Here is a 44,045-nt window from a genome sequence, read left to right on the forward strand (position 1 = left end):
CATGTGAGCGGTGCTGCTAAACCGTAAATTATTTTCGTCTTGCTTTGGTTAGTTTTTGGCGGCATCTTGCCATGTTTTCCAAGTCCATGTGTCATCTGGATAACTGACGCCAGCTTCATCGAACATGGTTTTATTGTAAAAAAGAGCATTTGTATCAAAATCTTTTGGTACTCCGTATAGTTTTCCATCACTTGTGTAAGCTTTTAAATATTGTTCAGGGATTTTATCTTTATCGAATTTCACATCGTCCAGTGGCATTAAAACGCCATTGTTGATATAATCAGGCGCGCGTGGGATGTTTACCCAGAAGACATCCGGCGCATTTTTCCCTGTAATAGCGGTCTCTAGTTTTGTAAAGTATTGTGCAAATGGCGTGATTTCAAATTTCACTTTGATGCCTTTATTTTCTTTTTCAAAATCTTTAGCTAATTGTTGATAAACGGAGGCCTGTTCTTTGTCCCAGAGTGCATACGTTATGACTTTTTCATCTGAATTATTGGCATCCCCGCTTCCTCCACAAGCACCTAATACGATACTTAAAACGAATACAGGAATAACGAGTAACCATCCTCTTTTTCCCATAATGTAACCCCTTTCATTTTTTATTATCAAAATGCAATATATAATCCATCGCTTGGCTAGCATCTCTTGCAAGCTGCAATGGGTTCTCCCTATAAGGTGATAGTTCGCATGTAAGGGTTCCTTTGTAGCCAATTTCGTTTAGCGCTTGCATCAAACTAGACCAGTTCATATCGCCAGCAAGAAGGCCTGTAAAGCCGTTTATATTACCAACTGTCCGAGAAAAATCCTTAATATGTACTTTTTGGATGCGTTCACCTAAAATTCGGACCCATTGTTCAGGATATGCAAATTGCAGCACATTCCCTGCATCAAAATAGACTTTGATGTTAGGGTGATTTAACTCATCGATAAATTGTTTCATTTCTAGAGGGCTTAATAGGAATTTATTCCATACATTTTCAACCCCGATTACAATTCCTTTTTCTGCTGCATATGGGGCGAGTTCAAGTAGTGCTTCTTTTGACCGCGTGTAACAACTTGCATAATCTTCTGTTTCTGTCACGACACCCGGGACAATTAAAACGGTATCGCCACCTAAGATGTGACAGGCATCAATCATTTTTTGTGCAATAAACTTCCCTTTTTCGCGCTTTTCTTTGTTACTAGAATTGAGTGGATACGCCCAATGAAGCGCTGTTGCCACACTTGAAATAGGTAGTGCAAACTGCTTTGAAAGATTTTTTAATTCCAAAAGTTCTGTTTCAGTGGTCGTAAGCGTTAGGATTTCTGTGTCCACAAGGCCGAGCTCATCTGTTAGCTTCCCTTTCGCATCTGCTTCTGCCATATTTAATTCAATGGTCTCAAAACCAGCTGCCTTCGCTTCTTCAAAAATCTCGTGCCTAGCAAGCGTTGTTGGCAAACACCAACTATTGATTCCCTTCCTCATTTGATATCCTCCCATCAAATTAATTTTTCTGCACAACCGAGGCATACGCCATTGCGACAAGCTGTACGGTAAATTTCCCTGCCTCACCAGGTACTGGCGACGGTAAGTCTTCATCGATGGCTTTTTGAAAGGCCTTTAGCATGCGTAAATCCATATCTTCCTCATAATAGTCGAATTGAATGGGGGACGCCTCCGAGTAGCGCAAGCCTTTTTTCCCGAATCCATCGACATGCACATAGCCTTTTTCGGTTATAAGTGAAAGCGAAGCGTCACCCCAGACAGGATAAGCTTTCGGCCGGTTCCATGAAGTATCGAGGCTCATAAAAAGTCCGTCGCGAAAACGGATATGCAGAAGACCTGTGTCTTCTACAAAAGTATCTTCTGTCCAGTTTTCACTTGTGGCAAAAACACTCTCGATTTCTGGTTGAAATAAATCGTTCACAATATCTGCCATATGAATGGTATGATCAATAATTGCTCCGCCGCCTGATAAATCGGCTTCTGTAAACCAGCCACCCGGATTTTTCCCGTGGTTTGTAGCATCAATGGCAAAAACTTTCCCGACATTTCCCCTGTCAACTTGTTCTTTTAATTCTTGCATGACTTTTGTAAAGCGGACAGGATGCGCCACCATAAGTTTTACCTTTGCAGTTTCACAGGCAAGAATCATTTTATCCGCTTCTAAAATCGAAAGCGCCATCGGTTTTTCCACAATCACATGTTTGCCGTACATCGCAGCTGCCACCGTATAATCCGCATGAAACGCGTTTTCCGAACAAATTAAAACCGTATCAATCTCACTTTCAAGCAGACGATTCAAATCTTTAAACGCCTGCAAATCGTGCTTTTTACAAAATGCAGTGAGTCGGCTATTATTCCTATCAAACGCGCCAAAAAGTTCAACCCCAAGCGCACGAAGATGCTTCGCGTAACTTTCAATGTGCATATGCGCCGTACCAATAATGCCCACTTTCATCAAGAAAACCTCCCAAAATCGACTACTTCTTCTGATAAAATCATTTCAAAAAACTGTTTTCCTTGCGCGCTAGGCGTCAAATTTTCCTGTTCCTGCTTTAGTTTCAAAAAATTAGAATAAAAGGCCATTTCCGCTGTCGAGTCAAACTGGGCTAGACCATCTAGGCCGGCTAGTTCGATTTTTTTAATGGGCGTTTGATTGTGGTCATGAAAATCAAACATCAAATTAAAATGCGCTTTATTCGCTAGCCTCCCCGTCACTAAAAAAACCGCCTGATCTTCACTCACCGTGGAAAATAATACATTAACTCCCCCCGCTTGAATCCCCGCTAAAAACGTATACACTTTTTCAATTTCCGCTATCCGAGCACTCTCGTTTGAAATCCCTTTGGCAAGAAAATACCGAATGAAAGTGATACGACCTATTTGATTGGTATTTGCAATCTCTTGGGCTATCCGTTCTTCGTTTTCCAAAATCATCCCTCCACTTCGATAATTTTATTTTGGCTGATGGCATCCTCGGCGGCTAGGACGAGTCTTGATGCAACTGCACTGCTTGCCAAATTGGATAGTGGCGTTTTTTTCTCTTTTAAGCAGGTTAAAAAGTCAAGTAGCATCTCATCATCACCCCCGCCGTGATGGGCTTGTTCAGCCACATGGATAACTGTTTTTTCGGGCTTTAAACGGTCGTTTATAATAATTTCATTTCGTTCATCATCAAAATATAATTCTCCTTTTGTGCCAAAAAATTGGAACTCTCGGCGGTAAAACGCGGAAAATTGGCATAATGAATAAGTTAATTTCGTATTATTCTGATAAAGAATCAAAAGCGCCTGATGGTCATCCACGTCTACATCAGAATCAAATACACAATTGTCCGGCCAATTTTTTTGCCACTCGATATTTTTATATTTTTTGATGTTTAGAAGACTTTCTTCACAGCTCCATTTGAGTGTACAAGATCGGCAGTGTAAATTTTTTTCTAAGGGCGCACCAAACTTTTTCTTAGCTCCCTTTTCTCCAAAAACTTCTAATCCGCCTAGCCCTGCAACTTGAACAGGCTTAGAGTCAATGAGCCAATTTAAAATATCTAAACTATGTGTAGCTTTTTGTAAAAGTAAGCTCCCGGACCGTTTTTTTTCGCGATGCCAGTCATGGAAAAAGGCATAACCCCCGTAATGAATGTGATCCACTCCGTTTGCGAGCCAAATTTGACCGATTGTTCCCGCATCAAGGATTTGTTTTACTTTATGATAAAGCGGCGCATAACGCAGTACGTAACCGACAAGAAAAACGCCTTTATAGTGAGCTAGAGCCGCCTCCATTTCTGAAATTTTCGAAAGTGAAACTTCTAGCGGCTTTTCACACAAAATATGTTTCTCTGCTCGGACTGCTTTTAGCACGACTTCTGCATGCGTATCATCCGGCGTTGCGATAAACACGGCATCTACTTCCCTATTTTTTAATAAATCATCATAATTTGTATAGCTGACAACATCTTGTTCTTCAAAGGGTAAAAACTTGGATTCATTTTGGTCTGAAATCGCAACAAGCTCCAAATCTGGATGGGGAATAATCGAATGAAGGGCAAACTTGCTTCCGCGATTTCCGAGTCCGATAACACCGAATTTTACAACCACTATACTCATCCCTCACTATCTTCACGCATTTTTGCTTCGAGCGCTTGAATGGATCTGGCGTATTCAGTTGGGCTAAGCCCCGTTTGTTTTTTAAAACTGTTAGAAAAATAATGAACGGAGTCAAACCCTAATTTTTGCGCAATTTGTGTAAAGGTATCATTGCTTTCCCGAATACATTTCTTCGCCTCCTCCATTTTCAGCATTTTAAAGAAATTCATGACCGTATAACCCGTTTCTTTTTTAAAAATGGTTTTTAGATAGGTTTTGCTGAAAAAGAATGCGCGGCAAATATCGTCTAAACATAAGTGCCCGTGCAAGTTATCACTCATAAACTGAATAATATCGTTAACCACAGACTTTTCGAATTTTTTTCTTCGTCGCGACACTCATTCTTTCTTGATTTACGTTTGTTGTTTCATCACGAATTAACCGAATTAAAAATTGTTCTAAGTAAATATAAAGCATTTGTTCCGCCCCAATACGCGGATTTTCCAAGCGTTTTTCTTGTAAATATAAACGACCTAGTTCCGGTTTAAACACCCCTTTTGCTTCTTGTAAAATTTTTGCCAAAAGCTCTCTTTCACCTGTTGCAAGGCGCATAATTTTATTTTCAAAAAAACGCATACCTTCTGAACTACAGACGAAGCTCACAACCAGAACGTTTGGTGCGCTAACCCCATTTGCCCATAGGTTATGAAATTCATTTGGCTTATGAAAAATAATGTCGCCTTCTTTTAACTCATAGCCTTCCTTACCTGCTGAAACTTCAAGTTCACCCTTATCCACATAGACCATTTCCCAAAAGTCGTGTTGTTCCCCGGCGAACAAATAATTCTTAGAGAACTCAAAATAGTAAACGGTTACAATGCTTTGAACATTAAGAAGTCGTTTCATTGGCTCAAGTGTCGTTAGAAAATCAGTATTAATCATTTCCATAAGCCCCCTTCACCAGATGGCCTAATTTGATTATTACAGGCAAACGGCAATCTGAAAACCCTCTTTCTGACAATGCGTCTTTTTTTATAAATTTTGCGTCTTTGATTCTAAATATCACAATATCACTTCCTGTGTAAGGTATTAGTATAATCACTTTCTTGTTTAAAAATAACAAGTTTGTGAAATACAAATCAAACGGAGGCTTTATCATGCTAAAAGTTGGTCTTGTTGGTCTTGGCTTTATGGGTCATGCCCACTTACAAAATTACATTCGTCTAATGGACGAAGGGTTCCCTATTCAACTTGTCGCAATTTGTGATGTGGATAAAACAAAACATAACGGAGCTCAAGTAGAAGGAAATCTTGATATTCAGGAGAAACAAATTGACTTCTCCAAATTCCAATTTTATTCCTCGATGGAAGAAATGGTTGAAAAAGAAAAGTTAGATTATGTTGATTTATGTTTACCGACTTATCTACATGCTCCAGTGGCTATTCTCGCTATGTCGCTTGGTTTACATGTATTTTGTGAAAAACCGATGGCGATTTCTTCCAAAGCGTGTGATGAAATGATTCAAGCGTCACAAAAATATGGCCGTCAATTGATGATTGGTCAAACTTTACGTTTCTTTCCGAGCTATCAATATGTAAAAGAGGCTATCCAAAGTGAACGTTACGGCAAAGTTGTAAGCGCTTCATTTTTTAGAGGCGGGGCGACGCCAAAATGGTCATTTGAAAACTGGTTGCTCCAAAAAGATAAATCTGGCGGCTGTTTGCTAGATCAGCATATTCATGATGTGGATACCATTAATTGGTTGTTCGGAAAACCGGCGGCTGTATCGACAACAGGAAAGGTTATTTTTGACGGCAGCGGTTATGATATTGTTTCCTCAAACTACCATTATGAAGATGGTAAAGTGGTAAACGCACAGGACGACTGGACGATTAACGGGGATTTCGGGTTTGAAATGAGCTACCGAATTAATTTTGAATCCGGGACAATCATTCTTGAAAAAGGCATTTTAACTGATTACCCTGAAGAAGGAGCAAAATTCCAACCAGACATCAATCAGGAAGATGGCTACTATTTAGAAATAAAATATTTTGCCGAAGCCATTTTAAATCAAACAAGTCCAAACTTGACTGTCCCGCTAGAAAGTACAAGAGAAACCATTTTCATCGCTGAACACGAGCAGGCTTCTGCGGATTTAAACGGCGAAAAAATTCCGCTCTAGTATATAAACCAATTTTATATATTTGAATAATAGAGGGAAACCATCACTATACCAATTTCCACTTCCAGTATACGTTACTAAAAAAAGAAGCCAAGACATATGCAAATGTCTTGGCTTCTTTTTATACATGTTGTAGAATCATTTCTTTTAGTTCTTCCACAGCCTTTTGTGCTTTTTCCGCGGATGCTCTCACCACTTGGATGTAAATTTTACATTTGGGTTCCGTCCCAGAAGGCCGAATAAATACTCGGTCGCCTTCGTCAAAACAAAATAGCAACATATTCGTTTTCGGTAAATCTAGATGGCCATTTTTAAAATCTATTTTTTGGGCTACATGTGGAAAAACATCTGTTTTACGAAGTTTTATAAGAAGCTCATTCATTGCCTCAGACCCGTCTTCCCCTTCAAACGCTAAATTTAAAAGGGCCTCCGCATGGTAGCCAAATTTTTCGTAAAGTTCATCTAAAACCGCAAGCAGGGACTTCCCTTTTTCTTTAAAATAAAGGGCCATCTCAGCCGTTAAAAGCGCTGCTTGAATAGCGTCCTTATCACGTACAAAAGGCGCAACTAAATAGCCATAACTTTCCTCATAGCCAAATAAAAATTGTTTCCCTTCCTTTTCAAACTCCGCTATTTTTTCACCAATAAATTTAAATCCTGTTAGCGTCTCCGTATGACTCGCCCCGTAGCGCTCGGCGATTTTACGTCCTAAATCATTCGTTACAACGGTAGTCACTAAATAATCGTTTGATGTCACTTCATCTTTTTCAGATAAAAGGTAATAAAAAAGAAGTGCCCCTAACTGATTCCCGGTTAAAATTTGATAGTCCATCTCTTCATTTAAAACCGCCACACCAAGCCGATCAGCATCAGGATCAGTGGCCATGAGAATGTCAGCATGCTTCTTTTTCCCGTATTGAAATGCCAGTTTAAAGCTTTCAACTTCTTCAGGATTTGGTGATTGGACCGTTTTAAATTCTCCATCAGGCTCCGATTGTTCGGGGACGAGATGGACGTTTTTAAATCCGGCGTTTTGGAGGCTAGTCGTGACGAGCTTTCGGCCGCTTCCATGAAGTGGTGTGTAAACAATTTTTAGTTCGCTACCTTTATCTGCTATGAGATTTGGGCGTTTTGTCACTACTTCCGCTTTTTTTAAATATAAATCATCTATTTCGCTCCCGATGGTTTGGATTAACTCGCTGTCTGTTACAGGAATCGCGAAAATATCTTCTTTTTCGGCCATAAAAGCCAAGATTTGATCGGCTGCTTCCGGCGTAATTTGACATCCAGCCTCGTCATAAACCTTGAAGCCATTGTAGATGGACGGATTGTGGCTAGCCGTTATCATGACCCCAGCTGCTGCTTTAAATTCGCGCACCATAAACGAAAGTTCTGGTGTAGGGCGTAATTCTTCGGATAAAAAAACGGGGATGTCCTTAGCCGCTAAAACGCGCGCCGTTTCAATTGCAAAGTCACGCGAATGAATTCGCGAATCAAATGATATCGCAACACCATTTTGATAGCGCCCGATTTCATGTAAATATTCCGCAAGTCCACTCGCAGCTCGCCTAATTGTATAGATATTGATTCGATTAGGTCCAGCCCCCATTTTACCGCGCATTCCACCAGTTCCAAATTCTAAATAGCGATAAAATTGGTCCTGTAAATCCTCACTTGTTTGTAAATCATGTTCAAGCTCTTCTGGAAGTGTTGCCTTCTGCCATCTTAAAAGCTCTATTTCGTTAAACATGAAGTCCGCTCCAAATGATGTAAGAGATCGCTAATCTTCATTTCGCAACCCGCCATTGAGGTATCCGCTACACCGTAATACATTTTTAAAGTGTCGCCTTCTTGAACGGTTCCGCATGCAAAAACAACATCACCGAAGAAGCCATTTTTTTCATATTCAGCGACAGGCTCTAAGAATGGTTCTGTGGTTCGTTTTAAAACTACGGACGGGTCATTTAAGTCAAGTAGCGCAGCGCCCATTACATAGCGGTGTTTTTTTGTCGCACCGTGGTATAAAATAAGCCAGCCCGCCTCCGTTTTAATTGGGGTGCAACCGCCTCCGACGCGGCCATCATCATAACTATTTTGGCGTACACCAATAAGGCGTTTATGGTCTCCCCAGTTGACTAAATCCGGCGAAGAAGCTAGCCAAATATCAAGCTCGCCAATATTTTTTGCACTCGGACGGTGCAACGCATAATACTTATCGTTTATTTTTTCAGGAAAAAGCAGGACGTCTTTATTTTCCGGCGCAAAAATGTTTCCTTTGTAATCATACGTTTTAAAATCTTTTGTTGTAACAAGCGCGTCTGCTACTCCGCATTCAGAAACAGCGCTAAAGGTAATATAGTAAGTATCTTCCATTTGCATCACCCGTGCATCTTCAATACCAAACGTTTGGTATTCGTTAAATGGATATAAAAACGGTTCTTTATCAAGTGTAAAATTATGACCGTCCTTACTTCTCGCAATTCGAATGTAGGAAATAGAGGTTAAATAAATAAAGCCGCCTAGATTATCTTTATGACGAATCATTCTCGGGTCATCAAAATTATAAGTGGGGTCATTTTTATCAAAAGAAACACGCTCTAATTTTTGTTCCTTGACATTAAAATAAGGTGCCACCACTTCGTTTTCATGTTCTGCAATCGGTTTTTCCGCCACACGTAAAAGAAGTAGCGTCTCATCTCCGTATTTCGCCACACCACCATTAAAAGCGCCGATTACTTCATAACCATCGTGATACGGCACAACATCAAGTGGTGTAATTAAAGGATTTTCTTCATAACGATAAATATTCATATTCTATATTCCTACTTTCTTAAAAGGGTTATCGAGTTCTAAATACTGCGCGCTAGCATCACTTATACCAGCATATAAAATCGCCTTACTTGGCCCTAAGACTAAACCACCACTAAACACGACATCGATTAAATCAGCGCGTTTAGCCGGGCTGTCTAAAAAGTCAGCGCGCTCCGCAATGATTTTCGGCCGACTAATTGTATCATCCTCAAGCCAAAAAACGAGCGGATAATAATGGCGATTATTTTCTTCATCAAAAAAAGCAATATGGCCTAAAACGGCAATTTCACCATTTTCCAGCTCATAAATTTCATTTGCCCCGCCCCAGTCTGCATCATTAAAATTTCCTTGTAGAAGTGGAGCAGACTCTATTTTATCTATCGTTAAATCACCCAGTGAGCGGATTTTCAGATAGCCTATCTTCCCTCGCCCGCCTTTATCACCTTGTGGGCGTGTTAAAACGATGATTTCACCATTTCGAAGTTGTTTAAGTCGTAAATCTTTCATACCATTCGGTCCTGTAAAAATGAGCTCTACTTCATTTAACTGATGCACGACATAAAAATTAGTTCGCCAGCTTAATTTTGTGTCATCATCTGGATTTGGGAAAGTTTCTACACCACCCAAAATTAGTTTTCCATCAATGAATGTTACAAACGGATCTTGTAGTTGAAGCTCAGTTGCACTCTCTATTCGTTCATAAGTAAAAGCATTCACTTCTTTAAAAAAGGCCACAAACGATGACTCATTCTCACGTTTTTCAACTCGACCTGCAATTAATTTTTGCCCATCAAACTGAAAAGGCGCGGTAATATTATAAACGTCAAAATCTTCTACACCATTAAATGTTATTTTCTTGCTACTACCTACTTTTTTTCTTTCTCTTGATACTTTTAACAGTTCACGTGCACTTAGCATATTAAGCCTCCAAATCTATCACTACGCCGCAAAGCGGACCTATAGTACAGTCATTTCCATTTTGTTTCGCCTCTCCAAAAACCACTACCCCTGCTTCTTTCACTAAAAAATCAGTTTCGCCGAAGTTAGCTACAAATAAATAGCGGCCGCGAATAAATTGAATCGTCTCCCCTTCCAAAACGAGCTTTTCATACGGTCTCGTTTGAAAATCAGCATCTTTTCGGAATTTTAAAAGACGGCTATAAAACTGAAACATATCGGTTGCATCCGTTGCCGTTTCTACTCTTCCTAAAATCCACGGTTTTCCTTTTGAAAAAGGCTTTCTATCAGCAAAAACAAGAGGGCCTCGACCTACATCGCGCGTTTTTTCAGTCCCTATTTTTAAAGCTTCTTTCTCGCTCAAACCCTGCGCGCGTGCTAGTTCATATGCCTGAATCCCTTGAACATCTCGAAATTCATCAATCGATTGAAAAATTTGATTGCGCATCCCCACTTCCTCGCCGTTATAAATAAACGGAATACCTCGAGCCGTTAACATTAAAAACGCAAGCAGTTTCGCCACCATCCGGTTCTGAAGAGCAAGCCGTGACATCAATCGCCCCATATCATGGCTCCCAAAAAACAGCGTCGGCATGCGATCAGATAGCGCCTCTTCCATGCGCACTAATTCATCAAAAATCTCTTTCACATGAAGGTTTTCAATACTTCCGAAGTTAAAATTAAAGGTAACATCGAGCAAATGATTTTCACTATAAGACGCAATTTCATCTAAGTTGTCCGAACTAATTTCACCAACCAAAAACACATCTTCCTTGTTGGCTCTACAAAAGCCTGAAAGTTCAGCGATAATCGCTTTAACACCCCGCTGATTCCGGTCATACTGGTGAATCATTTCGCCTTTTTGGTCAAAGGGGTTATCCGGAAACGCTTTGTCTACCGTCAAATTGTTAATGACATCAAACCTAAAACCATCCACACCTTCCTCTAACCAAAAACGCAAAATTTGTTTCGCTTCAGCCATAACATCTGGATTCCCCCAATTTAAATCCACCTGCTCTTTTGCAAAACTATGGTAGTAATACGCATTTTGCTTGGCATGAAAAGTAAACGCAGATCCGCCAAAAAATGATTCCCAATTATTTGGTTTCGTTTTCCAAACATAGTATTCGGGATGCTCTTTAAACCATTTATGATTAATGGCCGTATGATTAAAGACAATATCAATAATAATTTTCATCTCATTTTGTTTGGCTTCTTTCATAAAATCGCGAAAGTCATCTATCGTTCCGTATAGCGGATCAATTGCTTTATAATCCGAGACATCATAGCCATTATCTACTTGCATGGACGGATAAAATGGCGTAAGCCAAAGCCCATCTACACCTAGTTTCCGCAAATAAGGAAGTCGTTCTTTTAGGCCAATAAAATCCCCTACGCCGTCCTGATTGCCGTCACAAAATGATTTCATATATACTTCATAAAACACACTTTTTTCAAACCAATGCATTGTTTTCCTCACTTTATTTCAATGTAAATTGCATGCCTTCTTGGAATTTTTTAGAGAAGAACAGGAACAAAATAATGAGCGGAACAGTTAGTAATACGGAAGCCGCATACATTGGGCCCGGGTAAGTTCCATAAGGTCCAAACATTTGAGAAATCAGAACGTTTAGTGTAACTGTCGAATCGCTTTTTGATACGAGTAAATCCCAAAGTAAATTCGTCCACCTATCTGTAAATAAAAATAGGAAGATAACAGTCGTAATTGATTTTGACATGGGGAGTACAATTCTAAAGAGAATTTTCAAATCACTCGCTCCGTCTAATCTTGCCGCTTCAATGAGCGCATCTGGAATAGCTTTGAAGAAGTTTGTATACATGAAAACGGCCCATAAACTAAGCGCTGTTGGAATAATCATGCCGGCATAACTATCTAATAAGCCTACATTTGTAATCATTAAAAATTGTGGAATCAGTAAAATAATCGCTGGAAAGAACATTTGGAATAAAATGGCATTATTAACAAAGTTTTTTCCCCGAAAATTCACTTTCGCTAGTGCGTAACCTACTGTTAAACCAAAGAGCAACATAAGTCCTGTTGCGATAGTGGAAACAATAACGGTGTTAATAAAAGAATGAATCCACGGAGCTGGTGCCGCTGTCACCGCATCGCCAAAGAGCCACTCCCATGAGCGTAATGAAAACTCAGTTGGAAAGAGCTTCTTATCAACTTGATCCCATGCGGCAAACGAGTTGAGCACAAGGTAAATAAACGGATACACCATAATGAGCATGAGGATTGTCGTTAAAATATAACGAATAATCTTCCCGCTTTTTTTATTACGTCCAACCATTTCGTTCCCCCCATTTTTCTAAAAGTTTTTTAATAACGCCGATGGATGCAAATGTTACTACAGCTGCAATAAGCGAAATCGCGGATGCATAACCTGATTTCAGGTTAATAAAGGCTTGGTTGTAAATTTCCATTTGCCATGTATTGGTTGCAAAGTTTGGTCCGCCACCTGTTAGCTGGTACACTTCTGTAAAAATCCCGAAACTTACGCCAACCGCTAGTACTAAAACTGTAAAAAGAGCTGGATAAAGCATTGGGATTGTGACTTTCCAAAATGTGCGAAATCTGCCTGAGCCGTCCATTGCAGCCGCCTCATAAATTTCATCATTAATACTTGCAAGGCCGGAAATTAAAATAAGAGCATAATAACCTGACATTTTCCAGGCAATCATAAGTGAAATAATGAAAAGCGCAGACATTGGCGTCCCTAACCAATCCACATCTAGGCCAAACTGATTTCGCAAAAAGACATTCAGTGGGCTGTTATAAGATAATAAACCTTTTACAATAAGGGATGTTACAACGCCAGAAGATAAATAGGGCAGGAAAAATGCAACTAAATAGAGGCCTTTAAACCGAGGTAGGCCGTTTACTAAAACAGCGACTAGCATCGACAAAAGAAGGGCCATTGGAACAAATACAATTAAAAACTTATACGTGACAAAAAATGCGGCGTGCACCGATTTACTTGTCAGTGCCTTTTTAAAATTATCCAGTCCAACAAAATTAATATCCGGACTCATCATATTCCAATCCGTTAGTGAGAGCCAAATCGCCCACACTAACGGAATTAGAAAGAATATCGCAGTAAAGATGAGGTATGGGCTAGTAAAAAACCAGCCCAATTTATTATTTTTATTTTTCATCTTCAAGCACCTTATTAATTTGCTTACTCATATCGCTCCAAGCTTTAGCACCTTTTTTCTCACCCTTCACAACAGGGTTCCAAGCCGCTTCACCAATGATTTGTTGAATATCGTTATAGTCCGCATTATCCATCGCCGGAATCGCATTTTTAACGTTTGCCGCATAGACTTCTAACTGCGGATTTTCTTTAAAGAAACTTTGGAATGTTGCGTTCTCAGTTGCATCGTCTCGTGCTGGAATTAGGTTTGTTGTTTCTAAGAATTTCAAGTCATTTTTGTCATCACTGTAAACAAATTTCAAGAAATCCATTGCCGCTTTTTGTTCTTCTTTTGTCGCACTTGCATAGAAAACAATACCTTTTGCGTCTGAATATGTGGAAACTTCTTTTTCGTCTTTCATATTATCTGGCACAAGTGGTGTTGTAACGGTATAATTTTCACCGAACTTCATATCCGGGAATTTTTCTGCCCAGTTCGGGAAAGTCCACGGGCCAAGGTCTGTCATAAGACTTGTACCAGTTTCAAATGGATCCGTCACTTCGCCTGTTAACAGCAGCTTTTGACTTGCTAAACTACCCATAAAATCAAGTAATTCTACGCCTGCTGTTTTATCCGCAACTAATTCATTATTTGTTACAAAGGCATTCCCTTTTGAAGCAGCATTATACATTGGGAAGAAGTCAAACCAGCGCATCCATGCAGTTGGATCTGATAAATCCCCTTTTGCCCATAAAACCTGATCTGGATATTTGGCTTTTAATTTTTTACCAACTTCAAGTGCTTCACTGTATGTTTTTGGCGGTTCAGAGTAGCCAAGTGCTTTCAGTGTATCTAAACGCCAACCGAATAAGATTGGGTTTGAATAGACGGGAAGAACATATTGATTTTCATCTGAAAAACTCCAAGCTTTCATACTTTCTGTCATATTTCTTTCTTTTACCACATCATCATAACCTGATACTTTATTAACCGGTAAAATTGCTTTACTGTCCGCTAATTGAGCAGCGAAACTACGGTTAATATTTTCCGAAATAGTAGGCGCTGTTTTAGAGGCAATGGCCGACTGGATAGTTGCTTCTGAGGACGGGCTCTCTTTCATTTGACTAACTTCTACTTTGACATCCGGATTTTCTTTCTCATATGCTGTAGCCATTTCTTTCCAAAATTTTACTTGGGTAGGGTTTGGTGCTGCCCAAAAAGTTACTTTCGTTTTCCCATCATTACTTGCTTCACTTCCACCTGATCCACATGCAGCCAAAACAGATCCTGCTGCTACCACACTAAGCGCTGCATAAACTAACTTTTTGAATTTCATTACTAACTCCTCCTACTTCAATAATTGTAAGCGTTTTATAAACAATTACATTATTGCATTACAATTTTGTAATGTCAATAATTACTTTTCTAATAAAACAGCTTTAAAAGGCTTTTTAAGGCATAATTATACATATAAAGTAAAATTACACATTAAAATACTTATAAAATTATATTCATCTTTGCAAAAAAACCTTTTTCTAGCTATAATAGAATTATTAAAGTCGTAAAAGAAGGAGTTTCTATGAAAAAAGTTACGATGCAAGATATCGCCGACCGCCTTAACATTACAAAAAACTCTGTATCGCAAGCGCTTGGCAATAAAAACGGGGTTAGTGAAAAAACAAAATTAGCCGTTTTTAAAATGGCAGACGAGTTAGGTTATCATTATAAAAAAGAGATTGCACGTGAAGTCATTAAAAAACGCTTTGCTTTAGTTGCAAGTTCATTCGCTCTGGCACAAAAAAGCTTTTTGGAGAAATCATTTCGAGCATGAAACAACAACTTTTAACCGAACAGGCGGAACTTTTCATTTTTCCAATTGGCGAGATTGAAGCGAAGAAGGGGATACTTCCCATCGAACTAGAAATAGAGGAGTGGTCGGGTATTTTTCTACTCTCACATATCAATACGGCATATAGTTTGAAAGTTCTAGACTTAAAACATCCGACAATATTAATCGATCACCACCATCCCTATTTAAAAGCGGATTCTATTCTTACGCAAAATAAAGACGGCGCGTTTCTTGCCGTCGAACACCTTATCGCGAAACAACATGAAAAAATCGGTTTTCTAGGAGATATCCAGTTTTCCCCCAGCTACGAAGAACGCTTTGAAGGTTACAAAATGGCGCTTCAAAACGCAAAAATCCCCTTTAATCAAGCATTTACAATCACGCGGATTAAAGAGGAACAAACAGCACTGTATAAAATTTTAGACCAGCTAGATGAGTTACCAACCGCCTGGTTTTGCGTCAACTCCGGCCTTGGTTTTATCTTGAATACATATTTACAATCAAAAGGCTATACCATCCCGAAAGACTTTTCGATTATTTGCTTTGATAACACCGAATTTACCGTTTTAAGCAATCCGCAACTTACTACAATGTGTACGAATCTAAAAGCGATGGGCGAAAAAGCCGTTTCCCTTATGAACTGGCGAATTCGTCATTCAGAAAGCGAATTTGTTCAACTTTGCATCTCTACAAAACTCATCGAACGCGACTCCGTACAAATTTACGAAAAAAACAAAGCTCGGACTTAAAAAAGTCCGAGCTTATCTATTCCTCATCGCCCTCCACATGATGTGTCAAATGAAGACGAATAGTCGCAAGTGTATAACCATAAAAATCATCATCAAATTCCTCTTCCACAACAAAACCTTTGCGCAAATAAAAACGATAAGCCTCATCATTGCCCTTCTCAACATTCACATACATCGGCAGCGGCAAGTGGAATAAGCTCATCCCCTCATCAAGGAGTCTCGTACCAAACCCCTTTTGTTTTAAAACGGGATTTAAGTAAAACGCCGAGAGCTCACTTTTGCCCTTGGCAAGTTCCACAAAATTCGCAAACCCAATGACTTCCCCTTCCGTTTCAATTACTGCAAAAGGCGTAGCGCCAATTCGATTTTGGAGTGTTTCCAAATTATAAAATTTATTTAAGAAATGATCTTGCACATCTAAAGGAATAATATTTTTGTACGTATCATGCCAAGAATTTTCTGCAATTCGTTTAATAGCCGCTGCATCGTCAAGCTTTGCCTTTCTTACGTTTACGCTCATCTTGAACACCCCTTTAAAATTTTGCTTCTCTTGTTCATACCCTTTTTCTCTTGATAAAAAACGCATTTAATGTTAACCTTTAAAAATAAAAGTTAACATTTAGGAGTGAATCTATTGTCCAACCAAAAATTAAAATTTCTAATCGTCGACGCGCTTTTTGCCGTCATTATTGCGATTCTAGCCCAAATTGCCATTCCAATTGGCCCTATTCCGTTTACCGGCCAAACCTTCGCTGTAGGGCTAGCCGCAACAATTTTAGGCGCACGAAACGCAACCATTTCCGTTTCCGTCTACATACTTCTTGGCGCGTTTGGTATCCCCGTTTTCCAAGGAATGACAGCTGGTCTTGGCATCATTCTTGGCGTCACTGGTGGCTTTATTATCGGCTTCATCGGAAATGCCTTTTTTAACGGGCTTTCTACTCGACAAATTCGGCTATACCAATTCAAACGCCATCATCGCCAATATATTAGGTGCATTTGTAACGCTTCTATTCGGCATGTTTTGGTTACAAATTAGCGCAGGCATGTCGCTTAGCGCAGCCTTTTTCGCGGGCGTTCTCCCGTTTATCATTCCTGGTATTATAAAAGCCGTTTTAGCAGGCTTCATTGGACTTAAAATCCGCCGCCAACTTATTAAAAGTAAACTTCTCCCTGACACCACTCCAAGCAAGGCGGAAACGCTCAATACTACACAGTCTAAATAATTTTAAAAATTTTTTTCTCCCGTATAATGAAACCAAATACTGAGAAAAGGGGACTCGGTTATGGTTTTAGGAAAAGGGACCGAGGAAGCGCAGGAGCTTAGTCTTTCAGAAGTTTTATATGAGACGAACGCGACGAAACTTCCTTATTCGCGTTTACGCATTAAGCGCGGTGAAAACATACTTCTTGAAGGAGAAAATCATCCATATTTTTATATTATAGTTGACGGCGTAGCCACAATGAGCAAGAACACATGCAAAGAAAACAGCATTCTTTCTTTTTTGGGAAAAGGGGAAGGCATTGGATTTTTACATATCGAAAATGAGGCGGTTTCACCCGTTACATATACAGCCATTAGCGAAATAACCGTCCATCGCTTCCCGCGCGACTATGCGCGCCGTCGTTTTGCATCCCACACATCATTTTCTATTTTCACACAAATGAATCGCATCGTTTGGCCAATTTTAACGAGGGAATCTGAGGCGCATCTGCCCTCCGACCAAAAAGTGCTAGCGGGACTCATTCATATCGGCGACCAATTTGGCCGACTGGAAGAAGATGGCAGCTGTTTAATCCCCTATTTTTTTACACAAAAAATTTTAGGAAGCTACTTAAATCTAGCCCGCGCTTACGTAGCAACTAATTTACGCAAATTAGAAGATGAAGGCATCCTAACATTATCGCCAAAACCTTGGCGGATCAATAATTTTCATACACATAAAACAAATTTACAACAGCTTTTTAATAATTAAAAGAAGCCGTAGTGTCTAGCACTACGGCTTCTTAGCTTGTAGAAAACTCAAAGCTTTCGCAAAACAAACCGCTCCTCGCCAAAATCGGACTGCTGATAAATGGTGAGATTCTAGGCAGGGCCGAGTACCGGAGCGGAGCGTACTCGAGTACGTGAGCACCGGAACGGAGGCACGAACGACGAAGATTGCCGTTTGTCAGCAGTCTGAGAAGCCGTAGCGTCTAGCACTACGGCTTCTTTTTTATATCAATGTCGAAAAAAATACGGAATATCTACAGTAAGTTCACTCGGATTTAATAAAAGCCAGCATTTTCTTTTAATAGAACGCTTCATCTGACACAACTAAAATCCCGTTCATCTGCAAATAAGCCGCTGTCACGCCAACACCTACTTTTAATTTACCAGAAAAAGAGCCGTCATAAATCTGGCACGCCCCACACGAAGGGCTTTTTTCTTTTAAAATAACTTCCGTAATCCCAAGTGCTACAAGTTCTTCTAACGTTTTACGCGCACCTTCTTGGTAGCTTTCTGTCACATCTTCACCGCTGCAATCGATTACTTTTGCCACACCTGACCAAACGTCCATCCCGTCTCCACCAACAATTTCAGCTGGATTTCTAGGCGTAGCGAGACCACCGAGCATCTCAGGACAAAGCGCAGTCGCCACGCCGCTCTGAACCATTTCCTTCAAAACCTTGTTTTCCTTATGTTGCCCGTCATATCGACAAGGAATTCCAGCTAAACATGCACTTACCATCTTCAAAGCGCTCCCCTCCTTTAACCCCTTTATTTTAACAAAAAAAACGCCATGATTTCAGGTAGAGAAACCACAGCGTTCACTTTACATATTTTGATAAGCAACAGCAATTTGCGAGCCAATAAGCGCATTGTGCTTCACAAGCTCGATATTCGCTTCAAGGCTTTTGCCAGCCGTAAGTTCTTTCACTTTGGCAAGCATAAATGGTGTAACATGTTTACCATGAATACCATTTTCATCCGCTTCTTTTAAAGCCGCTTGGATAACTGCGTTAATTTCTTCAGCAGGCATCGCGTGTGCTTCTGGAATTGGATTTGCAATTACCGCGCCCCCGTCAATTTGCAGATCCCATTTCGCTTTTAGACTGCTTGCGATAATTTCAGGCTCATCCGCGCGAATAGTTAGTTCAATTTCACTTGTACGTGTATAAAATGCCGGTAAAACGTCTGTTCCGTAACCAATTACAGGTACACCTTTTGTTTCTAAGTATTCCATCGTTAAGCCTAAATCAAGAATCGATTTCGCTCCCGCGCAAATCACGGCCACATTAGTTTTCGCCAGTTCTTCAAGGTCAGCTGATACATCCATTGTTGTTTCAGCCCCGCGGTGAACACCACCAATTCCACCTGTTACAAAAATGGCAATTTCAGCAAGCTCCGCACAAATCATAGTAGCCGCAACTGTTGTTGCACCAAGTTGTTTCGTTGCAATTAAATAGCCAATATCACGACGAGAAACTTTCGCCACATCATCGCTTTTAGCAAAAAGTTCTAATTCTTCGCTGGAGAGACCAATTTTAATTTGCCCATCCATAATCGCAATGGTTGCCGGAACCGCTCCGTTTTCACGAATAATCCCTTCAACTTCTTTCGCCATTTCGACGTTTTGCGGATAAGGCATTCCGTGCGAAATAATAGTAGATTCTAACGCCACAATAGGTTTCCCTGCTAATTTTGCTGCTTTTACTTCTTCTGAAAATGATAGATAATTTTTCATTTGATTTCCTCCAAATCTTTTTGTAGTTCAGATGTCGATAAATTTTGTCGTACTGTAAACTCCGATAACAGCGTTTTATAGGCATTGACACTGCCCGCAAGAACCGTTTCACGAAGTGTCTTCCCTTCAAGCCAAGCATAAATAACAGCGGAACAAAACGCATCACCAGCACCTGTTACATCACGGATTTCAGCCGCCACAATCGCCGGTTCATGAATAATTCCCTCGTCGCGGTTTCCAGCCATCGCTCCGTGCTTACCGTTTGTGATTACCACATTTTGAATCCCCTCATCTAGCCATTTCTTTACAGCTAGACGCCAATCTTCATCACTCTCTATTTTCATATTAAAATGGGTTTCCGTTTCATCGCGATTGGCGATGAGCCAAGTGACTTGTTGCAGCTGTTCAGGAAGCCGTGCCATCTTAGGTGACGAAACGGGAACTAAAACGAGTGGCACCTGACTAGTTTCTGCAAAGTTCCCTAAATAAGCAAGCGTCTCCTTCGGGCAATTTAAATCCGCCACAATCGCACTAGAACGCGCTAGTAGGGATTCATTTTTGCGCAGTGCACCCGGCGTCAGATGTTCGTAAGCTTCCATATCTGCAAGGGCCACAAGTAAATCTCCATTTCCTTCCAAAACAGCGGTGTAAGAACCGGTAGAAATGCTCGGAAAAGCGGTGACATAATCTAGGTTCATATAAGTGTCACTTGCCTGAACAATTGCCTCCCAGTCTGCATCTGTACCGCATGCTGTTAGTAGCACTACTTCTTTTCCAAGTCTACCTAAGTTTTCAGCAATATTTCTTGCAACTCCACCGGCGCTTTGCGAGGATCTAACAGGATTTGATGTCCCTAACTGCGCTTTTTCCTTCATATAAAACTTGCGGTCCACGTTTGCCCCGCCTACACAAATAATTTGCTTGGACTCGTTTAAAATATAGGCTTTTCCTAAAATCCGCCCTTTTCGTATTAAGCCAGAAATTAAATTAGCGACCGTGGGCCTTGATAAATCTAAGATATCCGCAAGCTCTTGCTGTGAGATATAAGGATTTTTGCGAATAGAGTTAAAAATAATTTCTTCTTTTTCGTTCATTTTCTGATTTTCGTTTTCCACGGAGAACACCTCCATTTCTAAACTTTTGTTTATTTTTTAAACACATGTTTATAATAACAATAAAAGCGCTTTATTTCAACAAAAAGAAAAAATTTTTTTGTTTTTTTTTCGTTTTCTGAAAACCATTGCTATGATGGGCTTTAGAGTGATAATAAAAAGTTATCATCTTTCTATTTTCAAGTTAAAAGGGTGATTTTATCTTCAATCTTCGTTACAATGGTAAACGTTAGCTTTATTTTGTCTTGAAAAATAGAGCAAATAAATCACGAGGGGAGAATTATGTTTTGAGTAAAATTGAAGTTAAGAATCTGACGAAGATTTTTGGTAAAAAAACTTCGAAGGCTTCGGCTCTTCTTAAAGAAGGCAAATCAAAAACAGAAATATTAAAAGAAACTGGTTCGACTATCGGTGTTAATCAAGCATCTTTTCAAGTCGAAGAAGGCGAAATTTTCGTTATTATGGGGCTTTCCGGTAGTGGTAAGTCTACACTTGTTCGCCTATTAAACCGTTTAATTGAGCCCACAAGTGGCGAAATTTGGCTTGATGGGAAAGATTTATCTAAGTTAGATAAAAAAGAGCTGCGCGGTGTTCGCAGAAAAAGCATGAGTATGGTATTTCAGAATTTTGGGCTGTTTCCCAATCGCACAATTCAGAATAACGTGGAATACGGCTTAGAAGTACAGAAAATTCCGAAAAATGAAAGGGCTGAAAAAGCAAAAGAAGCGCTTGATTTAGTCGGATTAGCCGGTTATGGCGAGCAGTATCCCGCGCAGCTTTCTGGTGGTATGCAGCAACGTGTTGGTTTAGCACGCGCGCTAGCGAACAATCCGGATATTTTGCTGATGGACGAGGCCTTCTCTGCCCTAGATCCGCTTAATCGTAAAGATATGCAAGATCAACTACTCGACCTGCAGGATACGATGCAAAAAACGATAATTTTCATTACGCATGATTTAGATGAAGCTCTACGTATTGGTGATCATATTATGATTATGCGTGATGGCTCTGTTGTTCAAACGGGGACACCAGAAGATATTTTAGCGCATCCAGCTAATAATTATGTAGAGAAATTTATAGAAGACGTTGACCGTTCGAAAGTTTATACGGCAAGTCATGTGATGATTCGACCAGAAATTGTTCATGTTGAAAAAGATGGGCCGCGCGTAGCTCTTCAAAGAATGCGTGAAACTGGAACATCCAGTATTTATGTTGTTAAAAAAGGACGTGAACTTGTTGGCATTGCCCACGCTACAGATGTTTCGAAACTTGTGAAGGAAAATATTTCTTCACTTGAATCAGCTATCCAAACAGACGTCCCAACAACTAGTCCGGATACACCATTAAGCGATTTAATGGACTTAATCTCAACAACATCCATTCCAGTTGCAGTAACTGAAAATGGACGACTTAAAGGCATTATTATCCGCGGATCCGTACTGGCCGCACTTTCTGGAAATGAGGTGAACCTTGATGCCTAATATTCCTACAATCCCTCTTGCAAGCTGGATTGACAGTCTTGTTGATAGCTTGACACAATTTGAAGGATTTTTTAATGTTATTACAAATATTATTGGTAGTATTGTAGATGCCTTTCAGTGGGTCTTCGATTTGCTACCACCTTATATCTTTATTATTTTAGTTTTAGCTCTAACGTATTTTCTTAATCGTAAAGGAAAAAAATGGGGTTTAATGGCTTTCGAATTAGTTGGCTTGCTGCTCATTTGGAACCTTGATTTTTGGCGCGATATGACCCAGACGCTAACCCTCGTTTTAACCAGTAGCTTGATTGCTCTTGTTATTGGTGTGCCTCTGGGGATTTGGATGTCTAAAAGTAATGTGGCAGATGCATTCTTTAAACCTGGGCTCGATTTTATGCAAACGATGCCCGCCTTCGTTTACTTAATTCCTGCTGTTGCCTTTTTTGGAATCGGTATGGTTCCCGGAGTAGTAGCGTCCGTTATTTTCGCGATGCCCCCTACTGTTCGGATGACAAACTTAGGAATTCGCCAAGTTTCTACTGAACTCGTAGAAGCCGCCGACTCATTCGGTTCAACAGGCTTCCAAAAACTGTTTAAAGTAGAACTTCCAATGGCCAAGTCCACTATGATGGCCGGCATTAATCAAAGTATTATGCTCGCTCTTTCCATGGTCGTTATCGCCTCCATGATTGGTGCAATGGGTCTAGGAACGCGTGTATACTTCGCTGTAGGACGTAATGATGCTGGAGGTGGTTTCGTTGCCGGAATCGCTATCGTCATCGTAGCCATCATTCTCGACCGCCTGACGCAAAGCTTTAATAAAAAATCAAAAATCGAAAACTAAGGAGGACCTACTATGTGGAAAAAATTAAGACTTATTAGCTTGCTTAGTATCGTCTCACTCCTTTTAGTTTCTTGCGGGACTGAACTCGCGCCTTATGATGCGAAAAAACCCCTTGGCGAACAAATTAACTATACCATTACTGGGATTGATGCTGGTGCAGGTATTATGCTATCCACACAAAACGCCATTAAAGCGTATAAATTAGATGATTATAACTGGCAGCTACAAACAAGTTCCACTGCCGCCATGACATCCACACTTGAAAAAGCAATTAAAGATAAGCGACCGATTGTCGTGACTGGCTGGACGCCACACTGGATGTTTACAAAATTCGACCTTAAATTTTTAGATGATCCTAAAAACGTGTACGGCGATGCTGAAGATATTCATACCATCGTGCGAAAAGGACTGAAAAAGGATATGCCTTCCGCGTATGCCGTTTTGGATAACTTTAATTGGACACCAGAAGAAATGTCCAAAGTGATGCTTGAAGTAAATGACGGGGCCGACCCAGAAGAAGCTGCTAAAAAATGGGTGAAAAATAATCCAGATAAAGTAGCCGAATGGACAAAAGGCGTTCAAAAAGTGAATGGGGATAAAATCAAGTTAACCTATGTCGCCTGGGATTCAGAAATCGCCTCTACCAATGTTGTCGCAGAAGTTTTACGTAGCGTCGGTTACAAACCAACCATTCAAGCGATGGAAATTCAACCGATGTGGGCTTCCGTTGCAACAGGTGCAGCTGATGGCATGGTCGCCGCCTGGTTACCAAATACAGCTGGCGTTTACTATAAAGATTATAAATCCGACATCGAAGACTTAGGTATCAATTTAAAAGGCGCCAAAGTCGGTTTAGCCGTTCCCACGTATATGAAAAATATTAATTCTATTGAAGATCTAAAAAAATAAACGAAAAAAGCATTTTCTCTTTGGCGGAAAATGCTTTTTTCACTTTAAATTTCACGAATTTGTCAAATTAGACTGGCGAATTAGTTTATTTTGAAGTATGTTTAAAATAAAACTATGATATACTCACACAAAACAGATAGCAAAAGCCGCCATGTAGCCGTTTCGTATCCAATTTATATTGTAAAGTTAGGGGATATTTTTATGAATCAAATTGACCATTTCCTCACTTCTGATGCCGAACTAGCCAAAACACATGTACAAAGATTAAAATTTTCACCCAAAGAAACCATTTATACGAATGAAAAAGTGCATCTTCGAAATAATTTCGTTTTAATTAAAAACGGTATTGTTTCCCTTGAGCTTTATCATAAAGGAAAGTGGCAATTCACAACATTTTTAACACCAGGCGATTGTGCTGGGATAGATAATTTTTTAACACCTAATAGAACCAATTATAATCCTACCAAATTCAGACTTACAGGGGCGATAAATGGTGAAATTATTATTGTTGAAAAAGACTATTTTCTCAACCATTTTTATGCCAATCCCAAATTATTTACAATCATTTTAGAAAAGTTAGCTCTTCATTACATGTATACTTCCTATAACTCCCACGAAAAAAATGCAAGGCTATGTCAACGGATGGCAGATGTTACTTTAGAATTCATCGCCCTATCTGATTTCCAAGTTAATGAAAATACGGTTATTTTTCCGTACCCAATCTCAGCCAAAATGTTTAGCACCTATTTAAAAGCACCTCTTTCGGCTGTATCAGAAGTTTTACGTATCTGGGAAGAAAAAAACATCTTAATTTGCACCTCAGATAATCTTCTCATTACCGATTACAAAAAGTTACTCAGTTTTTCAAAAATGACATATTTAATAGATGAGGTGCTAGTATGAATCAACCTATCAACATTTATTCTGCCCTAAATGAGGCAGGTTTACTTCAACAGTCTAAAGAACTCCCATTTAATGACAATACTATTATTATGAAAGATTACGTTTTTAAAGATTCCCTTTTATTTTTGTCTCAAGGTATCGCGAAAATAGAGATTAAGAGAAATCAGGCTTGGGAATTTGAAACGCTTGTCGCAAATGATACTATCTTGGGACTTGAACATTGTTTCCTCCCCCATAAATATGCAGATAAAATGGAATATCGCATGACTTCTTTAACCAAAGGAACTGCCTTTATAATCCCAAAACAACAACTCATGTCCTACCTTTATGCTCATCCTTTAGTTTTTCATCAACTTATTGAAGACTTAACGATACGCTATAAATTTCTTACTTTTAACCAACAAGAAAAAAAAGCTCCATTAAAACAGCGAATTATTGATTTGCTTATGGAGTTCGTCATTTTAACCCATCAAGAGGAGGAGGGAGAATATCTAAAAATCCCATTTTTCACTGAAGAATTTATTACAACCTCTTTGAAATGCTCCACTCATCATATCAAACACATTTTAGCAAGCCTGACAGAACAGCGCATTATATGTATCACGGATAATCAGGAGCTCATCATCCATTATCCTCATTTAAAAAAATTTTCCTCTATTGTTTAATGAAAAATACCCTAAACAATCTCACATGACTGTTTAGGGTATTTTATTATTTTGTTACTAGTGTCCAAGCGCCGCTTAGAGAAGGGGCTTGACCTTGTACCCACCATTTGGCTTGATAAATTTTCCCATTATAAAGAACTTTATCTCCGCTTGTGAAAGCTTTTTGTGCATTCCAAACTTGTACGCTATTATCAACGACTTGCCATACACTACTTACTTCTGGGTTATTTCCTTTTGTCCACCATTTTGCGCGATATGTTTTACCGTTATAGTTCACGGTATCATTTTCGACATAAATCTTGTCTTTACTCCAAGTTCCTTTCTCATCAATTACTGGAACTGGAGGAAGAACTTGGTCTTCTCCTGCTATCGCAACACGTAAAAGGTTACTTGCAGAAGATTTATTACCTGCACTATCTACTGCTGAAACAGTATAGTTATAATCCCCTTTTGCTAAACCTTTATCTTCAAAAGAAGTGTTTGAAGTTGTTGTAATTTTTTTGCCATCACGATAAACTTCATATTTTACAGGAAGAGAATGATTAACTGCTCCCCACATTAATGAAACAGATGAATTTGTTTTGCCCATTGAATGTAGATTGCTAGGTGCCTCTGGTGCTACATTATCAGTCTTAGTTTCCTTAAGCGTGGTTGCTGCAAAAGATGCACTCATTTTTGATTTATTTCCGGCAAAATCTTGCGCTACAATACTATAGTTATAAGACTTATCAGCTTGTAAAGATACATCTTTGAAAGAAGTTGTACTTGTTTCGCCTACTTTAACACCATTACGATAGACTGTATATTTTGAAACACCTTGATTATCTGCTGCTTCCTTCCAATTTAGCGTAATACTATTTGAAGTTCTATCCGCAATTTTTAATCCTGTTACTTCTGAAGGTGCTTTTGTATCAACCTCTGGGTTAACAGCACTGCCATTATTGATGTTGGCATCAATAACTTGATAGAACGAATTTGTTGTATCAGCAATATTCCACACACCTAAAATAACATAGTAGCCTTCACGGTCAGATGGAATATCAATCTGCTGTCTAACTACTTTTTCTGGTGTTAAATTTGCTCCATTAATATGTTTTAATAACTCAAAATCACTACTAGCTAACGGTTTGTTCGGGTCCCAACCTTTTTTTGTAATATAATAATCCCAACTAGCGGTTTGATGTGGCGCTGTAAGAGTCCACTCTACAACATTAGGTCCAGAGTTAAGCGCGACTTTGTGCCAGCGTGTATCCGTTTGTACATCCATAGCCGCATATTTTCCAGCTCCTGCAATTTTCCCATCAGCAGGACCAGATGCACTTGGAAATCCTTTTGGTCCTTCAATGCTTTGCGGCTCAAATTGAACAGCTCCCGCATTTACGTTTATGCCTTTATTAGCTAAATAAGCACGACTTTCTGGTTTTGAAATATAACCATGTGCATCCGCATCAAACGCATGACCTGCTGTTAACATTACACCTAGAGCACCAAAAAAAGCACCGATCTTTAATTTATTATTCATATATTCCTCCGTATAGTTAGATTGAGTCATCAACTGAGCTCACTTACAAGAATACAAGCAAATGCTCAAAATGTCTGTAGAAATTTATTGAAACCTTTCTGCCTTATTTAACCGAATAGAACGCTTTCACAATTCGGATTCCACCTCACTAAAAGCACCAGAATCCTCTTAATATCTTCCATCTAAGCCATTTGCCTCCTTTACTTCATTTTCTTAAAATATTTCACATAAATAAAAAAAGAGAAGAAAAATCTTCTCTCAGCTTGTAGAAAAACTCAAAGTTTACGCAAAACAAAACGCTTCTCACCAAAATCAGACTGCTGACAAATGGTGAGATTATAGGCAGTGCCGAGTACCGGAGCGGAGCGTACTTGAGTACGTGAGCACCGGAACGGAAGGCTTAACAACGAAGATTGCCGTTTGTCAGCAGTCTGAAAGAAGAAAAATCTTCTCTTTTTAATAAGCCGTCCACCCTGCATCTGCCGTAATAATTGTCCCGTTTACAAAACTGGAATCGTCTGAACCTAAAAATAAGGCTACTTTCGCAATTTCTGACGCTTCCCCGACACGTGGATTGATATTCATACCAACCATCGCGCGTTCTTGGCCAAAAGCACTCGGGTCATAAATAGAGGTGCCAATATTCGTGTTTACTGCCCCAGGCGCGATGGCATTACAACGAATATTTTTATTAGCATACTGAAAACCGATATTTTTAGTTAAACCTACAACAGCATGTTTAGAAGCTGTGTAAGCTGCCCCCGCACGTGAGCCGAATAGGCCTCCAGCAGATGCAATATTTACAATCACACCGCCACCATTCTCTTCAAATAATGGAATCGCTTTTCGAGCAGCGCGCATTACACCTGTTGTGTTAATCGCTAAAACACGTTCCCAAAGATTATCTGTCACTTCCGCCACGGGAACAAAATTGTCCATAATACCCGCATTATTGACTAAAATATCAATTTTACCAAACTTATCCACTGCCGCATCAATCATTCCATCTACATCCGCTTGTTTTACAACATTAGCAACGACAGCAAGGGCATCTCCCCCATTTGATGCAATTTCATCGACCGTTCCTTGTGCATTTTCCAAGTTCAAATCCGCCACAACAACTTTAGCCCCTTCTTTTGCATAAAGTAGCGCAATTTGTTTCCCCATACCAGACGCAGCACCAGTGATGACAGCAACTTTACCTTCTAATTTCCTCATTACTATTACCTCCTCGATTGCTAGTGAACTAAGAGTTTTATCTCTCAGAACAAGTATAGAGCCAAATGTAAACGGATTCAATCAGTAATGAAAGTCTTTATCGTTGCTTAAACGCCATTTATTTGATATATGTTGTTTAAGTAAAAATGAGGTGATAAAAATGGATCGACGCATTCGTAAAACTAAAAAAGCTTTTTATGAAGCCTTTTTAAAATTACTTGAAACGCAAAATCTCCAACAAATTACAGTGACCGCCATTGTAAAAGAAGCCGATGTAAACCGCTCCACCTTCTACAAGCATTACACTGAAAAAGAGGATCTGCTAAACGAAATTATCGAGTCCGTTTTAGGCGACCTACAAGCTGCTTATAACGACCCATATCAACGGGATACCTCTTTTACCGCACAAAACTTACAACCTTATATGATTAAAATATTTGACCATGTATATAAACATCAATTATTTTACCGTCATGTCATTTCGTCTAAAATTAGTCCCAACTTTCAAAACCGCATTTGCCACGTCATACAAGACCTTGTTCTACGTGATGCAACAAAGTCAGCTATCCCAAAAGACTTAAATCCTAGTATTTTAACAAGTTATCAAGCCCACGCCATTTTTGGCACTATTGTCTACTGGGTTGAAAATAACTTTAGCGAAACAAGCGATTATATGTCCAAACAACTTTTTTTAATTTTAAAAACTCAGCATCAATTAGATTCCTCGAAGTAAAGCTAACTCTTTTTCCGAAAGAAGACGATATTCACCGAGTTCAAGATTTGAGTCTAACACCAGTTCTCCCATGCGTTCACGTTTTAGATAAATGACCTTCTTGCCAACCGCTTCAAACATCTTTTTCACTTGATGAAATTTTCCTTCAACGACTTTGACCCGAATAGTCGACTGTCCATTTTGCGCGCTAATGATGTCCAATTTCGCAGGCAGCGCATGATAACCATCTAGAAATGTAACTCCCTTTTCAAATGTCGCCACATCGTCTTTTGTGACCTCACCTAAAATGCGCGCAAAATAAACTTTCGCCACATGTTTTTTAGGTGAAAGAAGTTCATGTGCCATCTGGCCGTCTGTTGTTAAAATCAGCAGTCCTTCCGTATCTTTATCTAGGCGACCAACTGGAAAAATCCCTTTTCGTTTATCGCCCTCAGAAAGCAGGTCAATAACCGTCTTCCCTACCTTATCTTCGGTTGCACTTAAAACGCCTTGTGGTTTATTTAACATGATATAAACGTGTTCTGTAAATAAAACTGGCTCACCGTCTACTGTCACTTCATTGGATTCAGGAGAAACTTGGCAGGCCCCGTCGCGAATGTGTTTTTGATCCACACACACTTTCCTTTTTTTTAAAACTTGCTTCACATCTTTCCTTGTGCCAAAACCAGCGTGTGCTAACAATTTATCTAGACGCATCTTTTTTCCTCCAAAAGTTCTGTACTCTTTTTCATTCTATCAATTTCCCACTTCTTTCGCCATAAAAAAAAGACCACAGCGTTTGTTACGTTGTAGCCAAAATTATATTAAGCATTTCGGTAAACTGTCTCTAATTCCACAGCATAGGCAGATTCAATTTTTTGTCCTACAAGAGTTTGTTTCAAGCGATACTCATCTAGCTTAAGCTCTATTCGCACTAATCTTTCAAATTCATTTAGATTCTCGCTATTTTCGACCAAAGCCCCTAATTCCATAAAAAGCTCCTCAAGTTGTCTAATATCCTCTAAAGAAGCCGCATTCATTTCGAGTTTATTCTTCATAATGTCTCTCCTCCAATCGCTGCCTCAATCACTCTTATTTTACTCAAAAAATGAGTGATTGAAACCTGTTTTGAAGAAGTTTCACATTTTATCCACATTTCAGGTCAATTCTGTTACATTCACCACAAATTTTTACACTTTTCGCCATATTTATTCTTTCACAATCTTGATAATATCCGCATAAGGAATTTTTCGCGGCTCACTTCCTTTTGGTTTAAAGTCCGCCTTTAAATAGACTTGGACATTATCCTCCTCATCTAGCGACTCCACGTTTAGCGCCCGCTCATCCTTTTCATTTTCAATTTTACCAATCGCCTGAAGCTCCGTTTCATTCGCAAGTTCCAGTTCTTCACCAACTAAATCCCGCACAAAAACACTCTTATCATTTCCCGTATGATCACGACTTACCACACCGTCTAGTTTCACAACTGTATCAACAGATTCATTTTGTCCGCAGCCTGCCAAAACAACTAAAAGAGCTACAATCCATCCAATTTTTTTCATCAGCTCATCCTTTTTCTTTCCCCTGAAGATGGTCGGCCCATAAGGTAATTTGCTCGGGTAGATAGTAAAATTGTTGATCGCTCCCAATCCGAACTAAATATTTTTGTTCTTTTTCTAAAAAATAAACGACAGTCCCAACGTTATACTTCATAATGCCTTCTTCAATATATACAGTATCACCAATTTTAAATGTTTTCATCCCGCACCTCACTAATTATTATGATTCATTTTTAGTATAGCATGTCTAAAGAAAAAGCAGGTGAGAAACTCTTCTCACCTGCTAAAGTCTTATTCTAATACAAATTGATTGTGATAAAGTTCCGCATAGAAACCTTTTTGTTGTAACAAACCTTCATGCGTCCCTTCTTCAATAACCTCACCATGATGGAGGACGACAATATGATCGGCATCTAAAATTGTTTTAAGTCGATGCGCAATAACAAAACTAGTCCGACCGGATATAACGTTGTCCATCGCTTTTTGGATTTTACTTTCCGTAACTGTATCCACATTACTTGTCGCTTCATCCAAAATAAGTAAGCTTGGATTTGTTAAAATGGTACGTGCAATACTAATTAATTGCTTTTGTCCCACACTAAAGATGTTGTTTTCATCACTAATTTCCGTATCATAGCCTTTTTCAAGCGTCATAATAAAGTCGTGAATATTCGCTTGTTTAGCCGCTAATACAACATCATCACGGTGAGCATCCGGTTTCCCAAACGCAATATTTTCGTGAATTGTACCACTAAATAAAACGGAGTCTTGTAGCACAATCCCCACTTGTTTTCTAAGTGATTTCAGTTCAATATCACGAATATCTTTTCCATCAAATGCAATTTCACCACTGTCCACATTATAGAAGCGATTCAGTAAATTCATAATCGTTGTTTTACCAGAACCAGTTGGCCCAACAACCGCCACCATCTTACCTTTTTCAAGTGTAATATTGACATCTTTTAGAACCGGTTTTTCTGGATCATAACCAAAGTTCACGTTTCGAAGCGCCACTTCTTTATTAATCCCATCAATCTCGCTCACATTCGGACGCTCATACTCATCTTTCTCATTAAATACCTCACTCACACGACGCGCACCCGTAATCGCAAGCTGTAACATGCTGTACTGGGATGAAATCTGCGTAAGCGGCATATAAAATTGTTGAGAATACTGCACAAACATTACGATTAAACCAAGCGCAACAGAACGCTCAAGACTTCCGTTTAACGCTAAATATCCACCAAAGAAAATCACAATCGCTGTGTTTAAAAGGGAGATACCTTGCATCACTGGGAAAAGTAAGCCTGAATAAACTTGACCTTTATAAGTCGCATTTTTAACCGTATTATTGTGCTTCACAAAACCTTCAATCGTTTCATCTTCAAGGCCGTTTGTAATAATAACTTTCTGGCCAGAAATTTTTTCATCAATATAGGCGTTTAAATGCCCCAAACTATCTTGTTGTAAATCCACATATCTCCGTGCCTTACGAATAATAATAGCGGCAATCACAATTGCAAACGGTGATGCAATTAGCGTGACAAGTGCCAGCTCTACATTTTGATTGAACATCATGATAATAACACCAATCATTAAAGCCAAGTTGGATAAAACTTGAACTAGCGCCTGGTTTAGCGTATTAGAAATATTATCCATATCACTTGTAAAACGGCTTAGCATCTCCCCATCATTATGACGATCGAAAAAGCGAATCGAAAGTTTTTCCATTTTGCGGAATAAACCAATACGCATTCTGTTTGTCGCCTTCCCAGAAACACCTGTCATAATAATACTTTGAATAAATGTCGCTAAAGACGTCAACACATAAAATAGAAGTAACATCCATAAAATATGATGGAACTCCGATTTATCATCCACACCTGTTGAAAATAATTTAACTGCGTAATTCGCAAGTTCTTGAATCGCATCCCCAATAAATTGCGGTGCTTTTACTTGTAAGTAAGTTGCGCCAATAACCGCTAATATGATAACGAAAAGTTGTAACTTATACGCGCGAAGATAATGCCAGAAGAATTTACTAATTTGTTTAAACTCACTCATTTCCCCACGCATCCTTTCCCTTTTGAGTCTCATAGATTTCTTGATAAATCGGGCTAATTTCAAGTAGTTCTTTATGTGAACCAACTGAAACTAATTTACCCCCATCCAAAACTAAAATTTTATCTGCATGAATCACAGAAGAAATTTTTTGCGCAATAATAAAAGTAGTCGTATCATTTAATTCTTTATTGAGCGCTTCTTTAACAAGTTTTTCAGAACGGGCATCTAATGCACTCGTGCTATCATCCAAAATCAAAATCTTAGGATCCCCGATGACCCCACGCGAAATAGAAAGACGTTGTTTTTGCCCACCAGAAAAGTTATTTCCGCGCTCTTCTACAATCGCGTCATAAATCTTATCTTGACGTTCAATAAATTCTTTCGCCTGTGCAATAGACGTCGCCTTCTCCATATCGTCCTCGCTAGCATCTTGCTTACCGTGACGTAAATTATCAGAAATCGTACCCGAGAATAAGATAGCGCGCTGCAAGACAAGAGAAACCGTTTTTCGTAGCGTGTTTTTATTCACATCTACTAAGTTCTTCCCACCGATTAAAACTTCCCCTTCAGACGGGTCGTAAAGCCTCGGGATCAGTTGAGCAAGAGTCGATTTGCCGGCACCTGTCGCCCCAACAATACCCACCATTTCACCTGGACTCGCTTTAAAAGAAATGTCGCTTAACGCGTTTTGTTCATCTCCCTCATAGCGGAAACTTACATGTTTAAATTCAACGCTACCAGTTAAATCTTCTTCTGGTGCATCTTTGTCATATTTAATATCTGCATCCGTATTTAAAACTTCACTAATACGCCCAAGAGAAATGAACGCACGAGAAGCCATCATCGTAAGCATACCTCCGATAATGATTGCCATCATAATTTGCATTAAATAGTTCATAAAGGAAGCAATGGCCCCAATTACAGTTGGATCGTCTTTGACCATATCTCCTACAAAATAAATTGACACAACGATTGCTAAGTTAGAGACAAGCATAAACGCTGGAATCATCACAGAAAAGAGTGTTCCAACGATAATGGTATGTCTTGTTAACTTGTCACTTGTATCAGAAAATCTTTTTAGCTCATTGTCTTCTTGAACAAAACTTTTTACGACACGCATTCCTGCTAAATTTTCTTTCGCAATCGCATTAACTTTGTCTAAAAATGCTTGAATTTTAGCAAAATGTTTTCCCATTGCACCAAATGTTATCATAACGATTAAAACAACAAGCACAACGAGTAGAATGATAACCCACCAAAGAGCTGGAAGAGTGACCATTGCTAAAATAAAACTTCCAATAAACATAATCGGAATTCTTGTTAAAGATTGTAACGACATCATAACCAAATTTTGTACTTGTGTAATATCATTCGTTTGTCTAACTACTAAGTTACCTGTTGAAAAACGTTCGATATTGCTGAATGAAAAAGTTTGTACTTTACGGAAACTACTTTCACGAATATCAGCCCCCACACCTTGTGCAATTTTCGCAGATAAAATTGTATTGAAAATACCAGCAATAAGACCCACAACTGCTACTGCTACAAGGATAATACCGATTGACGTTATTTCATCCATTTTGTCTTCCATAATTGCATTTAAAACTTGCTGCAATAATTTCGGTTGCCAAAGCTGAGATGCTACCATGACAGCCACAAATAATGTGGATAAAATCGTCTGCATTCGATATTTCTTCAAATGTTGAAATAAAATCTTCATTGTAAACCTCCCTGAAAAAGAATAAGACGAACACTTATTCTACTCGATAATAAAAGGTTTTTCAACCCTCATTTCATTAATTTGTGAAAAATCAGTCTACAGGCGTAGAAAACCTGTCTTTCAGGTTTTTAAATATGTCTTTTTGTTCATTTTTTTATGGTTTTCACAAACTTTATTTGTCCAAAATGACAAAATTGTAAGTAAGAAAAACTCTTTTTGTCACCTGATTCGAATGTTTAAAAGCCATCCTTCCGTTATGATACATATATAGATAAGCCATTAGGAGGAATTAACATGACAAATAACGTCGTACACGTTGAACATATCGAAAAAATTTACGGTAAAAAAAATCAAAATCAATCCATCGCTTTAAAGGACATTTCTTTCTCGATGAAAAAAGGCGAATTTGTAGGAATAATGGGACCCTCTGGTTCAGGTAAAACTACCCTTTTAAATGTCCTTTCAACGCTTGACCGCCCTACAAACGGAAAAGTTGAAATTGCCGGCACAGATATTACACAGATGAAAAACGATCAGCTTTCTGATTTCCGCGCACAGTCACTCGGTTTTATTTTCCAAGATTTTAACTTACTTGAAAATCTAACGCTTTATGAAAATATTGCATTGCCCCTTTCCCTTCAAGACGTTAAGTCAGCTAAAATCCGTGAGCGCGTACAAATTGTTGCCAGACAACTTGGCATCTCTGATATTTTACACAAATATCCTGCTGAGGTTTCAGGTGGTCAGAAACAACGGACAGCCGCTGCCCGCGCACTAGTTCACGAACCGGCTATTTTACTCGGTGATGAACCTACTGGGGCGCTGGATTCGAAAAATGCGCTTAGCTTGCTTGAAACAATGACAGAGTTAAATAAAGAACAAGAAGTTTCTATTTTAATGGTGACACATGATCCGCAAAGTGCGAGCTTCTGCGAACGAATCCTGTTTATTCAAGATGGGGTTTTATACAAAGAATTGAAGCGCGAAAATAGTCGTAGCGATTTTTATAAAGATATTTTAGATGTTCTCGCTACTTTTGGGCAAAATCGAGGTGTGGAAGATGATATTTAAACTTGCGTTATCAAGTATGCGAAGTCGTCTAAAAGACTATATTGTTCTTTTACTCGGTTTAGTTATGTCCATTTCCATTTTTTATATGTTTGAAACCCTTGCATTAAATAAAGCTTTCATACAAGAAAATGCGATGATAAATGCAGTCGGTTTTGTTTTCCAAGCCGGATCTATCTTGCTTGCCATTATCACTATCGCATATGTGCTTTATGCTAATTCATTTCTTTTTTCTTTACGTCAAAAAGAATTTGGTATGTATATGACACTTGGCGCGAAAAAGCGCAAAATTTCTCTTATCATGTTTATCGAGACCATGTTTATCGGCCTTATCTCTTTAGTTATTGGAATACTGCTTGGAACAGGGCTTGCTTCCGTTATTGGCAAAGCGCTCATGAATCAACTTGAGTTTCATTCCAACACATATGCGCCGTTTTATCTCCCATCACTCATCATCACTTTCGTTTTCTTTGCGATTTTATTTATTTTATCTGCATTCACAAATATTCTTCAAATTTCTAAAGTAACAGTTCTAAGTCTCGTTCATGGCGATGCCAAAGCTGAAAAAGTGATTATTCGTAAAAAAGCCGTTGTAGTAAAAGCGATTCTTTCGATTATTTTACTTGTTGTTGGTTATTACTGTATGATTCGTATTGAAACGACCCAATATATCGGTATTATCGTTGCACTATTTACCATTACTTTTGGAACCTATTTGTTTTTTGCCACATTTCTTCCGTTACTGATTCAAAAACGCCGCGAAAAACAAATTTTAAAAAGCAAACGACTAAATTCATTTACTTATGCACAACTTAATTTTAGAATTAGCCAATTAACACGCGTTTTAGCTACCGTCGCCATGCTTATCGCGCTTGGGATGGGGGCCATTGCAGTTGGCTTTGCCTTTCAAAATAACGGACCACTTTTAGCTGACCGAATGGATCCTTATGATATCAAAATCGTTGACCCAACAGTAAAAGAAAAGCAAGAAACACAAAATATGACGTTTAAAGAAGAAATGACCTATCACTATAAACAAAAAAACAATACTTTTTATTTTAATATGGAAGAATTAAATCAAAACCCTATTTTGGCCCAAACCTACTCGAAAGACGGGAAGGGGCAAACTAAACGCCTGAAGGCATTTACAAATGAAAACCGCAGTGAATGGGACACCGCCATTTATTCCGCTTTTCCTCCGTCTGAAGCAGAACGTAACTTTCAATTTGTGTCCGCCGCTGACTTTTCAAAAGTGGACGGTAAATCTGGCACGGTTTATTTTGGAAAAACGACTGATTTTGTAACGCATCTTGAACAACTCAAAAAAATTGATGCGCTTCAACATGACCGCTACGGCGACCACATGGCTGGAAGCAAATATAGTGCGTATAAAATGTATAGTTCTTTTGCAAGCGGCACCGTTTTTATGGGCTTCTTCCTTGGATTCGCCTTCTTGACAATGATGGCCAGCTGTCTCATGTTTAAAATTTTAACTGGCGCAACGCAAGATATTCGTCGTTACGCGATGCTTCAAAAAATTGGCGTACGCGAGCGTCTTTTAAAGCAATCCATTTATAAAGAAATGTTTCTCATTTTCTTATTCCCATGCATTATTGGCTTCATTCATGTCGCATTAGGAATGAAAATGTTCGGTTTCTTATTAATTAACCCGTACTATCATTTTTATGTCCCTATACTTCTTTTCTTAGGCATTTATTGTATTTATTATTTTATTACTGTCACTTTATACAAAGGGATTGTATTAAAAAAAGAAACATTAAAATAAGAAAAAGACTTACAGGCTTGCCGTGGCAAGTCTGTAAGTCTCTTTTTTTACTATCTATTTTTCGCAAACAAGTTGCCAAGTCACACCAAAGCGGTCGGTCACCCATGTTACTTTACTATAAATACCCATCGCTTCAGGCCCCATCATTACATGGCCACCTTCTTTAAAAGCTTCAAATAAACGATCGAATTCCGCTTCATTTTTGGTTTCAACAAAAATTGAGGTGGCCCATGAAAAGTCCACTGCATATTTCTTTTCCATATCAAGTGCGGCAAATTTTTGATTTCCTAGTTCAAAAACCATAGTATAGATTTTGCCCACTTCACCCGGCTCGCCCTCTTCAAAATACCGCGTCGAAATGATTTTTCCTTCATCAAACAAATCAACATAAAACTTAACGGCCTCTTCCGCTTGCCCACTAAATGTTAAAAACGTACTTATTTGATTTTGATCTAACATCTCCATCAATCCTTTCGTTTTATAACTATGGCCCTATTTTAATACACTTTTTCTCCACTTACAAATGTTTGGGTGACTTTAATGTCGCGCAAATCGCTGTTTGGGACTTCAAACGGGTTGGTTGCCACTACTGTAAGGTCAGCATCGTATCCTGGCGCAATTTTCCCACGAGAAAAAGGTTTGTAACTCGCTTTTGCACTTCCAGTTGTGTAGAGCGAAATCGCCTCATATGTGGTTAGTGCCTCGTTTTCAAAATACGCTTTTCCGTTTAAATCATGGTTTGTCGTGCGCGTTACCGCCGCATGAATCCCGTAGAAGGGGTTCGGGATTTCGATTGGGGCGTCACTCCCAAAAGCAAGCGTCAAATTATTTTTCAGTAGCGTTTTCCAAGCAAACGCACGTTTTGGATAGTTTTCTCCAAGCACATCAAGCGCCCATGGTAAATCGCTTGCCATAAACTGAGGTTGAATATCAAATAACAGCGGCATATCTTTTGCTTCCTCGATAAGTTCATCGGTTAGCCAAGGCGTATGAATCATACGGTCATGCAGCCCGCTTTTAGGCGGATATTTTTTGAGCACTGAAATAACACTACTAAATGCAGCATCGCCTAGAATATGAATGGCAACAGGCAAATCCAATTTGCGCGCTTCTTTTACGATAGCGATAAATTCCTCATCTGAATGAATTTTCAGGCCGTGGTAATCCGGGCTATCCGCATACCCCATCGACATATAAGCGGTGCGTGAGCCCACTGTGCCATCGAAAAAAATTTTAACGGCATCAAGTTCAACAAATTCATTTCCGTCCATAAAACGCTCTTTCTCTTGTTTAAAAACACCTAGTTCGGCATGGTGAATTAAAAGTTGCGCTCGAAATGGCATTTTAGCAGTAATCGTTTGTCGAAATACATCTAACGTCCCTTTAAAACCATTAAAATAGTGTAAGTCTTCTGAATGCGCACCAGTAATCCCTTTTTTAAAAAGGTCTTGAATGGCCAGTGTAAGCCAGTGGCTCATTTCTTTACTCGTCGGTGCTTTAAACGCTTGAATGGCTAAATCGGTGGCATTATCTTTTAAAATGCCGGTCAATTCGCCATTTTCATCTACATCGATTTCACCGCCTCCTGAAAAACTAGCGTCTTTTGTCAAAGAAATCGCGTTTAAAAAAGCGTGGTTAATCGATACGCTATGATAATCAATGCGTCTGACTAGGACGGGGACGGTCTCGCTTACTTGATCTAAATCATTCGCGGTTAATAAGGTATTATCATCTGTCCATTTATTTTCATCATAACCTTCAACAAAAAGCCATTCGCCCTCTGTGAGCGTTTCTTTCCGCTCTATCATCAGCTCTATAGCCTCTTGTTTCGTTTTGGTTTCGTTTAAGTTGAGGCGGTCAAGCGCTTGCCCGTACCAAAGTAAATGAATATGTGAATCAACAAATCCCGGAAATACCGTATCGCCGTTTAGATCCAGCCGAGTAGCTGTAGGATAGTCAGCTGGATTAACATTTACTGCTTGAATTTTGCCGCCATTAAGTAAGACATTATCTACATAATCGCCTTCTTTTTTCATCGTATAAAAACGAGCATTCTCAAGCAATTTCATGATAATTTTCCTCCCTTACTTTATTTTTAATCTTCGTCTCCGTTACCTTTTGAAGCGTAATCGTTAGAATAGCAAGCAGCAATAACATAAATATCCCTACAAATAATGCTGTTATTCCGCCAAATTGAGTGACAACGAGCGCACCTAAAAATGGGGCAAGCATTCTTGCAGCTGTCGCCGTTCCGTTAACTAAACCTTGATATAAGCCCGCATAACCATTTGGTGCAAGTCGATACGCAATGGTCGGAATAGCCGGCCAAGCAAACATCTCCCCTAGTGTGAGAAAAATCATTCCAAGTACAAAACCACTGTAAACTGTTGCTTGCATAGCAAAAACAAAAGAAAGGATAAATAAAACGATGCCGATATAAATTTGAAGTAATAGATGCTGTTTAAAACGATGAATAAGCGGAATTAAAATAAACTGTCCTAACACAATAAGTAAACCGTTAATACTCCAAAGCTTGCCATATTCGGCTGCCGTTACACCCATATCACTTGTCATATAGGTTGATAAATTAGATTGCCACTGAACATGTGGTAGCTGGCAAAATAAATAAGTTAGAAGTAAAAGTGAGAAGGAGATGAGCCCATACCAGGTTGCTTTCTCGCGTTTTAAACCTGGTTTATGATGCTTCGTCTCAGCACTCAAATTTTCGGACCGCCAATCAATTTTTCTAAAAAAGATGAAAAAGAAAGCGGCATACATCAGCGCAAAAATAAAAGCGCCTAGATAAACATTTCCCATCCCTTTTTCTGCCAAAAAGCCTGCTAAAAAAGGACCAATAGCAACGCCCACATTTTGAGCCACATAAATCGCGTTAAAGCCTGTGCGCCCGCCGCTTGGATGCGTTAGGCCGGCAGCGGCATAAAGCCCAGCAAAAACCATTCCCATGGCAACCGCCACTATCCATAAATTCCAAATAAAATAAGGATAGCTATGAAAAGTCATCAACAAAAAAGTTCCAATAACTAAAATAACAGTCCCAATCATTAGCGAAATATACCCTGATAATCGGTCAAAAATGAGTCCACCTATAACGCTCGCTACCATGCTGATAAAAGAATTAACGAGTAAAACAAGCGACGCATCTGTACTTGACATCCCAAGCTCTGTTGTCATATAAACCATATTAAAAGGCCAAATAAAAGATAGTCCCGTATACAAAAGGACCATTCCCATAATCACAATCCATAAATCGCGAGGTAACCATTTCCTCAACAAACTCGCTCCCTTTCCAAAATAAATCACAAACATTAGTATAGCCCACATTCCCTCTTTTGTAAAAAAGAAAAAAACAGTGAGCTAGAACGAGCCACTGCATTCTTCCTACAACATTTTGCGATAAAATTTTGAATCGACTGCCATAATATCAAAATCATGAGGTAAATCATTTTTTGAAATTTCGTCATAGCCATTTTTTTCATAGAAACGATGGGCGGCCTTAAATTTGTCCGTTGTCCCTAAATAAATAGCTTTCTTTCCATTTTGACTACAAAACGCTTCCAGTCTATCTAACAATTTTTGCCCCGTTTGATATTCTTTTCCGCGATAATTTCCATCTGTAAACAACTTTCGAATCGCAGCATTTTCCCCGTCTAAAAACCAAGTTCCAATAGTTCCAATGACTTTTTCATCCTCTACCGCAATAAAAAAACCACCTTTTTCGTTAGCATAAAACGTTTCGATTTCTTTTAAATCAGGTTGTTCGTCAATCGTTATTGGAATCCCAAATTCATCACGCTGAACTTTTAAAATTAAATGAATAATCGCCTCACGGTACCGTTCCGTATATTTTTCAATTCTCAATTTACATCCTCCTTCGAAAATAATTTTTCAATCGTTTGCATAGCCGCAACTAATTCCGAAAACTCCTCTAAAGACAAATTTTTGGTCATTTCAAGTAGGGCACTATCCGCAGTAGCAACAAGTTTTTCAATTTCTTCTTTTCCTTTTTTGGTAATAAAAAGAGCAAAATGGCGCTTATCATCAGAAAGCTGTTTTTTTTTCTATCACCCCCGCCAAATCAAACTTTTTAATTATACGACTCATATAACCACGATCAATACCAAGTTTATCCCCTATTTCAGATGCCGTTTTGCCATTCTCAAAATCAATTTCTTGTAATACTCTCACTTCCGTTAACGGATACGGATCATGATAAATTTTTTGGTCAAGCCTTCCTAATATACTTGAATAAAAACGGTTAAATCGCCTGATGCTTCCCATTTCCCTCATAATAACGCCTCCAATTTTCAAAGTATAAAACAAATAGTTGATTTTGTCAACTATATTACAGAAGCATTGATTAATTACGTTTTTAACGCTTCTTCTTTCTGCCATTCTTCACTCTGTAAAAGTACCCAATTGCGTTTTCTGAGCTCAATTCGCTCTTTTTCTACCAAATCATTTTTCATTTTAACAAAATATTCCCGACTGACATTGCTGTACCTAGCAAGTTCAGACTGGCTACAAGGAACTGGAATATAAATATCTTGATCATTCTTAATGCCAATATCCATGCCAATTTGATAAAGTAGTGATTGAATTCGCTCTTTTCCAGATAATCGATAGCGCCGAAGAGCTTGAATTAATCGTTCTGTAGTATCATACATCATTTCTTCCGTATATTTCTCACTTTCCACCTCTAACAAAAAACACTTTCCCCGTGAAAAATATTGAAACCAACTATTCCCCTTATCCATTTGAAAAATACTCCCTTGTTTTAAAAACTGAATAAACGTCCCATTCGATTCTTGAATTAGATAACCTTCCACAATTAAAAATACGCCTTGCCCCATTATTTGCTGACTTCCAGAAAAAGATAATACGTCCTTTTTTAATATTTTCATTGTTATCACCTCCAAAATTTCTTTTTTACGCTCTATAAGTAAAAAAGTTAGCTGTTTGGCATACAGCTAACTTCCAATGGGATTGTGGCGACTAAAAATTATTTAAGATTCGTATAGGTGCCTGGTGAGCAGATACAATCTATTTTAGAAGTCACAATGTGATACCTTTATAGTAACATAAAATACTTCCTCAAAATTTGTCTATTTGTACATTTTTGACCCGAAAATGTGACCATTTTTTTACAATTTTATTTTTACTCCTTAATGCCATAGAAACTCTTTTCATCTAAAATCCTATTTTTTTTAAATTATATATATAAAATCAACGAAAAAAAAGTGTCTAGAACAGGGTTTAACAGCAATCGAATATTCGATAGAGATAGTGAATATTTTCATCTAAAACTCTTACTTCTAAACTTCTGTAAATTTTAGTGTATCCATCAAACGCTTCCATTTTGAGCAATTTTATTTTTAAGAGATATCCTCATCTAAACTTGTATCTCACTAATTAGTGACTTTTTTACTTCTTACTTAGTAGAAAAAAAGAAAAACCCAGCACTATAAAAAGAGCTGAGGTTTCTATGATACCGGCGGCCGGGGTCGAACCGGCACGACCTTGCGGTCACTGGATTTTGAGTCCAGCGCGTCTGCCAATTCCGCCACGCCGGCATAATTTTATTTAGTAAACTTATTATAAAATTAAAAATAGAAAAAAGCAATGGAGGCGCCAACCGGATTTGAACCGGTGATAAAGGTTTTGCAGACCTCTGCCTTACCACTTGGCTATGGCGCCTTAAAAAAAGAAAAAAGCGGAAGACGGGGTTCGAACCCGCGACCCCCACCTTGGCAAGGTGATGTTCTACCACTGAACTACTTCCGCAAATAAACTGGGCTAGCTGGATTCGAACCAGCGCATGACGGAATCAAAATCCGTTGCCTTACCGCTTGGCTATAGCCCATCAATAAAATAATAAAAGGGCGGATGATGGGAATCGAACCCACGAATGTCGGAACCACAATCCGATGCGTTAACCACTTCGCCACACCCGCCATAATTCAATTATATAGTCTCTTATGGCAGGGGCAGTAGGAATCGAACCCACACTGGAGGTTTTGGAGACCTCTGTTCTACCGTTAAACTATGCCCCTAAAATAAAAATGGTGGAGGGGAGTGGATTCGAACCACCGAACCCGAAGGAGCGGATTTACAGTCCGCCGCGTTTAGCCACTTCGCTACCCCTCCGTATTAAGATAAAGTGGCTTGGGACAGAATCGAACTGCCGACACCTTGAGCTTCAATCAAGTGCTCTACCAACTGAGCTACCAAGCCAAAAGCGGTCCCGACGGGATTTGAACCCGCGATCTCCTGCGTGACAGGCAGGCATGTTAACCCCTACACCACGGAACCACGATTGCGGGGACAGGATTTGAACCTGCGACCTTCGGGTTATGAGCCCGACGAGCTACCAGACTGCTCCACCCCGCGATAATAATATGGTGGAGGTTAACGGGATCGAACCGCTGACCCTCTGCTTGTAAGGCAGATGCTCTCCCAGCTGAGCTAAACCTCCATAAATAACATTTTAACTTAAAAACAAATTTTTGTCTAAATAAAAGTGACCCGTACGGGATTCGAACCCGTGTTACCGCCGTGAAAGGGCGGTGTCTTAACCGCTTGACCAACGGGCCAATGTAATATGTAAATACTTGGAAACGGAGAGCAAGGGATTCGAACCCTTGAGACGGTTATCCCGCCTACACGGTTTCCAACCGTGCTCCTTCGGCCTCTCGGACAGCTCTCCAAGATTTTAAATTAAATGGCTCCACAGGCAGGACTCGAACCTGCGACCGATCGGTTAACAGCCGATTGCTCTACCAACTGAGCTACTGTGGAATAATACAATTGCCCGGCAGCGACCTACTCTCACAGGGGGAAGCCCCCAACTACCATCGGCGCAGAGAAGCTTAACTACCGTGTTCGGGATGGGAACGGGTGTGACCTTCTCGCCATAGCTACCAGACAAAAGAATGAAAGAACGATGTTCTCTCTAAA

At 39.2% G+C, this 44,045-nt stretch carries 42 protein-coding genes, 14 tRNA genes, 1 rRNA gene and 2 pseudogenes; 12 read left to right on the plus strand and 47 right to left on the minus strand.

Translation table 11 applies throughout. The annotated features are described in order from the left end of the window. Positions 1-48: 48 nt before the first annotated feature. Genes LFLEISCH_RS08060 through LFLEISCH_RS14675 form a run of 7 tightly spaced genes read right to left on the minus strand, consistent with a single transcriptional unit; the run spans position 49 to position 5,019 of the window. Complete coding sequence (locus LFLEISCH_RS08060) at positions 49-582, minus strand: ABC transporter substrate-binding protein (RefSeq protein ID WP_007475323.1); 534 nt, start codon at positions 580-582, stop codon at positions 49-51. 13 nt (positions 583-595) lie between these two features. Continuing rightward, the gene (locus LFLEISCH_RS08065; protein WP_007475325.1) at positions 596-1,468 is read right to left on the minus strand and encodes a sugar phosphate isomerase/epimerase family protein; all 873 of its coding nucleotides are present in this window, start codon (positions 1,466-1,468) and stop codon (positions 596-598) included. A gap of 19 nt (positions 1,469-1,487) precedes the next feature. Continuing rightward, positions 1,488-2,444, minus strand: coding sequence for a Gfo/Idh/MocA family protein (locus tag LFLEISCH_RS08070; protein WP_007475327.1), 957 nt, complete (start codon positions 2,442-2,444; stop codon positions 1,488-1,490). Next, positions 2,444-2,923, minus strand: coding sequence for a hypothetical protein (locus LFLEISCH_RS08075; protein ID WP_007475329.1), 480 nt, complete (start codon positions 2,921-2,923; stop codon positions 2,444-2,446). The genes LFLEISCH_RS08070 and LFLEISCH_RS08075 overlap by 1 nt, the downstream gene beginning before the upstream one ends. Next, positions 2,920-4,083, minus strand: coding sequence for a Gfo/Idh/MocA family protein (locus LFLEISCH_RS08080; RefSeq protein WP_007475331.1), 1,164 nt, complete (start codon positions 4,081-4,083; stop codon positions 2,920-2,922). Before LFLEISCH_RS08080 ends, LFLEISCH_RS08075 begins: the two co-directional genes overlap by 4 nt. 5 nt (positions 4,084-4,088) lie before the next feature. Beyond that, entirely contained in the window at positions 4,089-4,436 is a 348-nt protein-coding gene (locus LFLEISCH_RS14670) for a helix-turn-helix domain-containing protein (protein WP_077907967.1), read from the minus strand. Next, positions 4,429-5,019, minus strand: a complete 591-nt coding sequence (locus LFLEISCH_RS14675; RefSeq protein WP_077907968.1) for a cupin domain-containing protein — start codon at positions 5,017-5,019, stop codon at positions 4,429-4,431. The genes LFLEISCH_RS14670 and LFLEISCH_RS14675 overlap by 8 nt, the downstream gene beginning before the upstream one ends. Positions 5,020-5,228: 209 nt before the next feature. Here LFLEISCH_RS14675 and LFLEISCH_RS08095 point away from each other — a divergent pair, with 209 nt between their 5' ends. Continuing rightward, the gene (locus tag LFLEISCH_RS08095; RefSeq protein ID WP_007475335.1) at positions 5,229-6,254 is read left to right on the plus strand and encodes a Gfo/Idh/MocA family protein; all 1,026 of its coding nucleotides are present in this window, start codon (positions 5,229-5,231) and stop codon (positions 6,252-6,254) included. 121 nt (positions 6,255-6,375) lie between these two features. Here the strand turns inward: LFLEISCH_RS08095 and LFLEISCH_RS08100 are convergent, their stop codons facing one another. Genes LFLEISCH_RS08100 through LFLEISCH_RS08130 form a run of 7 tightly spaced genes read right to left on the minus strand, consistent with a single transcriptional unit; the run spans position 6,376 to position 14,517 of the window. Continuing rightward, positions 6,376-8,004 carry a phospho-sugar mutase gene (locus tag LFLEISCH_RS08100; protein ID WP_007475338.1) on the minus strand — a complete coding sequence of 543 codons (1,629 nt, stop codon included), beginning with the start codon at positions 8,002-8,004 and terminating at the stop codon, positions 6,376-6,378. Then, entirely contained in the window at positions 7,989-9,065 is a 1,077-nt protein-coding gene (locus LFLEISCH_RS08105) for a BtaManbiosPhlase (protein ID WP_007475340.1), read from the minus strand. The genes LFLEISCH_RS08100 and LFLEISCH_RS08105 overlap by 16 nt, the downstream gene beginning before the upstream one ends. A 3-nt stretch (positions 9,066-9,068) precedes the next feature. Continuing rightward, positions 9,069-9,983 carry a DUF1861 family protein gene (locus LFLEISCH_RS08110; RefSeq protein WP_007475343.1) on the minus strand — a complete coding sequence of 305 codons (915 nt, stop codon included), beginning with the start codon at positions 9,981-9,983 and terminating at the stop codon, positions 9,069-9,071. Between the two features lies 1 nt (position 9,984). After that, a complete protein-coding gene (locus tag LFLEISCH_RS08115) occupies positions 9,985-11,490 on the minus strand; it encodes an alpha-amylase family glycosyl hydrolase (protein WP_007475345.1) in 1,506 nt (501 codons plus the stop codon). 13 nt (positions 11,491-11,503) lie between these two features. Then, positions 11,504-12,337 (minus strand): carbohydrate ABC transporter permease, encoded by an 834-nt coding sequence (locus LFLEISCH_RS08120; protein WP_007475346.1) that lies wholly within the window; start codon positions 12,335-12,337, stop codon positions 11,504-11,506. Next, positions 12,324-13,202: a carbohydrate ABC transporter permease gene (locus LFLEISCH_RS08125; protein ID WP_007475348.1), complete on the minus strand. Its 879-nt coding sequence runs from the start codon at positions 13,200-13,202 to the stop codon at positions 12,324-12,326. Before LFLEISCH_RS08125 ends, LFLEISCH_RS08120 begins: the two co-directional genes overlap by 14 nt. Beyond that, positions 13,192-14,517 carry an ABC transporter substrate-binding protein gene (locus tag LFLEISCH_RS08130; RefSeq protein WP_007475350.1) on the minus strand — a complete coding sequence of 442 codons (1,326 nt, stop codon included), beginning with the start codon at positions 14,515-14,517 and terminating at the stop codon, positions 13,192-13,194. Before LFLEISCH_RS08130 ends, LFLEISCH_RS08125 begins: the two co-directional genes overlap by 11 nt. 243 nt (positions 14,518-14,760) lie before the next feature. Between LFLEISCH_RS08130 and LFLEISCH_RS08135 the strand changes: the two are divergent. Continuing rightward, positions 14,761-15,779 (plus strand): annotated as a pseudogene (locus LFLEISCH_RS08135) (substrate-binding domain-containing protein). A 16-nt stretch (positions 15,780-15,795) separates the two neighbouring features. Here LFLEISCH_RS08135 and LFLEISCH_RS08140 read toward each other — a convergent pair. Then, positions 15,796-16,299: a GNAT family N-acetyltransferase gene (locus LFLEISCH_RS08140; RefSeq protein WP_040504809.1), complete on the minus strand. Its 504-nt coding sequence runs from the start codon at positions 16,297-16,299 to the stop codon at positions 15,796-15,798. A 114-nt stretch (positions 16,300-16,413) separates the two neighbouring features. Between LFLEISCH_RS08140 and LFLEISCH_RS08145 the strand changes: the two are divergent. Further along, a pseudogene (locus LFLEISCH_RS08145) lies at positions 16,414-17,005 on the plus strand (biotin transporter BioY). A 60-nt stretch (positions 17,006-17,065) separates the two neighbouring features. Then, complete coding sequence (locus tag LFLEISCH_RS08150; protein WP_007475364.1) at positions 17,066-17,755, plus strand: Crp/Fnr family transcriptional regulator; 690 nt, start codon at positions 17,066-17,068, stop codon at positions 17,753-17,755. Between the two features lie 315 nt (positions 17,756-18,070). Here LFLEISCH_RS08150 and LFLEISCH_RS08155 read toward each other — a convergent pair whose 3' ends face one another. The 3 genes from LFLEISCH_RS08155 to LFLEISCH_RS08165 all read right to left on the minus strand — a co-directional run bounded on the left by LFLEISCH_RS08155 (position 18,071) and on the right by LFLEISCH_RS08165 (position 20,622). Next, positions 18,071-18,517 (minus strand): 2-thiouracil desulfurase family protein, encoded by a 447-nt coding sequence (locus LFLEISCH_RS08155; protein WP_007475366.1) that lies wholly within the window; start codon positions 18,515-18,517, stop codon positions 18,071-18,073. A 78-nt stretch (positions 18,518-18,595) separates the two neighbouring features. Beyond that, a complete protein-coding gene (locus LFLEISCH_RS08160; RefSeq protein ID WP_007475369.1) occupies positions 18,596-19,507 on the minus strand; it encodes a pseudouridine-5'-phosphate glycosidase in 912 nt (303 codons plus the stop codon). Then, on the minus strand, positions 19,504-20,622 hold the full coding sequence (locus tag LFLEISCH_RS08165; protein ID WP_007475371.1) for a carbohydrate kinase: 1,119 nt from the start codon (positions 20,620-20,622) through the stop codon (positions 19,504-19,506). The genes LFLEISCH_RS08160 and LFLEISCH_RS08165 overlap by 4 nt, the downstream gene beginning before the upstream one ends. A 284-nt stretch (positions 20,623-20,906) precedes the next feature. Between LFLEISCH_RS08165 and LFLEISCH_RS08170 the strand changes: the two genes are divergently transcribed. From LFLEISCH_RS08170 to LFLEISCH_RS08190, 5 genes are all read left to right on the plus strand, one after another. Continuing rightward, positions 20,907-22,100, plus strand: coding sequence for a quaternary amine ABC transporter ATP-binding protein (locus LFLEISCH_RS08170; protein WP_007475373.1), 1,194 nt, complete (start codon positions 20,907-20,909; stop codon positions 22,098-22,100). Further along, a complete protein-coding gene (locus LFLEISCH_RS08175; RefSeq protein ID WP_007475375.1) occupies positions 22,093-22,944 on the plus strand; it encodes an ABC transporter permease in 852 nt (283 codons plus the stop codon). The genes LFLEISCH_RS08170 and LFLEISCH_RS08175 overlap by 8 nt, the downstream gene beginning before the upstream one ends. A 12-nt stretch (positions 22,945-22,956) precedes the next feature. Further along, positions 22,957-23,853, plus strand: a complete 897-nt coding sequence (locus LFLEISCH_RS08180) for a glycine betaine ABC transporter substrate-binding protein (RefSeq protein ID WP_007475377.1) — start codon at positions 22,957-22,959, stop codon at positions 23,851-23,853. Positions 23,854-24,054: 201 nt separating this feature from the next. Beyond that, positions 24,055-24,756, plus strand: a complete 702-nt coding sequence (locus tag LFLEISCH_RS08185; RefSeq protein WP_007475379.1) for a cyclic nucleotide-binding domain-containing protein — start codon at positions 24,055-24,057, stop codon at positions 24,754-24,756. After that, positions 24,753-25,421 (plus strand): cyclic nucleotide-binding domain-containing protein, encoded by a 669-nt coding sequence (locus LFLEISCH_RS08190; protein ID WP_007475381.1) that lies wholly within the window; start codon positions 24,753-24,755, stop codon positions 25,419-25,421. Before LFLEISCH_RS08185 ends, LFLEISCH_RS08190 begins: the two co-directional genes overlap by 4 nt. Before the next feature lie 46 nt (positions 25,422-25,467). On the opposite strand, the gene LFLEISCH_RS08195 is transcribed toward LFLEISCH_RS08190, so the two are convergent. Next, positions 25,468-26,943 carry a lytic polysaccharide monooxygenase gene (locus LFLEISCH_RS08195; RefSeq protein ID WP_007475382.1) on the minus strand — a complete coding sequence of 492 codons (1,476 nt, stop codon included), beginning with the start codon at positions 26,941-26,943 and terminating at the stop codon, positions 25,468-25,470. Between the two features lie 456 nt (positions 26,944-27,399). Then, positions 27,400-28,161, minus strand: coding sequence for an SDR family oxidoreductase (locus LFLEISCH_RS08200; protein WP_007475384.1), 762 nt, complete (start codon positions 28,159-28,161; stop codon positions 27,400-27,402). Positions 28,162-28,321: 160 nt separating this feature from the next. On the opposite strand from LFLEISCH_RS08200, the gene LFLEISCH_RS08205 reads away from it, so the two are divergent. Next, entirely contained in the window at positions 28,322-28,894 is a 573-nt protein-coding gene (locus tag LFLEISCH_RS08205; RefSeq protein ID WP_007475386.1) for a TetR/AcrR family transcriptional regulator, read from the plus strand. Here LFLEISCH_RS08205 and LFLEISCH_RS08210 read toward each other — a convergent pair. The 6 genes from LFLEISCH_RS08210 to LFLEISCH_RS08235 form a co-directional block, all read right to left on the minus strand. Beyond that, a complete protein-coding gene (locus LFLEISCH_RS08210; protein WP_007475389.1) occupies positions 28,877-29,590 on the minus strand; it encodes a pseudouridine synthase in 714 nt (237 codons plus the stop codon). The two genes, LFLEISCH_RS08205 and LFLEISCH_RS08210, sit on opposite strands and share 18 nt — an antisense overlap. 107 nt (positions 29,591-29,697) lie before the next feature. Continuing rightward, positions 29,698-29,931 carry a hypothetical protein gene (locus LFLEISCH_RS08215; protein ID WP_007475391.1) on the minus strand — a complete coding sequence of 78 codons (234 nt, stop codon included), beginning with the start codon at positions 29,929-29,931 and terminating at the stop codon, positions 29,698-29,700. Positions 29,932-30,081: 150 nt separating this feature from the next. Then, complete coding sequence (locus LFLEISCH_RS08220) at positions 30,082-30,435, minus strand: hypothetical protein (RefSeq protein ID WP_007475394.1); 354 nt, start codon at positions 30,433-30,435, stop codon at positions 30,082-30,084. A gap of 4 nt (positions 30,436-30,439) precedes the next feature. Further along, the gene (locus LFLEISCH_RS08225; RefSeq protein ID WP_007475395.1) at positions 30,440-30,634 is read right to left on the minus strand and encodes a hypothetical protein; all 195 of its coding nucleotides are present in this window, start codon (positions 30,632-30,634) and stop codon (positions 30,440-30,442) included. Positions 30,635-30,723: 89 nt separating this feature from the next. Next, the gene (locus LFLEISCH_RS08230; protein WP_007475396.1) at positions 30,724-32,496 is read right to left on the minus strand and encodes an ABC transporter ATP-binding protein; all 1,773 of its coding nucleotides are present in this window, start codon (positions 32,494-32,496) and stop codon (positions 30,724-30,726) included. Then, complete coding sequence (locus tag LFLEISCH_RS08235) at positions 32,489-34,216, minus strand: ABC transporter ATP-binding protein (protein WP_007475397.1); 1,728 nt, start codon at positions 34,214-34,216, stop codon at positions 32,489-32,491. Before LFLEISCH_RS08235 ends, LFLEISCH_RS08230 begins: the two co-directional genes overlap by 8 nt. A gap of 294 nt (positions 34,217-34,510) precedes the next feature. On the opposite strand from LFLEISCH_RS08235, the gene LFLEISCH_RS08240 reads away from it, so the two are divergent. Together LFLEISCH_RS08240 and LFLEISCH_RS08245 are read left to right on the plus strand one after the other, a co-directional pair. Continuing rightward, complete coding sequence (locus LFLEISCH_RS08240; RefSeq protein WP_007475398.1) at positions 34,511-35,287, plus strand: ABC transporter ATP-binding protein; 777 nt, start codon at positions 34,511-34,513, stop codon at positions 35,285-35,287. Next, positions 35,277-37,070: an ABC transporter permease gene (locus LFLEISCH_RS08245; protein ID WP_007475399.1), complete on the plus strand. Its 1,794-nt coding sequence runs from the start codon at positions 35,277-35,279 to the stop codon at positions 37,068-37,070. The genes LFLEISCH_RS08240 and LFLEISCH_RS08245 overlap by 11 nt, the downstream gene beginning before the upstream one ends. Positions 37,071-37,124: 54 nt before the next feature. Here the strand turns inward: LFLEISCH_RS08245 and LFLEISCH_RS08250 are convergent, their stop codons facing one another. From LFLEISCH_RS08250 to rrf, 21 genes are all read right to left on the minus strand, one after another. Next, positions 37,125-37,529, minus strand: coding sequence for a VOC family protein (locus LFLEISCH_RS08250; protein ID WP_007475400.1), 405 nt, complete (start codon positions 37,527-37,529; stop codon positions 37,125-37,127). Positions 37,530-37,567: 38 nt separating this feature from the next. Continuing rightward, on the minus strand, positions 37,568-39,139 hold the full coding sequence (locus LFLEISCH_RS08255; RefSeq protein ID WP_007475403.1) for an amidohydrolase: 1,572 nt from the start codon (positions 39,137-39,139) through the stop codon (positions 37,568-37,570). Beyond that, entirely contained in the window at positions 39,126-40,361 is a 1,236-nt protein-coding gene (locus LFLEISCH_RS08260) for an MDR family MFS transporter (protein ID WP_223196460.1), read from the minus strand. Before LFLEISCH_RS08260 ends, LFLEISCH_RS08255 begins: the two co-directional genes overlap by 14 nt. Before the next feature lie 108 nt (positions 40,362-40,469). Continuing rightward, the gene (locus LFLEISCH_RS08265) at positions 40,470-40,949 is read right to left on the minus strand and encodes a GNAT family N-acetyltransferase (RefSeq protein WP_007475407.1); all 480 of its coding nucleotides are present in this window, start codon (positions 40,947-40,949) and stop codon (positions 40,470-40,472) included. A 180-nt stretch (positions 40,950-41,129) separates the two neighbouring features. Then, the gene (locus LFLEISCH_RS14680; RefSeq protein WP_206538447.1) at positions 41,130-41,483 is read right to left on the minus strand and encodes a MarR family transcriptional regulator; all 354 of its coding nucleotides are present in this window, start codon (positions 41,481-41,483) and stop codon (positions 41,130-41,132) included. Beyond that, on the minus strand, positions 41,453-41,992 hold the full coding sequence (locus tag LFLEISCH_RS08275; RefSeq protein ID WP_007475410.1) for a cyclic nucleotide-binding domain-containing protein: 540 nt from the start codon (positions 41,990-41,992) through the stop codon (positions 41,453-41,455). The genes LFLEISCH_RS14680 and LFLEISCH_RS08275 overlap by 31 nt, the downstream gene beginning before the upstream one ends. A gap of 585 nt (positions 41,993-42,577) precedes the next feature. After that, positions 42,578-42,661 (minus strand) — tRNA-Leu (locus LFLEISCH_RS08280). A 50-nt stretch (positions 42,662-42,711) separates the two neighbouring features. Next, positions 42,712-42,785, minus strand: a tRNA-Cys gene (locus tag LFLEISCH_RS08285). A 15-nt stretch (positions 42,786-42,800) separates the two neighbouring features. After that, positions 42,801-42,872, minus strand: a tRNA-Gly gene (locus LFLEISCH_RS08290). A 7-nt stretch (positions 42,873-42,879) separates the two neighbouring features. After that, positions 42,880-42,951 (minus strand) — tRNA-Gln (locus LFLEISCH_RS08295). A gap of 18 nt (positions 42,952-42,969) precedes the next feature. Continuing rightward, a tRNA-His gene (locus tag LFLEISCH_RS08300) sits at positions 42,970-43,042 on the minus strand. Between the two features lie 25 nt (positions 43,043-43,067). Continuing rightward, positions 43,068-43,141: transfer RNA gene (locus tag LFLEISCH_RS08305), tRNA-Trp, on the minus strand. A gap of 10 nt (positions 43,142-43,151) precedes the next feature. Then, positions 43,152-43,235, minus strand: a tRNA-Tyr gene (locus tag LFLEISCH_RS08310). Positions 43,236-43,249: 14 nt separating this feature from the next. Then, positions 43,250-43,322: transfer RNA gene (locus LFLEISCH_RS08315), tRNA-Phe, on the minus strand. 5 nt (positions 43,323-43,327) lie between these two features. Then, positions 43,328-43,400, minus strand: a tRNA-Asp gene (locus tag LFLEISCH_RS08320). Positions 43,401-43,404: 4 nt separating this feature from the next. Continuing rightward, positions 43,405-43,478: transfer RNA gene (locus tag LFLEISCH_RS08325), tRNA-Met, on the minus strand. Positions 43,479-43,487: 9 nt separating this feature from the next. Continuing rightward, positions 43,488-43,563, minus strand: a tRNA-Val gene (locus tag LFLEISCH_RS08330). A 46-nt stretch (positions 43,564-43,609) separates the two neighbouring features. Further along, a tRNA-Glu gene (locus LFLEISCH_RS08335) sits at positions 43,610-43,681 on the minus strand. Between the two features lie 25 nt (positions 43,682-43,706). Continuing rightward, positions 43,707-43,794, minus strand: a tRNA-Ser gene (locus LFLEISCH_RS08340). Between the two features lie 16 nt (positions 43,795-43,810). Next, positions 43,811-43,886 (minus strand) — tRNA-Asn (locus tag LFLEISCH_RS08345). A gap of 11 nt (positions 43,887-43,897) precedes the next feature. Beyond that, positions 43,898-44,013 (minus strand): 5S ribosomal RNA (gene rrf / locus LFLEISCH_RS08350). Between the last annotated feature and the right edge of the window lie 32 nt (positions 44,014-44,045).

Origin of the sequence: Listeria fleischmannii subsp. fleischmannii LU2006-1 (genome assembly GCF_000344175.1) — a bacterium.
Taxonomy (GTDB): domain Bacteria; phylum Bacillota; class Bacilli; order Lactobacillales; family Listeriaceae; genus Listeria; species Listeria fleischmannii.

Excerpts from the sequence above, each read along its gene's own strand:
- LFLEISCH_RS08060 (WP_007475323.1), bottom strand. The coding sequence starts at position 582 with ATGGGAAAAAGAGGATGGTTACTCGTTATTCCTGTATTCGTTTTAAGT.
- LFLEISCH_RS08065 (WP_007475325.1), bottom strand. The coding sequence starts at position 1,468 with ATGAGGAAGGGAATCAATAGTTGGTGTTTGCCAACAACGCTTGCTAGG.
- LFLEISCH_RS08070 (WP_007475327.1), bottom strand. The coding sequence starts at position 2,444 with ATGAAAGTGGGCATTATTGGTACGGCGCATATGCACATTGAAAGTTAC.
- LFLEISCH_RS08075 (WP_007475329.1), bottom strand. The coding sequence starts at position 2,923 with ATGATTTTGGAAAACGAAGAACGGATAGCCCAAGAGATTGCAAATACC.
- LFLEISCH_RS14675 (WP_077907968.1), bottom strand. The coding sequence starts at position 5,019 with ATGGAAATGATTAATACTGATTTTCTAACGACACTTGAGCCAATGAAA.
- LFLEISCH_RS08095 (WP_007475335.1), top strand. The coding sequence starts at position 5,229 with ATGCTAAAAGTTGGTCTTGTTGGTCTTGGCTTTATGGGTCATGCCCAC.
- LFLEISCH_RS08100 (WP_007475338.1), bottom strand. The coding sequence starts at position 8,004 with ATGTTTAACGAAATAGAGCTTTTAAGATGGCAGAAGGCAACACTTCCA.
- LFLEISCH_RS08105 (WP_007475340.1), bottom strand. The coding sequence starts at position 9,065 with ATGAATATTTATCGTTATGAAGAAAATCCTTTAATTACACCACTTGAT.
- LFLEISCH_RS08110 (WP_007475343.1), bottom strand. The coding sequence starts at position 9,983 with ATGCTAAGTGCACGTGAACTGTTAAAAGTATCAAGAGAAAGAAAAAAA.
- LFLEISCH_RS08115 (WP_007475345.1), bottom strand. The coding sequence starts at position 11,490 with ATGCATTGGTTTGAAAAAAGTGTGTTTTATGAAGTATATATGAAATCA.
- LFLEISCH_RS08120 (WP_007475346.1), bottom strand. The coding sequence starts at position 12,337 with ATGGTTGGACGTAATAAAAAAAGCGGGAAGATTATTCGTTATATTTTA.
- LFLEISCH_RS08125 (WP_007475348.1), bottom strand. The coding sequence starts at position 13,202 with ATGAAAAATAAAAATAATAAATTGGGCTGGTTTTTTACTAGCCCATAC.
- LFLEISCH_RS08130 (WP_007475350.1), bottom strand. The coding sequence starts at position 14,517 with ATGAAATTCAAAAAGTTAGTTTATGCAGCGCTTAGTGTGGTAGCAGCA.
- LFLEISCH_RS08140 (WP_040504809.1), bottom strand. The coding sequence starts at position 16,299 with ATGAGCGTAAACGTAAGAAAGGCAAAGCTTGACGATGCAGCGGCTATT.
- LFLEISCH_RS08150 (WP_007475364.1), top strand. The coding sequence starts at position 17,066 with ATGGTTTTAGGAAAAGGGACCGAGGAAGCGCAGGAGCTTAGTCTTTCA.
- LFLEISCH_RS08160 (WP_007475369.1), bottom strand. The coding sequence starts at position 19,507 with ATGAAAAATTATCTATCATTTTCAGAAGAAGTAAAAGCAGCAAAATTA.
- LFLEISCH_RS08175 (WP_007475375.1), top strand. The coding sequence starts at position 22,093 with ATGCCTAATATTCCTACAATCCCTCTTGCAAGCTGGATTGACAGTCTT.
- LFLEISCH_RS08180 (WP_007475377.1), top strand. The coding sequence starts at position 22,957 with ATGTGGAAAAAATTAAGACTTATTAGCTTGCTTAGTATCGTCTCACTC.
- LFLEISCH_RS08185 (WP_007475379.1), top strand. The coding sequence starts at position 24,055 with ATGAATCAAATTGACCATTTCCTCACTTCTGATGCCGAACTAGCCAAA.
- LFLEISCH_RS08190 (WP_007475381.1), top strand. The coding sequence starts at position 24,753 with ATGAATCAACCTATCAACATTTATTCTGCCCTAAATGAGGCAGGTTTA.
- LFLEISCH_RS08195 (WP_007475382.1), bottom strand. The coding sequence starts at position 26,943 with ATGAATAATAAATTAAAGATCGGTGCTTTTTTTGGTGCTCTAGGTGTA.
- LFLEISCH_RS08200 (WP_007475384.1), bottom strand. The coding sequence starts at position 28,161 with ATGAGGAAATTAGAAGGTAAAGTTGCTGTCATCACTGGTGCTGCGTCT.
- LFLEISCH_RS08205 (WP_007475386.1), top strand. The coding sequence starts at position 28,322 with ATGGATCGACGCATTCGTAAAACTAAAAAAGCTTTTTATGAAGCCTTT.
- LFLEISCH_RS08210 (WP_007475389.1), bottom strand. The coding sequence starts at position 29,590 with ATGCGTCTAGATAAATTGTTAGCACACGCTGGTTTTGGCACAAGGAAA.
- LFLEISCH_RS08215 (WP_007475391.1), bottom strand. The coding sequence starts at position 29,931 with ATGAAGAATAAACTCGAAATGAATGCGGCTTCTTTAGAGGATATTAGA.
- LFLEISCH_RS08220 (WP_007475394.1), bottom strand. The coding sequence starts at position 30,435 with ATGAAAAAAATTGGATGGATTGTAGCTCTTTTAGTTGTTTTGGCAGGC.
- LFLEISCH_RS08225 (WP_007475395.1), bottom strand. The coding sequence starts at position 30,634 with ATGAAAACATTTAAAATTGGTGATACTGTATATATTGAAGAAGGCATT.
- LFLEISCH_RS08230 (WP_007475396.1), bottom strand. The coding sequence starts at position 32,496 with ATGAGTGAGTTTAAACAAATTAGTAAATTCTTCTGGCATTATCTTCGC.
- LFLEISCH_RS08235 (WP_007475397.1), bottom strand. The coding sequence starts at position 34,216 with ATGAAGATTTTATTTCAACATTTGAAGAAATATCGAATGCAGACGATT.
- LFLEISCH_RS08240 (WP_007475398.1), top strand. The coding sequence starts at position 34,511 with ATGACAAATAACGTCGTACACGTTGAACATATCGAAAAAATTTACGGT.
- LFLEISCH_RS08245 (WP_007475399.1), top strand. The coding sequence starts at position 35,277 with ATGATATTTAAACTTGCGTTATCAAGTATGCGAAGTCGTCTAAAAGAC.
- LFLEISCH_RS08250 (WP_007475400.1), bottom strand. The coding sequence starts at position 37,529 with ATGTTAGATCAAAATCAAATAAGTACGTTTTTAACATTTAGTGGGCAA.
- LFLEISCH_RS08255 (WP_007475403.1), bottom strand. The coding sequence starts at position 39,139 with ATGAAATTGCTTGAGAATGCTCGTTTTTATACGATGAAAAAAGAAGGC.
- LFLEISCH_RS14680 (WP_206538447.1), bottom strand. The coding sequence starts at position 41,483 with ATGGCAGAAAGAAGAAGCGTTAAAAACGTAATTAATCAATGCTTCTGT.
- LFLEISCH_RS08275 (WP_007475410.1), bottom strand. The coding sequence starts at position 41,992 with ATGAAAATATTAAAAAAGGACGTATTATCTTTTTCTGGAAGTCAGCAA.